The organism is Bacteroides sp. MSK.18.37, assembly GCF_019129155.2.
Lineage (GTDB): Bacteria > Bacteroidota > Bacteroidia > Bacteroidales > Bacteroidaceae > Bacteroides > Bacteroides ovatus.
The window spans coordinates 1,384,117-1,441,787 of the sequence record NZ_JAHOIB020000001.1 but is presented as its reverse complement, the minus strand read 5'-3'; the positions used below and the strand labels follow the sequence as shown (position 1 = coordinate 1,441,787).

The window sequence follows — 57,671 nt, the reverse complement described above, 5'->3', positions numbered from 1 at the left end:
AAGGCATCTATTTGTTTGACACCGAGGAACGACCCGTTCCTCACCGAGGAACACTTGTTTCCTCACCGGGGAACGATGGTTTTCTCACCGAGGAAAAATATCCCTCTCTACAGGCTTTTTTGGGTCTTTTTCCGATGCATCATCAGATAAACAATCGGAACGATAAAACCGTTCAAAAAAGTAGACGTTAATAATCCTCCTAGAATCACTTTTGCCATCGGACTCTGGATTTCGTTACCGGGCAAATCACCGGCAAGTGCCAATGGAATCAGTGCCAGTGCAGAAGACAATGCCGTCATTAAAATCGGATTCAGGCGGTCGAGAGAACCTTGAATCACACTATCATATACATTCAAACCTTCTTCCTTTTGCAAATGATTGTAGTGACTGATGAGCAACATACCGTTACGCGTTGCAATACCGAACAAGGAAATGAAACCGATGATAGCCGGAATACTGACTTCTCCTGTTGTAATCACCAAAGCAAATACACCACCGATCAGTGCCAGCGGAAGATTCAGCAAGATAACCCCGGATTCTTTCACACTGCGGAACTCATTGTACAGCAACAGGAAGATAACCACGATACTGATAAATGAAGTCAACGCTAATGTCCGGCTGGCAGCCTGCTCGCTTTCAAACTGTCCACCATACTCGATATGATAACCTTCGGGTAATTGTACCGATGTGTCGATACGTTTCTGAATATCATTCACAACACTGCGCAAGTCACGATCGGCCACATTGGCGGAAATGACAATTTTACGTTTCACATTCTCGCGGTTGATCGTATTCGGACCCATGGCCGATACCACTTCCGCTACATAGCTCAAAGGAACTTTGCGGCCGTCGTTCGTGTCTACCATCAGGTTACGGATTTTCTCTATTTCATCCCGGGCATCATCCTTCACTTTTACGATCAGGTCAAAACTCTTGCCCTGTTCATACACTTGTGAGATCACTTTTCCAGCCAAAGCTACATTCACATATTCCGAAAATTCCGGCAGGGTAATACCGAACTTAGCCAGCATTTCCCGTTTAGGCTGTATTTTCAGCTGCGGACGTTCAATCTGTTGTTCCACGTTCAGGTCGGCAACACCGGGAATGTCACTGATCGCTCCTTTGATTTGATTACCGAGTGAAAACATTTTATTCAGGTCATCACCGAATAATTTGATAGCAATATTCGCTTTCGTACCCGATAGCATTGCGTCGATACGGTGGCTGATCGGTTGTCCGATTTCTATGTTTGCTCCGGTGATCGTACCTAATTTTTCACGTACATCAGCTACCAGTTCACTGCGCGAGCGGTCTTTCAATTCGAACGGAGCTTCTATTTCAGAAACATTGACTCCTAACGCATGTTCATCCAATTCGGCACGTCCCGTTTTCCGGGCTACCGTTTGTATTTCGGGAATTGTCATCAATAACTCTTCGGCACGATGTCCCATTTTGTTGCTTTCTTCCAGCGAAATACCTGGCAGAGAACTGATATTGATAGTAAACGATCCTTCATTGAACGAAGGAAGGAAGCTGCGTCCAAGTGTGAAAAACACTCCGAGGGCAACTACAAAAAGTCCGATTGTACTTCCGAGAGTCACACGTTTATGTGCCAGTACCCAAGTCAGTGCTTTTTCATAAATCCCTTTCATCCAGCGGGCAACAGGAGCTTCTTTCAGTTCCTTGTTCGTCTTATTGCTTCCTAATAGATAAGAGCAGAGTACCGGAGTTAGTGTCAGGGCAACTATCGTAGACGCAAACAGGGCCACGATAAAAGCAACACCTAGTGGAACCAACATTCTGCCTTCCATGCCGCTCAAGAAAAATAACGGAACAAAACTGACTACGATAATCAACGTTGAATTAAGGATAGGCATGCGCACCTCTTTCGACGCATTGAATACCACTTCGAGCGTACTTAGTCTTTCTGCTTCCGCTTTCAGGCGGTTCTCCCGCAGTCGTTTATATACGTTTTCCACATCGACAATGGCGTCGTCTACCAATGAACCGATAGCTATCGCCATACCTCCAAGACTCATGGTGTTGATTGTCAGCTCCATGTAGTGTAAAGTCAGGATCGAAACGAGCAGGGAAAGAGGCAGTGTCACCAATGAGATCAGCGTAGTACGTACATTTGCCAGGAACAGGAAAAGCACGATGACAACGAAAATACCTCCTTCAAAGAGTGATTTTTTCACATTGCCGATGGAGCTTTCGATAAAGCGGCTTTGACGGAATATGTCCGTTGAAACTTTTACGTCCGGCGGCAGATTTTTCTGGAGGTCTTTCAGAGATGCTTCCAGTTTGTCCGTCAGTTCCAGTGTGCTGGTAGCCGGTTGCTTGGTAACAGTCATCAGGACGGCAGATTTGCCGCGTTCTGAAGCAGTACCCAGTTTCGGAGCCTTCGGGCCGATGGTTACGTTTGCAATATCTTCCAGCGTGACAGGGAAGTTATTCACTGTCTTTACTACCGCTTTGCCAAGTTGCTCTGTTTTCGAAGTGGAGAGTACACCACGTACAATATATTCATTTCCGAATTCATAGAGCACACCTCCATTGGCATTTAGGTTCATATCCTGTGTTACAGCCATCACTTCTCCCATCGAGATGCCGTAATGACGCATCCGTTCGGGATCTAGCTGAATCTGATATTCTTTGATATCTCCTCCGAGCACAGCCACTTGTGCCACTCCTCCGGTAGACAGCAGGCGTGGACGGATGGTCCAGTCCGCAATCGTGCGAAGATCGAGCATGGAAGTGGAGTCGGCAGTCAGACCGACGATGAGCATTTCGCCTAAGATAGAAGACTGTGGTCCAAGAGTCGGTTTGCCGACATTGACCGGCAGCGATTCGCTGACCACCGCTAATTTCTCACTAACAATCTGACGAGCGAGATAAATATCCGTTCCCCAATCAAATTCTACCCAAACAACGGAAAATCCGTTAGTAGAGGAAGAGCGGACACGGCGCACACCCGTAGCTCCGTTTACGGCAGTTTCAACAGGAAAAGTAACGAGCTGTTCAACTTCTTCCGCAGCCATACCGTTCGCCTCGGTCATGATTACTACCGTAGGTGCATTTAGGTCGGGGAATACGTCTACTTCCGTATGCATGGCGGTATACGTTCCCGCAATAAGCAGGAGGATGGCCGCACAAACTACCACCAGCCGGTTGTGTAGGGAGTAATGTATAATTTTATTAAGCATGATATTTCATTAATTGAGAGTTATAAAAAACTTGATGGATGCGCCGCACAAAAAAACGGCTGCGACGCCTAGTCTCTTTAGTGTTCGTGGCTGTGTGCCGGGATTGCATTGCTTGCGCTTGCCAGTCGAACCTGATAAGCACCCTCGGTCACTACACGGTCGCCAGCCTTTACACCAGTTAGGATTTGAACGCTTTTGCCGTTGTCGGCTCCTATCGTTACTTCCTGTTTTTTATAACCCTCTTCGTCCAGTTGCAGATATATGAAGAATATGCCTTGTTCCTCTGTCAGCGCGGTGCGCGGAAGAGAAATCACGTTTTCCATTACTGAAGAAAGCAGGAATACCTCCACAAATGAGCCGGGAATCACTTCCCCTTTGTTGTCGAACTCAAAAGTGACAGGCACATAAAAAGAATTGTCTCCGGCAGCTTTTCCGAAAGAGAGAAGTTTACCGTTCAATGCTTTCAACTCGTACACCTGATTATTATAAGGAGTCTGGAAATTGGCGGAACTGATGGTGCGGAGATACGGGTAATACTTTTCCGACACTTCGGCACGGAGGAAAAGACGACGGTTCTGCGTCACGCTTACCAGCGGTTGTCCGATTGTCACATAGTCACCTTCTTTCACGAGAATACTTTTCACATATCCGGCAATAGGAGCCGTAATGCTTTGGCCGATAGCCGAATGATTCTTGGAAAGAGCTTCGTAACTAAGACGGGCGTTTTCGTAACTTTGCTCCGCTTGTGCAAAATCCTTGTCGGATACGATTTTGTTTTTAACAAGCTCCTTCATACGTTCGTATTCCTTCTTGGATACCTCGTAGGCAATGCGGGCACGTTGCACCGGATCACCATCGGCGATATTCTTTGAAGAAATAGTGACTAGCGGAGTGCCGCTACCGACGCTCATACCTTCCGTTACTTTTCCACGGAAAGATACCACGCCGGCTACTGTAGCTACGGCAACCGATTCATCCCCTTGAGCAGCCAGCACCTGTCCGCTGGTTTTAATCACTTGCTGGAAAGGTGCAGGTTCAATAACGCTCACCTTTACACCGGCTGCTTCAGCTTTCGCTTTCGGAAGAATGATTTCATCACTGTGGGCTTCGGCAGCTTCGTTGTATTCATCGGCTGCTTCATGATTGTGTTCTCCGCTATATTCGCCTTCATGGGAATGATCGGGTCCTTCTGCCTCGTGATTATGTCCTTCCGCGGCATGATCGTGTTCATCGTGTGTGTGTGTGACGGTACTATTATTACAGGATCCCAGCACGAATAAGCCCAGGATTCCCACGAAAATAAGTTTTTTCATAATGATATTTTCCTACTAAATTTTACTGTTTTCTTTTTACGCTACAAAGATAAGGTAGCGCAGATGCAACTAATTTGCATTTACGCTTTTACGCAAAAACAGAGTAGGGAGGGGCACGAAGAGAAGTGGTACGATGAGTATCCGTACCATGCAGAGAGTCTCGGTAAACGTAATAGTTTTTAATCCGTTTCTCTTGCGGTCGTAATAAATGCTCGATGATTACATCCGTGAATAAGGTAGCGATGAATACGTAATCCGGTCCGCTATCCGTATGTATGGATGGAGTGGGAGAGTAGAAACGAGTCATACATTCACTGCTGCAACATGAGTCGTTTCCCGGGTGATGATGATGCGTGGGACATTGCTGTTCTACAGGCAAGTCCTGCTTCATGCAAATCATTCCGTTGGGGTGATGATGATGGGGAATAACCGCTGCCACCAACATAATAATGTTGATAAAAAACAGCAGAGTTACTATAATTCGTTTCTTCCCTTTCATCCTTTCTTTTAGAGGTTATCCGCTTTTCAGAGCTTCAAAGTGCAAATATACAAATACTTTTATTTCGCCTGTAGCCGATACCCTCTTTTTATTATTTATTATTTCTTTTCCAGTTCTTGCAACGAATCCATTTTCTTCTTTTCGAGGAACTCATAGATACCGCAAAGATGTTCCGTCACCTTTTGATTACCGAACTCATACACCTTGGTAACCAGCCCGTCAAGGAAGTCACGGTCGTGTGAAACGACGATCAGCGTACCATCAAAATCCAGCAATGCCTGTTTCAGAATATCTTTCGTTTTCATGTCCAGATGATTCGTCGGCTCATCTAAAATCAGGAGGTTGACAGGTTCCAGCAATAATTTAATCATAGCCAGACGGGTACGCTCTCCACCCGAAAGCACTTTGACCTTTTTCATCGATTCCTCGGGACCGCCAAACATAAACGCCCCCAGCAAATCACGAATCTTGTTCCGGATATCCCCTTTGGCTACATCGTCAATCGTTTGGAAAACCGTCAGGTTTTCATCCATCAGCGAAGCCTGATTTTGAGCGAAATATCCAATTTGCACATTATGTCCGAGAGTCAATGTACCGTCATGCTCAATCTCCTTCATGATACACTTCACGAGCGTAGACTTACCCTCACCGTTCTTACCAACGAAAGCTACCTTATCACCACGCTCAATCGTCAGATTAGCATTGCGGAATACCACTTTGTCTCCGTATGTCTTTCCAACACCCTCCATGATGACCGGGTAACTGCCCGAACGGGGTGAAGGCGGGAATTTCAGTCGCAATGCAGAAGTATCCTCCTCGTCCACTTCGAGTAATTCCAGCTTCTCCAGCATTTTGACACGGCTCTGCACCTGCAACGTCTTTGAATAAGTCCCCTTGAACCGTTCGATAAACTCCTTCGTTTCAGCAATAAACTTCTGCTGCTCGTCATAAGCCTTCTGTTGCTGTTCGCGGCGGTCCTTGCGCAGCTGCAAATATTGCGAGTAATTTACCTTGTAATCATAGATACGTCCCATCGTTACTTCGATGGTGCGTGTTGTAATATTATCCACGAATTTACGGTCGTGACTAATTACAATGACCGCTTTCCCATTATTAATAAGAAAATCCTCCAGCCATTGAATAGATTCGATATCCAGATGATTCGTCGGCTCATCGAGCAAGAGCACATCCGGTTTCTGCAACAGCAATTTGGCGAGTTCGATACGCATTCGCCATCCACCGCTGAAATCACTCGTCTGGCGTTGGAAATCTCCTCGGGTGAATCCTAATCCAAGCAATGCCTTTTCCACATCCTCTTCATAATTAGTAGCATCGATTGAATAAAACTTCTCGCTCAAGCTGGACACTTCCTCGATCAGCGCCATGTAACTGTCGCTCTCGTAGTCCGTCCGTGTTTCAAGCTCCTTGTTCAACTTTTCGATCTGCGCTTCCATCTCATGAAGATGTGAAAAAGCCTGTGCCGTTTCGTCAAACACTGTTCTTCCGTTTTCCGTCATCAGATGTTGAGGCAGGTATGCTACTACGCAATCTTTGGGTGCGGAAACTTTTCCACGTGTCGGTTGCCGTGCGCCTGCCAAAATCTTCAGCAGCGTACTTTTTCCAGCCCCGTTTTTGCCCATCAGAGCGATGCGGTCTTTTTCATTAATTACGAAAGAAATATCACTAAATAAAGCAGTGCCGCCAAACTCTACGGCTAGTCCGTCAACAGAAATCATACTATTCTTTTAAATTGAGGCGCAAAGATAGCGAAATATATGAATATTTTTTATACCTTGCGGGCTGAAAAGGAAGATAGCTCTAAAAAAACAGATAAAAAAAACAATATATAAGCGATATGGAAAGCGAACAAATGAATGAATTCAGACCTTTAATTTTGGTAGCTGAAGACGATGACAGCAACTTTAAATTAATCAAGGCTATCATAGGCAAAAAGTGTGATATCGAGTGGGCTAAAAATGGCCAGGAAATGGTGGAGTTGTTTCAGCAACACCAGCAAAGAGCCAAAGCAATGCTGATGGATATTAAGATGCCGGTGATGAACGGATTGGAAGCAACGAAGATAATTCGTGAATCTAACACAGAAATTCCTATTATCATGCAGACGGCTTATGCTTTCAGCTCGGATAAAGAAAATGCAATGAATGCAGGAGCAACTGAAGTATTGGTGAAACCTATCACCTTGGGTATTCTCCGCACTACGTTGAGTAAATATTTACCCGATTTGCAGTGGTAAGATTGATTCTTACGAGTTTTTTTTTTAATTTATCCAAAAAGTGCTTAAGCGTTAAAAACGTAAAAGCATGGAAAAGAAGTATGATTGGGTAGAAAAATGGTATTGCCCTAACTTCATCTAATGCATTTGGATAAAATAAAATAGGCGAACCTCACGGTTGGCCTATTTTTGTTCGTCTCTGTTAATTTGTTAGAGTACAGAAACGACTCTATGTAAAGTCTCTCCTTTGAGAGATTTTAAGTTCATTATTTGTTTCCGCCAGCCCACCATACGGCTTCGCTATATACGTACTGTCCATCACCGAAAGCAGCTTTCACTTCAGGATTTGCCAATACATCATCTGCTCCATAACCGAAGCGCAATGGGAATTTACTGCTGTTCTGCGGGTTCTTCAGTACAATGAAGTTTTCTCCTGCACCTTTCAAACGACGGTAGTCATTATAGGCTTCCAGTGATTCGCCGGATGCACCGAAGAAGGCGAGATACTTCTGTATCATTGTCTCTTGCAGAGGGTTGGCATCGAATAACGGTTCTACTTCATCCGTGAAATAGGTTTCTGCTACATCTGCCCCCAAATCGCTGTCACCATCATATACCCAAGTGTCAGCGGCATCTATAATTGAGTTTTCCAGATTCTCGAATCCGGCAGTGACTGCATCTTTCAAAGCAGTCTTAGCTTCGCCCAGTCTGCCTCCCAAACGGCACAATGCTTCTGCTTCAAGGAATTTCACTTCGTGATAGCTGATTAAAAGAGTAGGAGCCGACATAGCCCATGATATCATCGACATACCATAATTATTCTGCAACTCTTGCGGAGTTCCGTTAGGAGCCGCTTTGATGCCTGCGATGTCCGTAGCTTGCGTAGCTCCGTATCCATAAGTGATATATCCGGTAGGATCAGGTTCCAGGAACGCTTGCGGTGCTCTGGGGTCATTGCGCTCAACGAACTTTTCAATCAGACTTGCACTAGCTGCTAAACTGTTGCGGCTGTAGCTGAAGGACCAAAGCGGATTCAATTGCGAATCAGCATCGTAAACGGCCAACTTACATTCTTCACTTGCGTTGGCAAATGATTTGCTCACATAAGTAAGAATATTCTGAAGATCTGTAGTCTTGTTGGCACTTTTATTGAGCAGACGCATTGTATAACGTGCTTTTAACGCATAGGCCGTTTTAAGCCACATACTTGCCTGTGTACTGGTGTTTGAACCATAGATCAAGTCTTTAGAACCGACTGCACCGGATAAGCCCGTATCTTTGGCAGTACCGTTATTCAGTAGAGTGATGGCATCATCCAGGTTCTGCATTACTTCCTGATAGATACTTTCCTGTGTATCCATTTTAGGTTGCATATACATCGGTGTACCGTCCGGATTGAGGATACCTGTCTGGCTATACGGTGTGTTTCCAAACACATCGGCTGCCACAGCTCCATTGTAGGCGAGCAGGATTTTAGCAATCGCTTCCGTCACTACGTTTCCTTTTTCCGAAGGATCTTCTTCGCATTTCTTGATAACGATTTTAGCATTTTTGATATTTGAGTACACGTTGATCCATGCATTGTTGTAGGTAGTAGCCGTTGTGGGCTCTCCGCTGCGTACTTCCGCGCGGTAAAGCTGGTTGGATATACCCGTTTCATGTTCTATGTAAACAGAAGAATAGAGCGAGAAATCCCCTCCTACAGTGCTGAATGCAGTACTTACGCCTAAGTCCGTAATTAAGAACTTAGCGGGCGCATCCAACGGATTGTTAGGGTTTTCATTGATTTTATCCATTGCGTCTTCCGTACAAGCAGAAGCAATGGTAGCAGTCAAGAAAGAAACTGCCAGCAATTTTCCTATTGATTTATATTTTTTCATTGTCTTGCAGATTAAAATTTAATGTTGAAACCAAAGCCGAAACTAGCTGTTTGCGGCATTGAATAATCTTCAAATGCTCCTGCCATGTTGTTGTTACCCTGACTGGCTTCCGGATCGAGGTCAGGCAATTGTGCCCAGATCAGAATGTTTCTGGCAAATGCGTTTACAGAAAGTTCAATCGAACGTTTTTGAAGAATTTTGTAGTTGACAGCCACTTCACGCAGTTTGATGAAAGAGTTGTCATATACAGAAGATTCGTCGATGTCGTTCAAACGGCTGTAATATACCTGTTGTGCGTTTGCACCTGTGATGGCGATATCGTTTTTAGTTCCGTCAGTTTTGTATCCGTCGAAGATGATGGTACCTTCACGGTTTTCCGTTCTCTTGCTGACACCATAGTAGTCTGCCAGTCCGGTTGTCCTACTATACATCTGACCACCCTGTTTCCAATCGAGCACTGCGCTGATTGTACACTTCCATAAGCGTAATGTGGTGTTGAAGCCCATCAGGAAGTCCGGAGAAACCTTACCGATAACCTGTGCTTCACCAGCGATAGGTAAACCGTTTTCGTCTACCAGACGATTACCATTCGCATCTCTCTTGAAGCCTACACCGTAGATGACAGGGAATTTCTCACCTGCTGAAGCGCGTACCTGCGGAGTAACGTATCCTCCCAGAGAGATATTCTCCACACCCGGTGCCAGTTCATCTACGTAGTTGTCGATCTTCGTCCAGTTGAATGCAAAATCCCAGTTGATATTCTTCGTCCGGATTGGATTGAAGCCAAGAGTGAATTCATGCGTGTTGGTATGAATCTTACCACCGTTGGTGAGCAGTTTGCTAGCACCGGTAGAAGAAGCCAAAGGCACTTCAAAAATCTGGTCTTTAACGTTCTGGCGTGAGTACGTATAACTGAATGTGATTAAGTTATCGAGGAAGTTCACGTCAGCGCCCACTTCATACGAACGTGTATTCTGCGGTTTCAGTTTCGGGTCGAAAATCGTGTAGTACGGAGTATAGGCGGTAGTACCTTTCATCGGGTACATGATTGGAGTTAACGTATAGAATCCACCTCCATACGTAGGAGTAGAGTAGTAGTTTTCAAGGAAATCACCTGCTTGTCCTACTTCCGCATACGATACTCTCAATTTGGCGTGATTAACTATATTGTTTTTCAATGCATCTAATTCCGTCAGGATAAAACCAGCCGAAATAGAAGGATAGAAGAAAGAGCGGTTGTTACGTGGCATATTGGATACATAGTCCTGACGTCCGGTGAGGGTCAGATAAAGCATATTTCTGTAAGAAGCCGATACGTTACCGAAGAATCCCACCGTACGGTTTTTCCATGTCTCTTCCTCTGTCTGTTGAGTAGTGGCGTTGTTGATGTGGTTCCATCCCGGGAAGTTGTAGTTCGTACCATATTCATAATACTTCTTTCTGTTGCTTTGGATAATTTCGTTACCCACTACCGCGTTCAGTCCCCAGTCTTCATTGATATGCCAGTCGTAGTTGATGGTCAGCAATGAGTTGTATGTAGCATTTGTCCAGCCGTAGTTCTCGATCTGTCCGCGACCGCCACCGGTGTTGCTACCATATCCGTAGCTGTCTACATAGTGAGTGGTGTAAGCATCCACACCAACCATGTATTTCGCGTTCAACTTGTGGTTCGTTGTGCCGAAATCAGTCTGATAGCTTGCATACACATTTCCGAAGAAGCGGTTGGTATCTTCCGTAAATTTGTTGTTTTCCATCGCCCAGTAAGCGTTGTCAAAGCTACCACGGAAAGAATTCTGTGTGTACGGGTTACCGTCTACGTGACTTGGAATACCGGCCAGATCATAGCTGGGAGGAGCTGCGTAAACCGTTCTCAACAGACCGTTACCGGAAGTCACTGCCTTGTCGATAGAAGTAGTGATATAGTTAGCTGTAAATCCGGAACTCCAGTTGTTAGTCAGTTTCGTGTCAGCACTAACCTTTACATTATATCTGTCCATACCAGTGCTTGAGATAATACCGTCCTGATGTGTATTTCCCAATGAGATAGAGTAGGAGCTTTTGTCGAGCATCTGCGCTACATTCAATGAATTGCTCCAGGTGATTCCTGTGTCGAAGAAGTCTTTTGCATTGTCATATGCCTGTGGAGTAGCCCACGGGTCAAGACCGGCTGCTGCACGCTGGGGAACATAATATTTTCCCTGTTGCTTACCGAACTTCTGCGTGTATTCGTTATCCGTGTTACCTCCATACGTTGCATCGTTGGGAAGTTCCGAAATCTTAGGTCCCCAAGAAGTTCCCGAAGTGGCACTGAATACCCCACCCGAACCTTGTGCGTATGTTTTCTGGAACTCCGGCAGACGACCGACTACATCGAAGCTGACATTAGAAGAGAAGCTAACCTGCGGTTTGCCTTTTTCCAGTCCTTTACCACTCTTGGTTGTGATGATAATCACACCATTGGAAGCACGGATACCATAAAGTGCAGAAGCAGCCTGTCCTTTCAAAATGTTGATACTTTCAATATCATTAGGGTCGATATCTACCGCACGGTTGGCGAAGTCCGCTCCGCTCACACTACCATTGTTCTGAATGTCTGTGCTAACATCCGGCGTACTGGTCACCGGCATTCCGTCAATAACGTAAAGCGGAGTGTTGTCACCCGAGAAAGAACGTGCACCACGGATAGTGATCTGTGAAGAAGCTCCCGGCATACCACTTGAAGGCTTCACGTCCAAACCGGACACCTTACCTTGCAACGCTCCCGCCAGATTAGAGTTGGCAGCTTGCGTCAGTTGATCCGATTTTACGTCCTGAACGGCGTAACCCAGTGCTTTTTTCTCGCGTGAGATACCCATGGCTGTCACCACAACCTCATCCAGTGCTTTCGCGTCGCTTTTCAAAACAACTTTTATCACTCCCGGTTTGATGGAAACGTCCTGCGAAATCATTCCTACATAAGAAACGCGCAAAGTTTTAGCAGAACTTGGTATGTAGAAGTTTCTGCCTTTATCATTGTTAATAGTTCTTTAACCCTTTTGAAGGTGCAAAATGATAAAAAGATACCGTTTTGGAGGCAATAATGTTCACTTTTCCTTGAAAAGCCTGATTTTGGTGCTATCTTTATGATAGAAATTATCTTTTAAAATATGCTAAATTGGAAAGGTGTTATTTTAACCTATCAGTTTTTGAATACTTCTTGCTTTCAAAACGATACTTTTTAGTTAAATACGTAACACTTTTTTCGGTTTGTCATAATTAGTGTTATCTTTGCAACCTGTTAGAGACAAAAAATCTGTTTATAGGTTAAATTTAAGAGAGAATTTATGAAAAGAAAATTGATGTTCTTAATGACCTTCCTTTTTATAGGTATAGGTCTAGTGACAGCGCAAACATCCAGAGTTACCGGTTTGGTTACCTCTGAAGAAGATGGGCAACCTGTCGTAGGTGCTTCAATATTGGTGAATGGCACTACCCTTGGTACTATCACTGATATTGACGGTAAGTTTACAATCACGAATGTACCAAGTTCTGCTAAGACTTATTGATTTTTCTTTCCTCCTTTCCTTCTGCTTTTTTTCTCCTATCTTGTTGTTTTTCAATGTTTTTGTTTCGGATTTTAAAAATTAACCTATTCTTCCGGTTTCTTTTATTGAAACTTCCTTTATCAATTCTTATCAATTTAGTAGTCTTTGCTTCTCATTGATTTTTGAGAAGGGATTAATATTCTACCCAAATTTTTAATAAATTTCCCGGTGTTTTTCTTTATCTAGGCGTTTTTAATATTCGTGTTTTGGAGGTATGAGTTAAATGTTACAATCTAATAGTGATTGAAATTATGAGTGATAGTAAAGAAGAATGCAAAAGACTGCAAGTTGACACCCGGGTGTCGGTATGTATGAGACCCGGGTGTCAGATAACCTAGTTCTACTAACTAAAATAAAGGTAAAGCCATACTTTTTAATTTGCATTAGAACAAATCAAATTTACGTCTCTGCAAAATGGGATTTTCAGCTTGTGTTATTTTATTCCGCCACGATCACTTTGATGTCATAACCTATGAAAAGTCCGCTCTCTATAACACCGGTGATTGCCTTCAGTTGTTCTTCGAGCGAAGAGTCGATGTAGTTGAAACGGGTGTCGAGGATAAAGTTGCCGTTTTCTGTAAAGATAGGTCCGTCTTTGCCACGAGCGGGACGAAGAACAATCTCCGAGGCACCCAGCCGCTGCAACTCATGCTCTACATAAGTCAGTGAGTCCGGAAAGACCTCTACAGGGATGGGAAATTTGCTTCCCAGCTGATTCACACGCTTGCTGGGGTCGATGATGATGAACGTTTTGCGGCTGCTTCTAATCAGTAGTTTCTCTTTGAACATCGCTCCGCCACGTCCCTTAATCAAGTTCTGTTGCGGATCTACTTCGTCCGCTCCGTCGAATGTCCAGTTGGGGCGTTTGTTCCAGAGGGTAGTTTGGGGGATGCCTAGCTGTATGCAGGTCATCGAGATTTCTTGTGAGGCGGGAATCACTTCGATATGCAAGTGCTCTTCACGAATTCGTCGTGAGAGTTCGAACAGAGTCAGGTAGACTGTAGAGCCGGAGCCGGCTCCTATCACATCTCCGTCTTTTGCCGTGGCGGCAATTTCACGGGCTACGTGTTCTTTTGCCTCCCGGTTGATGATGGAGTCCGACCATTGCAGGTGTTTTATCAGGTGATTTTTCCAATCCATAAATTTGCGTTCTAAATCGTTTTCGTTTTAAGTTCCTCTTTTCTATATAACGAATTTGTGAATCTGTTTGTTTGTTCGTTTCAAATTCAGAAGGAAAAAACTCATTAGCGGCAATTCAATCATTTAAATCGTTAATAAACGATTCGTTAATTTTTAACTTTATTGCGTTAAACGTTAACGAACATCTGCTTTTTATTAAACCGTGTTATAAGTTAGGCTGCTTTGGCCTGAAAATTTGGAGATGACCGAAAAGTCCGTATCTTTGTACTGTGTTTTTCATAGTATTAGATTTAAGGTTAACAAAGATTGGCTGTCTGGGATAGATAGCCTTTTTTTTGTCCCTACCATTCCTTACAGAATCAGCCAGATCGCAATGATGTGTCCGATACTGCCTCCCAGACAAAACAAGTGGAAAGTGGCATGCATATACGGTTTGCGCAATGAATAAAAGACAGCTCCCACAATATACGAAACTCCTCCGCCGATCAGCCACCAGAAAGCAGTAGTGGCTCCCAACTCTGCCAGATGATCTAACAAAGGTTTCATGGCTACCAGTATACAGGCTCCCATACCTACGTAACAAGCCGTTTCGAGATTACTGTGTTCTTTCAGCTTTTTGAAGCTAAGAATGAAACCGGCAATAGCCGACAGCCAGACGAAAGCGAAGATTCCCCATCCCCATCCTCCGGCATGCCGCAGGACAAGTAGCGTGAAAGGAGTGTAGGTGCCCGCGATGTGCAGGTAGATAGCTCCATGATCGAATTTGCGGAGCAACTCTTTCAGTTTCCCCGGACGGCTGCCATGATACCACGTAGAACTGACATAAGAGGAAAGCATCCCCGCCAGATAGACGGATACACAAGCAACTGCCCACTGCGGTTCCATATTCTCGGAAGCCTTTTCCAATAGGAAATATCCGGCCACGATTCCAAGCAGGATGCCTATTCCGTGGCTAAGGGTATTTGCCCATTCTTCTATATGATTGTATCGTTTGTTCTTCAATGTTCCTTTTTTTGAATGGTTAAGTCACAAAAAATGTTGAGTCGCAAAGATACTTTATTTTCTGTAAAGCGTTTCCCTCCTTATTCTTTTTTTAAAATGATTTTTCCTCCATATTGTCCTGCCACTTGCTTGCGGAAATCAATGAATGCCGCATATTCATCCGGACTGTAAACCCCTTTGCGCATAAACAATCGGTGAGTGATGTAGATTTCCTTATCTTTCACCTGAATACCGGAATGGAAACTGCCGAACTTGCTTTTCACGTCAAGCGGTTTCGGAAGTCCTTCGATTACATATCCTTCCGGCAGTTGGATGCGGATGCTGTCGGTATCTGTGTATCCGTAGTTGATGTAAATGGGATAGGTGCGCTTCGTCACAGGAGGAACACTGAATTCTTTTCGGAACACATTGGTGGGGATAAACAGACGGTTGCCCGTTTTATGCCCGTATTGATTGCTGGTGGCAGTGTAGTCGAAGGTGATAGACGGATTGGGTTCCTTGCACTCGCTGATTTGCAGGTTCTGAATATCGGCTTGGGATAAGTTGATGCTTGAACGGATGCGGTCTTTTTGTTTGTTGGGCTCCAGATAGACGATGCCTGCTTCATTCTCATATTGAAAAATCCGGGAGATTTCGTTCACCTCTATCCGTGCCTCGGCTGTGGGGGAGAGGGTGATGTTGGCAACGATGTGCTGTGTGTTCAGCGAGTCGGGATAGGTGGGCAGGCGATACATCTGGCCGCCGGTCGGTTCGATGAGTAAGGCGTCGTGTCCCGCAATGTCTTGGTGGACATAGCCGAAGGGAAGCGATGGATTTGTACATTCCAGCCAGAGCGTATCTTGGGGAAGCGGAACTTGCAGGATGACGTGATTCATCTGGTTGGCACTGGAGAAGTCTGGTAGCAAGCGCTCGTTGGTGGTGCTGATGACTGTATAAGTGGAAGCAATTCCCAACTCTTTCAGCATGGCGCGGGTGTAATTGGACAATCCTTTACAGTCGCCGAATCCCGTGCGGCAAACATCGGCGGCGGCAATGGGCTGTAAACCTCCGATGCCTAGTTGGATGCTCACGTAACGGGTGGTTTTGGCCAGATAATCGTAGATTGCTTTCACCTTGTCCCGGTCGGTAGTGCAGCTGGCTGTCAGTTCGTGCAGCTTGGCGCGGAAAGGTTCGGTGAGCAGGTCGCGTCCGTTGAGCAGTTGGTATTGCCATTCTCCGTACTTTTGCCAGCTGCTCATATCGCCTTCCGACTTGTCGTACTTGAAAGCGGAGGGAGCAAAGTAGACACGTGGAAATAGCTCGGCGAAATCCGGACCGAAAGGTTCTTTGATGATGGGAGAGAGCTTGGAAGCGGTGGCTTCGATCACTTGCTTCCCGTCGGCTCCGGTGGACTCCTTCACTTCGATTTCTTTTCCCTGCGTGTTCAGTTCGCGGTATCTGCATCCTTGTCCTGCGGGCAGCTCGATCCGGTAAGTCGCTTTCTCCACTCCCTGGTTAAATTCTGCCTGCGGGACAAAAGGGAGATAACCGATTAGTCCGTTGTTGCATTTCATTTCCCATTCGTATTTCACTGTGAAAGGGAAAGAAGGATGATTACATTCGTAATAATAAAAATAATCGTCCGTGGTAAGCGAAGAGCTGTATTCACTTTTCTGTAGTTCGGATTTCTTTATCTTACGTACACTTTGTCCGGTGGCATTGAGGATTTCTCCGGAGAATTTCTGCAAAGAACGGAACATGTCACATCCGCAGAAGAAACGGGCTGCCTCCAATCCTTTACGGTTGAGGACGCTGATTGTCAGGCTTTCTTTTTCTATGGATTGGGTCATAGATTTGCAGAGAACCTCTGTGCGTGCTTCAACGATAACGGAATTGGCATCCTTGAGAATATCCTGTGCACATGCCGGCTGTATGTGCAGACTTAGGCAGATAAGGACACAGGACAGACCGAATGCCCGGCATATCCTTTGTTTCAGGATGGGGTGGCTGGAACGGATCATTGGTGTAAACAGGTAAAGTTTATATTTTTTTGAGCACGATGAGTGCGTTGTTTTTTTCGATTACTTTGGCCCATAGTTCCTGCAGTTGTTTGTATTGTTCGGAAAGGAATATGTAGCCTTTCAGGTGGAATACATAATTGAGCAGGATTGTATTTCCCTGTTGCTGAATCATATATTTACACTGTAATCCGTCTCCTTCCGACCGGATAGATTGTGATTGAGGAAGTTCTTCCACTTCATATCCTTCGGGGAGAGTCAGCGTAGACAGCATCGTGAATTTGTACGGGTAGGGAAATTCGATGGGAAGTACCCGTTCCGTCTGGATAAAAGGATTGCTTTTCAATTGCGGAAAGAGCATTGGATTGATATAAAGGTGATCGTCCGTTCGGTCGGCTTGCAGGACGAAGTCAAACTCTTCTTCTATCAGTGCCCAGTCATTTTCCTGCTTTTTCACTTTCAGGTTGGTGACAGTGAGTTTCTCTTTCTGGCTGACTTTGTTTTCAGGATTCGAAACGAGATTGTCCTGTTTATGATTTTCATTTGCCTGATATTCGATGGCTTCCTGCCCGTAGAGAACCGTGCTGCGATGTCCTTTCACTTGATTTCCCTCTATTCGAGCATCAATCTTCATAAAACTTTTGTTGTGGGAAAGAGCCATCACGTTCACCCATTTCTTTTCTTCTTTCTCTTTTAGGGAAAGCATGCGTGCTTTGTTTACAGACAATTCAAGCGGCAATATATTAAAGGCAGGTACGTCCATAGAACTGTCTAAAAATACATATTTTTGTTTGTTTATATCGTGGATAGCAACAAAGAATGTTTTTAGTTTTTGCAGAGAAGGAAAGTTGTACGGCAGCATACCTGATGAACGTCGGCTCATAACCACCGGATAGGCTTCCAGCCCGAAGTCTTTCAGGATGCTGATAAGGATGAAATTCAGGTCGGCATTACTGCCGCTTCCTTTCTTGATTACTTTTTCGAGCTCTTTGCTGTAGAGCTGATACCGTCCGTTCCAGGCCATTTTCTTTTTGAGCACCTGGAAGGCGCAGATGATTTTCTCCTCGAAATTCATTTCGCTGTTGTAGGCTTGTTTGGTTTCAGGGCGGAAAGGGTTGGTGAGTGAGAGGTGTTCGCCGAACTGTGTATTTTCCGGTTTGAGCAACTGCTTGTCTACATCTTCCCATTTCTGGCTGTATGGTTTGTATTCATTGGGGGTGAATTGAGTGCCTTGCAGATCGAAGCTCACTTGCACCTTATAGTCTTCCGGACACCAGCAGTAGGATTCGTCCTGACGGATAGCCGGAAGGTTGCGTGAGATAAAGGTGGTTTCTTGTGCCGAAACGGTGAAGTCTTTGCTGACTCCACCCGCACCGGAGCCTTCACGTTCTGTGGCATGAATGGAGGAGTCTCTTTGCTTCACTTGTATGTAGTCCTTTCCCCGGAGTTCGATGTTGTAGACAAATACATGAGGGATGGTGATTTTATACTGGTTGTAGAGCATCGGGAGTTCTTCCTGCATCATCCAGTTGTCGATGTGTGAGAAATAGTCGGAGTAGAGTTTGTAGTGATATTCGATGATAGTGCCCTCTTTGACAGCAGGCAAAGAGAATTTTAGTATTTTATACAGGTTATTGAACCGTTCGAAAGAGATGGATTCCCGCTTCATGGGCGTTTTTATGCATTTCCCGTTTTCCATATTGTAGGAGCAGCCTTCTATCTCACTGGCTCTTTCCTGTCCTTCATCTTTATCGGTAGGAGAGTAGTAGGGAACGGACACGTCGGCGTATGACACTCCTTGTGGTTTCAGGATTTTGATGCGTACCCAGTGCTCGGTAGTTAGTTGAAAACCGTCATGGTAGATGAAGTCACTTTGTCCCTGATGGAAGAGATAAATAGCCGTAGCGGTGGTGTCCGGGGCATAAGAGGTGAGAGACAGTTCTTCTTTGGAGGGTTTTCCGTATTTCAGATTGGGCTCTATGGTGGCTGTTGTGGCTTGCTGTGGGTAGACAGGCGACAGGAGCTGTAATAGAAATGCGCAGAGAATGAATAGTTTTCTCATAATTGTGTTTTTGTAGTATGCTCACAAAGATAAAAAAAATAGAGAAAGGTGTATCACCTTTCTCTATTTTAATTTTGTTTTATGTATAAAATATATTATACCAAATGTCCGATCCATTCTTCGCGGTCGCCGGGGAGAAGGTCGATAACGGGAACTTCTACCATCGTGTAGCATCCCGGTTGTTGCTTCATGGAAGCACGTGCCACGCATACCAGTACTTGTGCGGTCAGTGCGGGGTTATTGATACGCATATTAAATTCGAACAACTGGTTCTGTGTTTTGCCGGATACACCTTTGCGAGTCAGATTTACACCATGACCCATATCCAGCAGGGCGTCTACACTCGGAACGAGTTTCACGTGTGTTTCATCGTTCACGAAGTAAGGATCTGCTTTGATGGCAGCGGCTACTTCTTCGAATTTATATCCGTCTTTCAGTTCGATGTATACCATGCGGCGGTGGATTCCCGTGCCGGTCGGAATGGTCATGGAAAGGGCAGCTTTCACTCCGTCAATCGCTTTTACGGCTACTGTGTGTCCCATGCTCATACCGGGACCGAAGTTGGTGTAGGTGATGCCTTTCGGAGCAATTGCTTCCAGCATGGTGCGTACGATGGAATCGCTTCCCGGATCCCATCCGGCAGAGATGATCGATACGGCTTTATGTTCTTTGGCGGTAGCATTCAAGGTACGGCGCAGGTCTACGATACCGGTGTGGATATCGAAACTGTCTACCGTGTTAATACCCATCGCCAGATATTCTTTTGCATATTTTTCTACGCTGCGAGTCGGCGTGCAAAGAATAGCTACGTCTACTTCTCCCAGCTCTTTTATATCCTTCACTACTGCGTAGTTTGCTAACTCTTCCGGTTTGTTCTCTGCTCCTGCACGACGAACGACTCCGGCTATTTCGAAATCAGGTGCCGCCTGAAGCGCTTCAAGTACATAATGTCCAATGTTGCCATAACCAACGATGGCAGCTCTTACTTTTTTCATTCTTTTCTTGGTTTTAATGAACAAATTTCTTTCTTTTGCTTGCAAAAGTAAACAAATTACTACTAACTTTGGTTCATCTGCTTTAATATTTTTATTTTTTTCATATTCTTCATATCTAATGTACAAAAGAATAATCTGTGAAAATCAGTGTAATCTGTGGTGAGAAAGTTTTATCTTTGTCCCTGTTATGATAGAATATATTAGAGGCGAACTTGCCGAACTAAGTCCGGCAACCGCAGTGATCGACTGTAATGGGGTGGGATATGCCGCCAATATATCTTTGAATACCTATTCGGCTATTCAGGGAAAGAAAAGTTGTAAGCTATATATTTACGAGGCGATTCGTGAAGATGCGTATGTGCTCTACGGATTTGCCGAGAAACAGGAACGGGAGATTTTCCTATTATTGATTTCCGTTTCCGGAATCGGGGGGAACACGGCTCGTATGATTCTTTCGGCTCTCTCGCCTGCCGAACTGGTGAACGTAATCAGCACCGAAAATGCGAACATGTTGAAAACGGTGAAAGGCATCGGGCTGAAGACTGCGCAACGCGTGATTGTCGACCTGAAAGATAAGATAAAAACAATGGGTATGTCTGCTGCCGGAGGGGCTTCCGCAGGTTTGTTGTTGCAACCTGCCAATGCGGAAGTGCAGGAAGAGGCGGTGTCTGCATTGACGATGCTAGGCTTTGCTGCTGCACCTTCACAGAAGGTGGTGTTGGCTATCTTGAAGGAGGAGCCGGATGCTCCGGTAGAAAAGGTTATCAAACTGGCTTTGAAACGTTTGTAGTATGAAGCAACAGAAGATATATATGAAAGCATGGCTGGACGCTCATGGTCGTGCAAAAGCAGTGGATACGGATGAATGGTATCTGGATTTCGCTAACCAGCTATTGCCGTTGGTGGCAGATTCTTTTATATACGGTGGGAGAGAGTGGGAGGAAGACCAGAAGCGAGTGGCTTTGACGTGTGCCTTGTATTTGGAAGATTGCGTAGCAGACGGAGGAAATTGGCGTCAGTTTATTCATTGGCACCGGAAAAGCTACGGACGTTATTTGCCTTTTTACGCACTGACGGAGGAATATTTGCCGGACGAAATTAACCGTGAAGATATTGTTTTCCTTTTGTGGGCCATCAATTCTCCGGTTGGCGATGATTTTGATGGAGTAGAGAACCCGATGGATGCAGATTTGCTGGAGTTTGCGGATACGCTTTACAACCGTTTGGATGCTGCGTTCGAATTGGCTCCTATCAGCGATTATCTGGCAACGGACTGGCTGATGGAAACGGAGCTGATGCAAAAGAAGCGGATGCCTCTGCCGGTAGCTTTGCCGGGAGAAAAGATGCCTACGAACGTAGAACGTTTCCTTGAAGCGAGCAAAGGTGAACCGCTTTTATACTTTGACTCTTACGAAGCGCTAAAATTTTTCTTTGTGCAGTCGTTGAAGTGGGAAGATGAAGAGGATTCTTTGTTGCCTGACTTAAAGGAGTTCGGTAACTTTGTGGTTTTTGCCAATCCGAAAGGGTTGTTGATCGGTCCTGATGTAGCCGAATATTTTGCAGACAAACGTAATCCGCTCTACAATGCCGAACTGGCTGAAGAGGAAGCATACGAGCTGTTTTGTGAAGAAGGTTTGTGTCCGTTCGATCTGCTGAAATATGGAATGGAACACGATTTGTTGCCGGAAGCACAGTTCCCGTTTGAGAACGGAAAGGAGTTATTGCAGGAAAACTGGGATTTTGTGGCTCGCTGGTTTTTGGGTGAGTATTACGAAGGAGAATAAGAATTATAAGAAATAAGTACTGTTTATATAAGTGCTGTCTATGTTAATCAAAAAAAGTAACAATCCTTTTGCCGGAAAGACAAAGTCTGCAGTCGGTAAAAAGAAGACGACCGGAAAACGGGTCGGAAAATCAAAGCAGGAAAAGGCTAATAATCAGTTGAATAGAAGGATAAAATAACGGCGTGTAGACCACGCCGTTTTTGGTTATCAGGCTACGCCGTTTGATGATGGCAGACTACGCCTTTTCTCCCTACCAGGAAACGCCTTTTCTCTCACGCAGAGGATTAAGAGTCTCATTATGCATTTGACGGGAATAGTTGTCGTTTATGAAAAATAACAACTATTCCCGTCTATTTTATTATTAACCAATGGCTTTTTCTGGTGGATGGCTTTCCTTTTACTAATCGGTAATTTCTTCCTGTGCTTTCCGTTCTTTCTTCTTATTGATGAATCCGATTTTCAGGTTGGCTTCCTCTTGTTCTTTTTTAATCTGTTCCATGGCCGAGAGGATTTGTGCTAATTCGTAAACACCTGCTGCGGCCTGGCGGTCGGTTGGACTCATTGTCGTTTTATAGGTGCGGTCGCCTATATATTCCACACGGATATTTTTGTCTTTATTGAGATTCAGGAATTCGATCACATTTCCGTCTTCCCCTAGTTTGTAGTCAGCTTTTTCTATTTTCTCGTTCATATCCGTTGTCTCGTAGCTGTCTTTGGAGCTTGGAGTTTCTGCAAAACTGCCGTCAGGAGCAATCACTTTCACTTTTGTATGGTGAATATTGCCGGCACCACAGTAGATGGAAGTCATACTCATTATACCTTGCTCGTTCACTTGGAAGCGGAGGTACGAACGGTGCATATTCTTTTCAATGGTCTGTGTAGGCCAGAGATAGTTGCCGACTTGTTGATATTCGGCATCTTTTTCTAGTTTGAATTTGTCCTTGATGGCATTGAATTCTTCTGTCTTTGCCTGAAAGGCGCTATCCAGGTAAGCAAGCGTTTTTTGCTGTGCCTTTGTTTCAACATCGAGCATCAGTGCCTGTCCCGCCTTACGTGCTTCGAACGCTTTGGGATAGAGAATCTTGATACTGTCAATTTGTAACTTAGCTTCTTCATAGTCGCCACGTTCGTAGGCAGCCTTGGCAACCATCAGTTTTTCATTGGCTTTTTTCTCAAGGCCATTTCCGCAGGCAGCTAATGCCAGCGTACCACAAAAGAGGATAATCAGTTTTTTCATCACAAATTCTATTTACTGGTTTTATTAGCGGCAAAAATACAAATATATCCCTTATTTTTGTAATTTTGTCCCCTCAAAACTTATAACTAAAAAGAATGATAGAGTTGACTCAAGAGGAATTGAAGCAGCATTTTAGCGAACCCATCTTCGGACAGATAGCCGAAACGGCTGATACACTCGGTATGGAGTGTTATGTGGTAGGTGGTTATGTTCGTGATATTTTTCTGCAACGTCCCTCTAAAGATATAGATGTAGTAGTTGTAGGAAGTGGAATTGCAATGGCGGAAGCCCTTGGAAAACAGTTGGGACGTGGTGCTCATGTTTCTGTTTTCAAGAATTTCGGAACAGCACAAGTAAAATATAGAGGCACGGAAGTAGAGTTTGTTGGTGCACGTAAAGAATCTTATCAACGGGATTCGCGTAAACCTATTGTTGAAGACGGCACGCTGGAAGACGATCAGAATCGTCGCGATTTCACGATCAATGCTCTGGCCGTATGTCTCAATAAAGCACGTTTTGGTGAATTGGTAGATCCGTTTGGAGGTTTGGAGGATATGAAGGAAAAGACAATCCGCACTCCCCTCGACCCGGATATTACTTTCAGCGATGATCCCTTGCGCATGATGCGTTGCATCCGTTTTGCTACGCAATTGGGTTTTTACATTGACGATGATACTTTCGAATCGCTTTGCCGGAATAAGGAACGGATTGAAATTATATCCCGTGAACGTATTGCGGACGAATTGAATAAGATTATTCTTTCTCCAATCCCCTCAAAAGGATTTATTGATTTGGAGCGTAGCGGTTTGCTGTCGTTGATTTTTCCGGAATTTGCCGCCTTGCAGGGTGTGGAAACACGGAACGGACGTTCCCATAAGGATAATTTTTATCATACGTTGGAAGTGCTGGATAATATCAGCAAGAAGACTGATAACCTTTGGCTGCGTTGGGCTGCTTTGTTGCACGACATTGCCAAACCTGCCACGAAACGTTGGGAGCCTAAAGCGGGATGGACGTTCCATAATCATAACTTTATCGGTGAAAAGATGATTCCGCATATCTTCCGCAAGATGAAGTTGCCGATGAATGAGAAGATGAAGTATGTACAAAAGCTGGTCAGCCTGCACATGCGCCCGATCGTTATCGCAGATGATGTGGTGACAGACTCGGCTGTACGCCGTCTGCTCTTCGAAGCGGGTGATGACATTGACGACTTGATGATGCTTTGTGAAGCGGATATTACTTCCAAGAATATGGAACGTAAACAGCGTTTCCTGAATAACTTCCAGTTGGTTCGACAGAAACTGAAGGATTTGGAAGAGAAAGACCGTGTCCGTAATTTCCAGCCACCTGTGAGCGGAGAAGAAATTATGGAGATTTTCGGCTTGGAACCTTGTCGTGAGGTCGGAGTCTTGAAGAGTGCTATCAAAGATGCAATCTTGGATGGAGTGATTCCGAATGAATATGAGGCGGCTCATGCTTTCATGCTGGAACGGGCAAAGAAGATGGGAATGACGCCTATTCGCTGATAGAAGGACGGAACAGATATAAAATCAGGCATCGTAATCCTATAGTATTCAGACACTGATTTATGCGAATCAGTAGTTGAATTGGAGTAAAACAAGGCAGGAATGAACTAATCTTAGTTCTTCTAAGATTTAATTGGTAATATGCGATGATTTAATATTCATCATACATAGATTTATTCGTCTGACAGTTGTTGAACTTTCGTCTGACAATTGTTGTTCTTTCGTCTGACAATTGTCAGACGAAAGAACAACAATTGTCAGACGAATAAATTCATGTATCATTAGCCATAACCCCATTAGGTATCAAAAATAAATCTGCACAAGCTCGAAATTAGTTCATTTCAGTACCGGCATGAACAAGATTCACCTCTGTACCCTCCGTGTCCTCTGTGGTGAAAACCGTATAGGAATGAATGATAACTTGCTTTCCAACTGCTGATTACTCATTATTTCTTTATCTGTGTGTTTATCGTTTGGGCAACGTCACCGAAAAATGAGGATTCGGAGTATGTTGTTCAAAGATGATAGCCTTCATCTTTTCCACGATATCCGGATGTTGGAGTGTTATGTCATGATCCTCATGAATATCTGTTTTTAGATTATAGAGGAACGGTGTTCCTTTTTTCACTACCATTTTCCAATCATCCATGCGTACGGCAATCTGGTCTGTTTCATCAAACTCCCAATACAGAAAGTCATGTTTCTTTTGCTTATTTTTACCCAGCAGTGTAGGAGCGAAAGAAATCCCATCGAAATAATCGACTTCTTTTTCCTTATTGCGGTATTTCTTTTCGTAGTCTTTGATACCGATAACTTCGCAGAACGTCGGCATTAAATCATAAAATGCACAGATGTGATCGTTTACTTCGCCTGCAGGTATGTGTCCCGGCCAACGGGCGATAAATGGAATACGTATTCCTCCTTCGTGACATTGACGTTTCAGTCCGCGTAGTTTTCCGTCTCTGCCGAAGAAAGTAGGATCAGCTCCGCCTTCCTCGTGAGGGCCGTTGTCACTGGAGAAAATAACCAATGTGTTTTCGTCCAGTCCTTTTTCTTTCAGTTTTTTCAAAACTTCGCCCACGTAATAGTCCAGGCGGGTAATCATTCCGGCAAATTGGGCGTGTGTATGCGTGATGGCGTTGTATCGTGAGCCTTCGCTTCCCTTAAATTCTTTATCCGGGTTGAATTTAGCTTTGTATTCATTCAGGATAGAATCTTCCGGCTGAACGAGTTCCGCATGAGGTAAGGTGTAAGTCAATACGCCGAAAAACGGTTGTTTGCCGTCTTGCTGATCCAGCCACTCCAATGCTTTCTGGTGAATCATGTCGGCCGAATATTGCGGACGTTTCAGGTAGTCGGGACCATACATCGGATATTGGATGTTTTCATCCATCACTACACGTACCACTCCGGTGTCACCCAACGCTTTACTATAACGGTTCAGGAAATTGGGATAATAAAGATGAGCCTGAAACTGACAGATATAACCGTAGTATTCGTCTATCCCCCGTTTGTCGGGAGTGGAACAGGAACCTTCGTAACCTCCGGCCCATTTACCGAACATACCTGTGGTATAGCCGTTATCTTTCATTATCTCCGGCAGGATTACGTGGTCGGGATCATAAGGGTGTTGCCCCACTATTGAGTATTCTTTATTCTGTCCATATTCCACGATCGGTGCATTTTTCCAGTACTCCTTGTTACCTCGTACTTCACAATGGCCTGAATGTTGTCCTGTCATGAATGAAGCTCTGGAAGGGGCGCTGACGGGACTTCCTGCGTATGCTTGCGTAAAACGCATTCCTTCACCGGCCATGGCGTCTATATGAGGGGTACGGATAAATGGTTGACCGTAGCATCCTAAGTCTCCATATCCCATATCGTCACAAAGGATGAAGAGGATATTGGGCTGGGTATTTTTTTTCTGTCCGTTGGCAGATAGGGTAGATAGGAGCAGGGCACTGCCTATCAACGGGATTGATTGATAATTCATGATATTGTTGTCATTAAAATAAAAGCGTTTCAGTGTTTCATATCTGGAATTATTTCCCGATTAAGTCCTTTCCTTCGCGTACGCTTTGAAGGATACTTTGCAGTTCTGCCACTTTCTCCGGCATATTCTTTGCATAGTTGGTTACCTCTTTCACTTCTTTCATCTTATAAAGCTGGGGTTCTTTAGAGTTTCCGGTTTCTATCTTCGGTCCCCATTGAATCATTTTCGGTCCGTCATTCGGTTCGATGTATTTCCAGTCTTTGGTGCGGACAGAAAGCGTGTGATTGGAAGCCTGCTCTATTACCCACGGGCGGTCTGTCTTTTCTTTACCCAGCCAACTTCCCAGATAGTTGTAACTATCCGGTGCGGTATTCTTAGGCATCGTAGCTCCGGTCAGGGAAGCGAGAGAGGCGAGCCAGTCCACTTGTGAAACCAATAAGTCTGAAGTCATTCCTTTTTTTACTCCTGCAGGCCAGCTGACGATGGCAGGAATACGGGTTCCTCCTTCAAAGGCACTATATTTGTTGCCCCGTAGTGGTCCCGCAGGACTATGACCGTTGAGTAGTTCTTCTGCTTTGTCATCGTATCCGTCGTCTACTACCGGGCCGTTGTCACTTGAAAGAATAATGAGTGTATTTTCTCTTAATCCCAGTTTTTCGAGTGTATTCAGGATTTCACCGACACAATAATCGAACTGTACGATAGCATCGCCTCTTAATCCCATCGGATTTTTTCCTCTGAAACGGTCGTGAGGAAAGCGGGGCACATGTACGTCATTGGTGGCAAAGTAGAGAAAGAAAGGTTTGTTTTGGTTTTCCTCGATGAATTGAATGGCGTGTGTGGTAAGTGAATCAGCAATGTTTTCGTCTTTCCAGAGCGCCTTTCCACCGCCTTTCATAAAACCGATGCGTGAAATTCCATTAACGATCGACATGTCGTGACCGTGACTTGGCTTGAGGTTATAAAGTAATTCAGGATTACTTTTTCCGGTAGGTTCACCCTCGAAGTTCTTTTGATAACTGACTTCGATGGGAGCACTCGGATCATAGTTGGCTACTTTCCCGTTTTCGATGTATACACAGGGTACACGGTCGGCTGTGGCTGCCATAATGTAATGATAGTCGAAACCTAAATCGCCCAGTGCGCACGGTAACGGAGCATTCCAGTCTTGAGTGGCGGTTTGATCTCCGAGTCCCAGATGCCATTTGCCTACTGCGGCAGTGGTGTAACCGACACTTTTGAACATATCTGCCATGGTGTATTGTTCGGGACGGATAATCATTCCGGCATTTCCTGCCGCTACATCCGTTCCTTCTTTGCGCCATGCGTATTCTCCGGTTAGCATGGAGTAGCGGGAAGGGGTGCTGGTGGCGGCTGTTGCATGAGCATTGGTGAAAAGGATTCCCGATTTTGCCAGTCGGTTGACGTTGGGTGTCTGTACGTTTTTAGCTCCGTAACATTCCAGATCGCCGTAGCCGAGATCGTCGGCGTAGATAAATACAACGTTGGGTGTTTTTGACTTTGTCGGTGTGGTGTTTTCCGGTGCTTTATTGGCGGCTGTTGCAGCACAGGCAACAGAGGATACAAGGGTTAGAATGAAAGGTTGTTTCATTGGTTTTGGGGGTTAAGTGTGTTATTATTAGTAGAAAAAGATGTGCCTGTTCTTTGCCGGACACATCTTTTTCATCGTCTGTTTAACTTAATTCAATGATTTCTTCATTGCAGTTCGTCAGTTTTTCTATTCCTTCGTTGGTCACTACCCAAGAGTTCTCGATACCTACGGGACCTACACCCGGAATAACGATTTTCGGTTCGAGGGCAAAGACCATACCCAGTTCTAATTGTTGCTTTATGCGGGGAGCCAGTACCGGAGCTTCGTTAATTTCAAGCCCGATGCCGTGACCGATAAATTTGGCTTGTTGTCCTGTTCCCATAAATTTGTCGGCAAATCCGGCTGCTTTGACCACTTCGACTGCTGTGTCGTAAAGCACTTCACAGGCAATACCCGGTCTGGCAATGGAAGCAATTTTTTCTTGGATATCCAGACAAACCTGATGGGCGGTGTAAGCTTCTTCGGGCAGTTTGCCGATGGAGAATACACGGCTCATATCGTTCATGTAACCGTTGAAGTTGCCACCTAAGTCCACCATAACGCTTTGTCCCTCTTTTAACGAAGTTTTATTTGCTCCTCCCGGCAAGGCAGGATCAAGTCCCTGACCGCCTAAGGCAAAATCATAAGGAGAGGGGTAACCGGCATTATCTCCGGTCAGTACGCTACCCATGAATATTTCCATACTGCGTCCGAATACCCGGAAAATTCCGAGGCAACCTTGCAGGCGCATCAGGCGTTCTATTTCGATGGAAAATTCAATGTCCGTCATACCGGGACGATAAACACCAGGAATCTGCTCATAAGCCTTTGCATGAGCAATGCCGGAGCGGCGGAACATTTCAATTTCTACAGGTGTTTTCACGCTGCGTGCCTGGCGAATCAACGGGGTACCATTTACCACTTCCGCTTCCGGGAAGAGACCGGCCAGACGACAATATTCCGTATAAGGAAGTTCGTCACCTTCTAACATCAGTTTGGTTGGCATCGGTAATCCTTGTTCTTTCAGCAGATCAACAATTTGTTCCGGTTTGCGGATAGAGAATGAGTGCTCTCCTGTGATGTTATTAGGACGTTTAAAAAATAATAGTGCAGGCGAATGAAGGGGGAGGTAAAGATAGCCACTGACTACACAGCCATACGTGTAAATTAAATTTGCATTACACGTGATAAGTGCGGCGTCAATGCCCTGCGACACCATCAGACTGCGAATTTTGTCACGGCGAAATTTCAATTCGGGTTGTAGCATTTTTTATTTATTACTTGATTATTAATTACAAAACCAATAATGGTAAATTATTAGTTGTGAGTTGTTTATCGCATATAACAAATTCACAAACTATTATTTAACCTATCATGCTACAAAGATAATTAATTCCAGCGAAAATAATGTTAATCTCAAAAAAATAGCGCTACCCGCGTCCTGTCACAGGAGACGAGCAGCGCAAACCACAAATACAAATACAACTAAACAAAGTCCTTAAATAACGCCTTGTCCCATCATTGCGTGAGCTACTTTCATAAATCCGGCAATGTTGGCACCCTTCACATAATTAATGTATCCGTCGGGTTCCGTGCCGTATTTCACGCATTGTGCATGGATGCCGTGCATGATTGCATGGAGTTTTTCGTCCACTTCGGCGGCACTCCAGCTAAGGTGCATTGCGTTTTGAGACATTTCCAGACCGGAAGTGGCTACACCACCTGCGTTGACCGCTTTACCGGGAGCATACATCGTCTTATGTTCAATGAAAAGATCGATAGCTTCAGGGGTACATCCCATGTTGGAAATTTCTCCGACGCAAAGTACGTCATTTTTTATGAGATTTTGAGCATCTTCTCCATTTAATTCGTTCTGGGTGGCGCAAGGAAGTGCGATGTCTGCTTTCACTTCCCACGGGCGTTTTCCTTCTACGAAGGTTGCGTTCGGATACTGTTCGACATAAGGAGCCACAATATCGTTACCCGAAGAACGAAGTTCGAGCATATAGTCAATTTTTTCACCACTGATACCATCCGGATCGTAGATATATCCGTCCGGACCGGAAATCGTAATCACTTTTGCACCCAGTTCGGTAGCTTTAGTAGCTGCTCCCCAGGCAACGTTGCCGAAACCGGAGATTGCCACTGTCTTACCTTTTATATCGATCCCTTTTGCCTGAAGCATCTGGTTGACAAAATACAGTCCTCCGAAACCAGTAGCTTCCGGACGAATCAATGAACCGCCGAATTCCAATCCTTTGCCGGTGAATGTACCGGTAAATTCACGAGTCAGTTTTTTGTACATACCGAACATATAGCCCACTTCACGTCCTCCTACACCAATGTCACCGGCAGGCACATCCATGTCCGGTCCGAGATGACGCCACAACTCCAGCATAAATGCCTGGCAGAAACGCATGATTTCAGCATCACTCTTACCGCGTGGAGAGAAATCGGAACCGCCTTTACCGCCACCCATAGGCAGGGTAGTCAGTGCATTCTTGAATGTTTGTTCGAAACCGAGGAACTTCAAAATGGAAAGATTAACGGATGCATGGAAACGGATACCACCTTTATATGGGCCTATCGCATTATTGAATTGTACACGATAGCCGAGATTGGTCTGTACCTCGCCTCTATCGTCTACCCATGTCACACGGAAAGTGAAGATACGGTCAGGTTCTACCAATCTTTCTATGATTTTAGCTTTTTCAAATTCAGGATGTTGATTGTATATATCTTCGATAGAAAGAAGAACTTCCTTCACTGCCTGAAGATATTCAGATTCACCGGGATGCTTAGCCTCCAAAGAGGACATGATTTTCTGGATGTTCATGATACTATATTTTAAAAGGTTAATTCTGATAAAATGTCAACTAACTCACTGCAAATATAGGAAAATTTTTCAGATGTGATTGATTTTATGCCATTATTTTGATTAAATAATGATAAAATGATAGTAGAAAAAGCATTAGGTATCAAGTATTCAGTGCTAATACTTAATACTTGATACCTGAATTTAATACTTTGTACTTTTTACTTCTTAAAATCCGGCTTCATGTCCAAATTGTACATGATGAAACCGTAAATGTCTGCCTGTTCTTCAAGTACTTTTGCCATCGGTTTGCCTGCACCGTGACCTGCTTTGCTGTCGATGCGGATTAGTGTCGGGTTTGTACCGTCGTTGTCTGCTTGCAGCGTAGCGGCAAACTTGAATGAATGGGCGGGAACCACACGGTCGTCATGGTCGGCAGTGGTCACTAGTGTTGCCGGATATTTCGTGCCCGGTTTCAGGTTGTGCAATGGAGAATAGCCTTTGAGGTATTCAAACATTTCTTTGCTGTCTTCGCTTGTTCCGTAATCGCTTGCCCAGTTCCAACCGATAGTAAATTTATGATAGCGAAGCATATCCATCACGCCTACCTGCGGAATTGCTACACGGAACAGGTCCGGACGCTGTGTCATGCAGGCACCTACCAGCAGACCACCGTTGGAGCCACCTACAATGGCGATTTTGTCTTTATTCGTATATTTTTCGTTGATAAGATATTCGGCAGCAGAGATGAAGTCGTCGAATACATTCTGCTTCTGCATCTTAGTTCCGGCTACGTGCCAGTCTTCACCGTATTCGCTGCCACCACGCAGGTTGACTTGTGCGTAGATACCGCCATTTTCGAGGAATGGGATGCGCATTGCACTGAAACCCGGGTTGAGGCTGATGCCGAAACCACCGTATCCGTAGAGGAATACAGGATTTTTGCCGTCTTTCTTCAGATCTTTCTTATAGGTAAGGAACATCGGGACTTTTACACCGTCTTTGCTGGCAAAGAATACTTGTTCCGTCACAAAATCATCCGAGTTGAACTGTACTTTCGGTGCACGGTATAGTTCGTAGGTGTTCTGGTCCATATCATATTTGTAAGTGGCACCCGGAATGGTGAATGAAGTGAATCCAAAGAAACATTCTTTATCGTCTTTGTTGCCGCTAAAGCCTACGGAACCGAGTGACGGCAGTTGAATCTCCTGAATTTGTTTGCCGTCGAGGCCGTAAACGTATGCATGATTCGAAGCATCTTTGTCGTAAGTAAGGAACAGTTTGCCACCGATCACTTCTGCGTTTGAAAGAACGGCTTCCGATTCGGGAACGAGTTCTTTCCAGTCCTCCAGTTTCGGACGGTTGATGTCGGCTACCATGATCCGGTTTTTCGGTGCGCCATAGTTAGTATAAATATACATCTGATCGCCGATCACTTCAATCGGGTAGTATTGGTAGTCGAGGTCGGTAGTCAGTTGGATAAAAGGAGAATTCGGCTTTTTCAGGTCCCTTATAAATAAGTTGTTGCCTCTTCCGGCACCGGATTCTGTGAGGAAGAGAATACGTTCGTCTTCGCTGGTGCTGGCTGTATAGAAACGTTTCGGATAAGCCGGATTCTGATAAATCAGTTTATCTTTCGATTGCGGTTCACCTATTTTGTGATAATAGATTTTGTGCTTTTCGTTTACGTTGGAGAATTCTTTTCCTTTGGCGGGAGCATCGTAGGCGCTGTAGTAGAAGCCGTCTCCCTGCCAGGCGGCACCGGTAAATTTGGCCCATTCGATGTGCTCTTCCAATAACTTGCCACTTTCAGTGTCCATGACAAATATTTCAGACCAATCCGATCCGCTGCGTGAGATACTGTAAGCGGTATATTTGCCGTCGTTTGAGAAGTAAAGACCGGTCAGTGCCACTGTGCCATCGTCCGAGAGCTTGTTCGGGTCGAGGAAAACGCGAGGCTCGCCGTCCAGTGAATCCTGTACGTAGAATACACTCTGGTTTTGCAGGCCATCATTTTTACTGAAGTAATATTTGCCATGTTTCTTGATTGGCGCACTGATCTTCTCGTAATCGGCCAGTGTGGTCAATCGTTTCAACAAGTTTTCCCGGAATGGAATCTGACTTAGATACTCATTCGTTACTTTGTTTTGTGCTTCTACCCAGGCAGTAGTAGCTGCACTGGTGTCATTTTCCAGCCATCTGTAAGGGTCGGGAACTTGTGTACCGAAGTACACGTCTACGGTGTCTACCTTTGCCGTCTCGGGGTAGACTAGCTTTTTCTGTTGGGGAGCGCATGACATCACCATGATTCCACTCATTAATAAAGTTACTTTTTTCATGTGAATAAAAAGTCTTTTTGAATAAACTTAAAGTTACAAATCTACAAAATAATAAGAGATAAACAAGTAAACTTTATAAAGAAGATGGTGGAAAATGAGATTTAAAGAATTAACTTTGCAAAATGTGATTCTGCAGATAGACGATTTGAAATAAGAAAGGAGAATGACTTTATGCTTAGTAAATATAAATTAAACCAGCTTTACTTCAAAGATACGCAATTCGCTAACTTGATGACAAGGCGGATTTTTAACGTGTTATTAATCGCTAATCCTTACGATGCTTTCATGTTGGAGGATGACGGGCGCATTGATGAGAAGATTTTCAATGAATACACTTCTTTGTCTCTGCGCTATCCACCTCGTTTCTCGCAGGTATCTACGGAGGAGGAAGCATTGTCACAGTTGGAAAATATGTCGTTCGACCTGGTGATTTGTATGCCGAGCACGGGGGATAATGACAGTTTCGATATCGGCCGTCACATCAAAGAGAAATACGAGCATATTCCTATCGTCATACTGACTCCTTTTAGCCATGGTATTACCAAACGGATTATCAATGAAGATTTAAGTGCGTTCGAATATGTGTTCTGCTGGTTGGGTAATACCGACCTGTTGGTGTCTATCATTAAGTTGATAGAGGACAAGATGAATCTGGAACACGATGTACAGGAGGTCGGTGTGCAGCTGATTCTTTTGGTGGAAGATGGCATTCGTTTCTATTCTTCCATTTTGCCGAATCTGTATAAGTTCGTGTTGAAGCAGAGTCAGGAATTCTCTACCGAAGCCTTGAATGCACACCAGCGTACGCTCCGTATGCGCGGACGTCCTAAAATAGTGTTGGCACGTACGTATCAGGAGGCGATGGAGATCTATCATAAGTATCAGAATAATATATTGGGGGTAATCACTGACGTCCGTTTCCCGAAAGTGGAACGGGGAGAGAAAGACGGTCTGGCAGGTATCAAGCTGTGTGCGGAGATACGTAAGAATGATCCGTTTGTTCCTTTGATTATTCAGTCTTCCGAATCTGAAAATTCGTCTTATGCAGTCAAGTATGGTGCTAGCTTTATCGATAAGAACTCCAAGAAGATGGACGTTGATTTGCGCCGTATCGTCTCCGATAATTTTGGTTTTGGTGATTTTATTTTCCGCAATCCGGATACCGGGGAGGAGATTGCCCGCGTCCGGAATTTGAAGGAGCTGCAAAACATTCTTTTTGCCGTACCTGCGGAATCTTTCTTATATCATATCAGCAGGAATCACGTGTCGCGTTGGTTTTATTCACGTGCCATGTTCCCGGTGGCTGAATTTTTGAAACCGATAACCTGGAATAGTCTTCAGGATGTGGATGCTCACCGTAAAATCATCTTTGAGGCGATTGTGAAATATCGTAAGATGAAGAACCAGGGAGTTGTGGCGGTCTTTAAGCGCGATCGCTTCGACCGTTATTCTAACTTTGCCCGTATCGGGGATGGCTCTCTCGGAGGAAAAGGGCGTGGACTGGCATTTATTGATAATATGGTGAAGCGTCATCCGGAGTTTGACGAGTTTGAAAATGCGCGTATTGCTATTCCTAAAACAGTGGTGCTTTGTACGGATGTCTTTGATGAGTTCATGGACACCAACAACTTGTATCAGATTGCACTGTCGGATGCGGATGATGCTACGATTTTGAAATACTTCCTGAAGGCTAAATTACCGGACCGGTTGATAGAGGACTTTTTCACTTTCTTCGATGTCGTGAAGTCTCCGATTGCCATTCGGTCTTCTTCCTTGTTGGAGGATTCTCACTATCAACCGTTTGCCGGAATTTACAACACTTACATGATTCCTTATCTGGACGACCGCTATGAAATGTTGCGGATGCTTTCCGATGCCATCAAAGGGGTGTATGCTTCGGTTTATTTCCGTGACAGCAAAGCGTATATGCAAGCTACGTCGAATGTAATCGATCAGGAGAAAATGGCTGTTATCTTACAGGAAGTAGTTGGCAATCAGTATGGTGACCGTTATTATCCTTCCATGTCCGGTGTGGCACGCTCGCTCAATTATTATCCGTTGGGGAATGAAAAGGCAGAAGAGGGAACGGTGAATCTGGCTTTGGGATTAGGAAAATATATTGTTGACGGTGGCATGACCCTTCGTTTTTCTCCTTATCATCCTAATCAGGTGTTACAGACCAGCGAAATGGAAATTGCTCTCAAGGAGACTCAAACCCGTTTCTATGCATTGGATTTGAAAAATGCCGGACATGATTTTTCTATCGACGATGGTTTTAATTTGCTGAAACTTCATGTCAAAGAGGCAGAAAGTGACGGTGCTCTGCGTTATATTGCTTCTACCTACGATCCGTACGATCAGATCATTCGTGATGGTTTATATCCGGGAGGACGTAAGGTGATTACTTTTGCTAATATCCTGCAACATGATGTTTTTCCGTTAGCTCGTATTCTGCAGTTAGTATTGAAATATGGTGAACAGGAGATGCGCCGTCCGGTTGAAATTGAATTTGCTGCAACGTTAAGTCGCGAACATGATAAATCCGGAACTTTCTATCTATTGCAGATTCGTCCTATCGTAGACAGCAAAGAAATGCTGGACGAAGATTTGAACGAGATTCCTGATGAGAATGTGATTCTCCGTTCGTATAATTCATTGGGACACGGCATTATGAATGAGGTATATGATGTGGTTTATGTAAAAACGGACAATTATAGTGCCTCCAATAATCAGACGATTGCTTGGGAGATAGAAAAGATCAATCAACAGTTCCTGAACGAAGGAAAGAACTATATATTGGTTGGTCCGGGACGCTGGGGGAGCAGTGATGCATGGCTTGGTATTCCGGTGAAGTGGCCTCATATTTCAGCTGCCCGTGTGATTGTGGAAGCCGGTCTGACTAATTACCGGGTAGATCCCAGTCAGGGGACACACTTTTTCCAGAATCTGACTTCTTTCGGGGTAGGGTATTTCACGATCAACGCCTTTATGAATGATGGAGTATATAATCAGGATTTCCTCAATGCGCAACCGGCAGTGCAGGAAACGAACTATCTCCGTCACGTTCGCTTTGAAAAGCCTGTGGTAGTCAAGATGGACGGCAAAAAGAAGTTGGGAGTGGTCTTGATGCCAGGTGTCGATAAATAAGCTTTATTAACGTTTTAACTATTACATAATGAAGTTCTGTTTTTCATCTGAAAGGCAGAACTTTTATGTTATATCTCTTAAAAAATGTTTTATTTTTCATATTCTAGGCCTTAATTGTGGTCTTCTTTTCATATTCGGAAATAAAACTTTCTTTAGATACTTTATTATAAAGAAATAAAACTGTATTTTTGCGGTTAGTTTACAAGATAGCACCTGTATATTAGGTATTTAAGCTTATCTTTGATTTCAGAGAGAGGGACTCCGTATTATTTAAAGGCGTATTTAATTCGGTATGAAGGGTATTTTGAAGTTTATTTTATTTTTAGAGATTGTATTGTTGTGCAGTTGTGTAAACGATGAAAAGCGTTCGGGTGCCTTTGGCGGAATGAGCTTGCATCTATCCGCAAATTCTTCGGTGACAGATGTTACGACACGCTCGAGTGAGGAAGTACTGCCTTCCATACAAGATTTCTCTATTTCTGTGTTGCAAGGTGACAAAGTGCAGGCTTCCTGGGATAAGTTGAGTGACTATGATGAAGACACTACTTTTCCGGTAGGAAGTTATACCTTGAAAGCTTTCTATGGTGACATTGAGAAGGAAGGCTTTGATTCTCCTTATTATGAGGGTACTACCGATTTTAACATCCGTGGTGGCGAGACTACTCCTGTGGAAACTACTTGTAAGTTGGCCAATACTAAAATAAGTATTGAATACACGGATGATTTCAAACAGTATTTTAAGACTTATTCTTCTACCGTACAGGCAGAGTTGGGAAGTGAAGTTTCTTTTTCGTCCGGAGAAACACGTGCTGCTTATGTGAAGCCGGGTAGAATTTCAGTAAAACTGACTTTCACGAAAGTGAATGGCGGACTAAGTCCGACTACTATTGAAGTGGCTACCATTGAGGAGGCGTTAGCTCAACATCATTATCATTTGCAAATGAATGTGGACGCTGGTAAAGCCATGTTGAGCATTGTTTTTGACCGTGTAACGGAAGTCAGACCCATTACTTTGGATATTTCGGATAAAGCATTGAATATTAAACCTCCTTATTTCACATTGACCGGATTTGAGAAAACAAGTAATGATGGTAATCAGTGGGACGGTAATCCGATTGAATCGAATCAGTTATCGGCTTTGTTGACTTCTTTGGGCGGTTTTACGAAATGTATTCTTAGAACTACTTCTCCTAATTTACCCGATTGGCCGGAGGAAGGATTTAATCTGGCGGCACTTACTCCTGAAGATCAAGCATTGCTGGACAAATCAGGTGTGAAGTTGATTGGCTTTGGTATTAATCAGGATCAGATGGGTATTATTAATTTTACTGGTTTGATTCCTAATCTGAATATCACGGATAATAATGATACTCATTTATTCTATTTGAGTGCCACTAGTACTTATGGTAAGCAAAGTGAAGATTATGTGTTGAATATAACAACGCCTAAGAACTTTATGTTGCTGCCTACGGAGCCTGTGAAGATGAAGAGTAAAGAAGTGACGATTCCGGTGAAACTGAAAGAAGGCAATCCGCAGAATATTAAGCTCTATTATCGTTATTATGGTGTGATGACTTTGATTAACAATACGGTTATCACTCCGATAGAAGGAAAAGAAGGATATTACAATATAAAAGCAAGTGGTATTGATATGGGAGTTGTAGCCAAAGACTTCCAGGCTGAATATAATGGTTTGAAATCAGCCATCGTTTCCGTAGCTGTTATTATACCTTCTTATAGTGTTATCCTCGAACCGTTTGATGTGTGGTCATACACGGCTGAAATGACGATTATACCTGAATATGCCGAAGATATGTCTAATGTGATGAGTGCTATTGAAGCATATATTTCTTTGAATGGAAGTACGTGGACGAAAGTGGATGCCAAAGATTTGAAACTGGATGTAACCACTGGAAAGGCTGTCATTTCAGGACTTACTCCGGGAACTACTTATTATTTCAGAACGACTTGTGATGATGGTACGACTTATTCAATTCCTGTTATGCAGGCAACAGAGAGTGTAATACAGCTTCCGGATTTCACGCAGGGATGGGGTAAGACAATCTTTAGTGGAACTATTAATAAAGGAGGAAAGTATACTCATGGTGCTTTTGGAACTTATAAATTTGATACAACAGATTTGACTGTTTTTGATTTAGATGGAAATGGGGCTTGGGTTACTGTTAATCAGAAAACTGTACCAACTAGTGGCAATCTAAATTCTTGGTATATGGTTCCTTCTAGCATCAAACAAAATAATGGTGTTTTAATGCGCAATGTTGCATGGACCATGACTTCAGCAGATCCTCCAGGGAAAAGTGCTTTGTTTGGAAATAGCTTAACTGATCTTACGCCTCCTACGCATGGTCATCGTTCTGCCGGTAAGCTTTTCTTGGGAAGTTATAGTTATAACCATTCTACTAATGTCGAAATCTATAATGAAGGTATATCCTTCACTTCCCGTCCGATAAAGCTAAAGGGTACTTATACTTATGTAGCTAATAACGATCAGGGCGGTATTGTAACTGTAATAGTAGAAAACCGCGAAGGAGGACAAACATTAAAGCTGGCCGAAGGTAGTGAAGTCTTAACAGCGACGAGTTCTCAAAAGGACTTCACGGTGGACTTAACTTATAATACGATGTTTGAGAAAAAAGCGACTCATTTAAGAGTGATGTTTGCCTCTTCTTCCAATGCTTCAAACACTCAAAGTGTTGAAGACAGTAAGATTAAAACAACGGATAATAAGGGTGAAGCTGTTTCTACTGGTAGTGAATTGTATATAGATAAAAATATAATATTAGAATATAAGTAATGAGTAATATGAAAGCAATAAAAAAACTCGTTTTTATATGTTTGGCAAGCATCTTAGGTTTATGCAGTGCTTGTATGAATGATAACCCTGATTTTGGAAGGGACGACGAAGGAACCGGGAATACAAATCAAGGCGAAGGACAGGTAAGACTTGCGGGAACAAGTGTTTCTGTTTCTGTGGATGTGCTGTCACGTGCGGACGGTAAAGCAATCAATACAGATGATTATATCATTCGGATTTATTCAACTGATAATAATTTATTGGTAAAGGAATATACAAGATATAGAGATATGCCGGAGATCTTGACCTTGAATGTGGGTAACTATAAGATTGAAGCATTATCACATGACGTAAAACCTGCTGAATGGGAAAAACCTTTCTATAAAGGAACCCAGACTTTTACAATAAAGAAAGATGAGGTTACATCGGTTGATGTAATTAAATGCTTCTTGCAGAATATAATGGTGACAGTCGATCTCAATGATGATTTGAAGCAGAAAGTCGGTGGTGACCAATCCATTACAATAAAAGTCGGTACAGGTGAACTGACTTTTAATAATAACGATATTGGAAGTGGACGTGCCGGATTCTTTGAAGCTGCCGAAGTAAGCAATATCATTATTGTTCATTTCCAGGGAACGGTAGATGGGGAATGGACAGAAGAGCAAACCAGTTTCAGCAATGTGAAAGGTGGAGAGCACCGGAACATTATGTTTAATCTGGAGATACCTTCAGTGGGTGACATGGGATTAAGCGTAAAGCTGGATGCGGTATGTAAGAAAGTGGATTTGCTTGCTTGGGCTAATCCGGGAGCAGAAGATATATTGCCGGAAGATCCATCTGTAAATCCTGGTACAAGTGCACCGACAATCGTAGGACAAGGTTTCAATATAATGGATGAGATAGAAGTCGAGAAAGACGAAACCAAAACTATTATTGTTAATATCACGGCAGATAATGGCATTCAAAATTTGAAAGTGAAGATTGATTCGGAGACTTTGACGCCTGAAATTCTGAAGTCGGTAGGCTTGTCTTCCGAATTTGATTTGGCACATCCTGCAAATGCTGATTTGGAGAAAGCGTTGAAGAGCTTAGGTTTCCCGGTGGGCAGTGAAGTGATCGGAGTGAAATATTTGGTGTTTGATATTACACAGTTTACCCCGCTACTCGGATTGTATGGACTTGCTTCTCATAATTTTATTATTACCGTTGTCGATCAGGCAAATAATACGAGAACAGCTACTTTAGCATTGAAATCAATAGCAAAGAAAACAGAATGAAAAAACTGATACATATATTAGTCATAGCTTTCATTGTTGGACTTGTTTGTGTCTCCTGCCGTGAAAGTGATCTGACAAATAATGGAGAGGGTGCATTATCTTTAAAGATAGGTGTTCAACGTGAATTACCCACTGTTTCTGCCGGAAAAACGAGAGCTACGCTTACCGATGAAGAATTGCTTCAGAAGTGTAAAGTGTATATCCGTAACGCGGAGGGCTTGGTGCGTAAATTCGCCACTTTGGATGAAATGCCGGAACAAATACTGTTAGTTCCCGACAATTATAAAGCGGAAGTTACTGCGGGTGATTCTGTAGCTGCATCTTTTACCGATTCTTATTTCAAGGGGACGAAAGAGTTTACAATTTCAAAAGGGACGGCTATTTCGGAATCAGTAGTGTGTGGCATTCGCAATACAGTAGTCAGTCTGGTTCTGTCTGACGAATTACAGGAGGCATTTCCTACTTATAAAATTACGGTGAGTAACCGATTGGGAACCTTGGAATATACACAGGATAATATATCCCAGCTTGGATATTTTATGCTGTTGGATGATGAAAACCAATTAAGATGGAATTTTGTTGGGCAACTTAACGGCAGTGAAACAGAAATAACCAAAAGTGGAGTTATTAATTTGGTGCGGAAAGCAACCAGATATGATTTGACTTTTAGTAATTCTTCCTCTGAAGTGGGTGGTGGCATGATTTCTGTAAATGTGGTTGAGACAGCTTTGACGACGGATGAGAAAGTAGATATACTAGCACGTCCTGTTATTAAGATAATCGAGAATGATCAGATTTATGAGTTGGATAATGCAGTTTATCGTGCGCAATTCGACAAGGAAACACCTATTGTTGTGCGGATGGCTGCCAGTGTGCCTTTTACTGAACTGAAAGTGACGAGTGCGGATTTTGCACGGTTGGGAATTACCCATTTTTCTTCTTTCGACTTGATGGAATTGACTGAAGTTCAGATAAGAGAACTGGATAATCTTGGATTTAGTATCCAATTTAATGCGGATATGACAAAGGTTCAGTTTGCATTTAAGGAAAACTTGAGAGAGATAATGACTAATTCGATTGACGACGGTAATAACACCTATCGATTTGACATTGAAGTAAGGGACCGGAATGGAAAAGATAGAGCGAAAACGTTGACGGTTATCGCTACAGATGCTTTGGTTGCTACCGAGGATATTGCTACACAGAACGATATTTGGTCAACAAAAGCCACTCTGTATGGTAGTCTGGTTGCTTCAGTTACAGAAATGAATTTCCGTTACCGGGCGCTTGGTTCCAATGACTGGATGTATTCGAATCAGGCTGTGTTGAATAATAAAATATTTACGAGTCAAATAACCGGACTTGAACCTGGTATAACCTATGAATATCAGGCAATGGCTGGTACTGTTGCAGCGAAAGAAACAAAACAATTCACTACAGAAGCTCCTGCGCAATTACCGAATGCCGGGTTTGAAGACTGGCATGGAAGTTCTCCTCTTTATATTTATAAGAGTGGTGGAGAAATGTTCTGGGATAGTGGTAATACGGGTTCTGCTACATTGAATAAGAATGTGACAACGTATGACGCAACCATTAAGCACAGCGGGAATTATTCTGCAAAATTACAGTCTCAATATGTGGCTCTTTTTGGAATTGGTGCTTTTGCTGCCGGAAATGTATTTGTTGGGAAGTTCCTGAAAATAGATGGAACAGACGGTATCTTACGGTTTGGACGTCCTTTCACTTCACGTCCATCGAAATTGGTGCTTTATTATAGATATGTAGCTGGTACGGTGGACTATTCAACATTGAGTGAGTTGCCGAAAAACAGTAAAGACATGGGCTCTATTTATATAGCATTGGGTGACTGGCCACATCAGACTTTTGAAGGAGAAACGGATATACCGGTACTTGTTAAGACAAAGCCTGCTGACAGGCAGCTTTTTGATTCAAATTCTTCGAATGTGATAGGCTATGGAGAGTGTATTCTTAAAGAGTCGACGGAGGGTGAAGGATTGATTAAACTGGAGATCCCGATTAACTATCGCTCTAACCGTAAACCGACTGATATTATTTTAGTGGGTAGTGCAAGTAGATATGGAGATTATTTTACCGGAAGTACGGGCAGTACTTTGTGGCTTGATGATTTGGAATTAATTTATGAATAAGCAAAGTATGAATTACTTTATCAAAACTTCATTCCTGATAATCTTGGGAATAATTGTTGGAACGACGCAAACATGCGCGCAACAGGAGTTCAAACGGAATATAGAAATGAGAACTTTCATTCCTAAGGGACAATGGATTGTGGGTAGTTCAGTTTCTTATTCTCAATACTCAAATGATAACTATCAGTTTCTGGTGATAGAGAATTTGAGTGGAGAAGGGTATGCTTTTAAAGTGAGTCCGGTATTGTGTTATGCTTTTAAGGATAATGTAGCTGCAGGTGGACGTTTTATGTATAGCCGGACGTATACCAAGCTAAATAATATCAGTGTAAATATTGATGAAGATACCAACTTTGATATTAGTAACCTGTATGAATTGAAGAACTCTTATTCGGGAATTGCTGTCTTGAGAAATTATATCAATTTAGGTACTAGCAAGCGTTTTGCATTATTCAATGAAGTGCAGTTAGAGTTGGGAGGTTCTGTTTCAAAAGTGGTGAACGGTAAAGGGGATGACCTGACAGGAGTATATCAGACTTCTTTGGATGCAAGTGTTGGTTTGAGTCCAGGTTTGGTTGCCTTTATCAATAATTATACGGCAGTGGAAGTAAGCATTGGTGTGTTGGGACTGAATGTCAGTCGAACCCATCAAGTGACGGACCGGATTTACGAAAGCAACCGTTCGTCGATGAGTGCCAATTTTAAAATTAATCTTTTCAGTATAGGACTGGGAATAGCTTTTTACCTTTAAAAAACAAGACGAATGTATAAACGGTTATTGGTAACAGTACTGGTGTCTGTATTCGTTTTCTCTTTGTGGGGAAAGACGGAAACGGTTTGTCAATCGTTGGAGGTAGAAGATTCTGTCCCCGTTTTTCAGAAGGATACGCTACCGGTAAAAGGGAGTTTGGACTTCCTGCGAATCAAACGTATCGGACGCTATGATCGTGGAATCATGAATTATCGTTTCATTCCTAAAGGGAAGTGGATCTCTGGTTTCACAATGTCATACTGGGACTACAATAGTGCGGATAATAAACTGCTGTTTGCCTACTTTGATAATTTTGATTGTGACGGGCGTAACCTTAATTTTTCTGTGTATGGCGGCTATGCCGTGCGTGATAATATGGTGTTGGGATTGAAGTTCGGATACCGGAATATGCGGGGAGCCTTGAATAATATCACGCTGAAAATTGATGATGATGTCGATTTCTCTTTGAAAGATTTAAAGTTGGAACAAAATTTGTATAACGTGTCGTTCTTTCATCGCTCTTATGTAGGTTTGGATGCCGGTAAACGATTTGGATTGTTCAATGAGACTGCTTTGACGTTCAATTTTGGAAAGTCTAAATTCGACCGTGGTGTAGAAGAAAATCTGGTTAATACTCAAACAGATATATTTGAGGTGCAATTGGGAATAAATCCGGGATTGGCTGTTTTTATCATGCAAAATGTAAGTATTGAATGTTCGCTCGGAATAGCCGGCATTCGTTACAGGCAGGAAAAACAGAAAAATAATCTGGGAGAGACGGGAAAACGGATGACGGGTGGATCTAACTTTAGGGTGAATCCTTTCAATATTAGTTTAGGATTGACGATTTGCTTATGATTTTATGAGACATAGAAAAAAATACATATTACTGTTCCTGCTTCTGGTTGTATGTGCCGGCTTGGTATTCTTTTATGGAATAAAAAGTGAGGGACAGGAAGACAAACAGGAGGTATTGTCATCAGTAGAGGATACTCATCAGGTACCTGAAGCTGCTGTGGACTCTGCCTGCCAGATAATTGGAGAAGTGGAGGAAAACGTGTCTCCAGCAGAGAATTCTGTGGAAAAGGTTGTGAAGAAGCCTGAAGAAAGAACAGTGGAGAAATCTGAAGAAAGATCAGTGGGGAAGTTTGTAGATAAAAAGCAGGCAGATAAAAGGCAGAAGGTTGCGTCTAAGAGAGAAGCAGTAGCTGTTCCGCCGGTTTCTTCAACGGATATAAAATTGGCTTCTGATGTTGTCAATACTCCTTTGAAGTTAGAAGGAACTATTTGTGACCTTGTATTGTCGGAGCGTCAACAGGATAGTAAAATAACAGCTGCACTTCCGGTTCACGCGGTTGAAACGGTTAAAAGAGAGTTCGATTGGAAAAGTGATACGTTAGAGACCAAGCGAGGCATTGATTTATTGAGAATCAAAAGGGTAGGGCGGTTTGATCGTGGCATTGTGAATTATCGCTTTATGCCTAAAGGAAAATGGATGTTTGGTACGGATTTTTCATTTTGGGATTATAACAGTGAGGACTCTAAATTATTGTTTACTTACCTCGATAATTTTGATTTTGAAGCACGTACCATTAATGTGGCTCCTTTTATCGGTTATTTTTTCAAAGATAATCAGGTAGTGGGTGTAAAGCTCGGTTATAAGCATACGGACGGTCATTTAGGCAATGTTAGTTTTAAGATTGATGATGACGTGAATTTCACTCTCAAGGAATTGAAGTTGAAAGAAGAGTTGTATAATTGCACCTTTTTCCATAGCTCCTATATCGGGTTGGATCCGGGAAAACGTTTCGGATTGTTCAATGAAACCAATCTGCGTTTGGGATTCGGACATTCGGAGTTTACAAGAGGTTCGGGCGAGAGTTTGAAGAATACCAAAACGAATATATTTGAGGCACAGTTGGGGATTAATCCCGGAGTGGCTGTCTTTATTATGCAAAATGTGAGTGTGGAATGTAGTGTGGGAGTGATAGGCTTGAAATACCGTAAGGAAAGTCAGGTGAATAATCTTGGTGAGAAAGGTTCCCGTACGAACGGTGGAGCCAACTTTAAAATAAATTTGTTTGATATTAATTTAGGATTAACTATAAGTATGTAATCATGAAAAGTAAAGGCAGAAATAGACTTTTATCCTTAATTATATGCATTTGCATTGCATTTGCTTTTTCATCATGCGTCAAGAACGATTTGCCGTATCCTGTTGTCAGATTGTCTATTACCGGCTTTGAGGTGAATGGACAGATTGGTAGTGCAGTCATTAATAATGAAGAACGTACAGTAACAGTAGACTTGCTCGATTCTGTGGATTTGAAGAAAGTGATTGTCACTCGTTTCGATTATTCGGAAGAGGCTAATACGGATTTGAAGGTGAATACAACGATTGATTTGTCTTCTCCTAAAGAAGTGGTATTGTCTTTGTATCAAGATTATCGATGGAAGATTATAGCCAACCAGACCGTCGAACGCGTATTTAGCGTCAAGAATCAGGTCGGAGGAGCTGTGATTGACGAAAAAGCTCGACAAGCTATCGTTTATGTCAATAAAAATACGATGCTCAACAAAATAACTGTGAAAGATTTGAAGCTGGGGCCGATCAGTTCTACCGTTTCGCCTGACTTTATCACTTTGAAGGACTTTACACAAGAGCAGAAAGTAAATGTGACATTTAAAGGAAAAACCGAAGAGTGGAGTTTGTACGCATTCATCACGGATAAGGTTGTCTTTACTAATTCGGCGGATGGCTGGACTAATGTAGCATGGCTTTATGGAGAAGGACAGGAGGATGTAGTGAACGGCTTTGAAATACGTGAAGCTTCATCAGAAGAATGGACAAGGGTAGATCAGGATATCGTTGTACAGAATGGAGTAAATTTCTATGTTTGTGTTCCGCATTTGAAAGCGGACACGGAATATGTGTGCCGTGCTTTGGTGGATGGTACAGAGGATCGTGGTGAAGAGATTACTTTTAGAACGACTGCTGCGATTCCTTTAACAGGTGGTACATTTGATAATTGGAATCAGAGTGGTAAAGTCTGGAACCCGTGGGGAAGTAATGAAACTCCTTTCTGGGATACCGGAAATCAAGGAGCTACAACCTTAGGTGACAGTAACTCTGTTCCTACCGAAGATATATGGTCGGGTAAAACAACCGGTATGGCTGCGAAGCTTGAGTCTAAGTTTGTGGGAGTAGGTTCTGCCGGAAAATTAGCTGCCGGTAACCTCTTTGTCGGTAAATATGTGGCAACCGACGGAACAAATGGTATCTTGAACTTTGGGCAATCGTTCTCTGCTTATCCTACTCATCTGAAAGGATATTATAAGTACCAGCCCGGAGTCATTGATAACTCTTCCATTGAATATAATTATTTAAAAGGAAGGACAGATACCTGCTCGATCTATATTGCCATTGGTGATTGGGATAGTCCGATTGAAATACGCACCAAACCTTCTAACCGGAAATTGTTTGATAAAAATGATAAGCATGTGATTGCTTATGCTGAATTTACATCGGGAACTCCTGTTGCCGTGTATAAGGAATTTGACTTGAAACTGGAATATAGGGCTACGAACAGAAAACCAACCTATATCGTCCTGGTATGTTCTGCAAGCAAATATGGTGATTTCTTTACTGGAGCGTCCGGTAGTGTGCTTTATGTGGATGAGTTTAGTCTGGAATACGATTATGATAACTGATTGGCTTTATAGCATATAACGAAGATAATCTGTTAGTGTCCGGTCATTTACCCATTATTCCTATAGGCCAATGGACTCATGCCAACATATCGTTTAAAGTATTTGCCGAAGAACGATGTGTTGGCAAAATTGAGTGAATCGGAAATTTCTTGAATAGAGAGTCTTGTCGATTTCAATTGTGATTTGGCATCCATGATGACCATGTGAGAAATAATTTCTATGCATGTGTTCCCAGTAACCTGTTTTACTATAGTACAGAGGTGGTTGTGTGTAATTTTTAGTTTCTCAGCATACCATGCTACATTGCGTGTCTGATTATAATTTTGCATCACTAGTTGAGTGAAATTCTTGTAAATCAGCTCATTTTTTGATAGATTCTCTGTTGTATTTTGCAGCCGGTTTTTATACATGGCGGCTATTCCTGCGTGTATGTTATTATATAGATGTGGAGTAATACTTTTGCGTGTTGTTTCGTCGAAAAAGGAATAAAGTTTTATTAAAAAATGAAGATATTCTTCCAATAGCTTGGCGCCCTCCGGTTTCAATGAGATGATCGGTCTTCCCAGTGTCACAAATAAGGTATCAATTGCTGCATGGTTTAAACTAGCCTGTTCTATATATTTGGATGAGAAGCCGCCGAAGTAAAGGACAGGCTCTCCATTTAGACTGTGTATCTGAATAATACTTCCCGGCATAATTGTTACGAAATCATTAGCGTGTACTGTGAAGTGGTTCAGATTGACTGAAGCTTCTATTTCTCCATCCATGCATAATACGAAAATCTCCGATTTTAATCGGCATGGAAAATTCGTGTACAAGTTGAGTAAATCCTTATTAATACCTGTACCAATGAGCCATTCTTCTGGCAAGTCTATTTTAGGTAATTCTTTATTCATCATGCATTCTCTTTATGCAAAGGTAACCGATTTTGGGAAATAGAAGTCTTTTTTATTTCCCCAAAAATATATTGGCTGGTGAAAAAATGGTGTTTTATAAAAGAAATATGGTGTTTTTCTTCAAAATGGAACAGAAACAAGAAAAATAGACCTTGTGTTATATTAAATTAGATTGTTATTTTGCAACGTGAAATTTGGGCATTGGTGCGATGGTATATCGCGCGTTTGCTAGTATTAATTAAAAAGAGAATTTAGAAATGAAAAAGAAATTATTTTATTATCTGTTTGCAGTATTGTGTACTGCGACATTGTTTACGTCTTGTAGTGATGATGACGATGAAGTGAAATATCCGATAGATACAGAATTGGCTGGAGGCTATGTTGGTAATCTGTCTGTGAATGTGGATGGTAATCAAATGGGAACTACCGAAAATCAAAAAATCACAATTTCACAGTCTAATAAGGAAACTAACCAAATTGCATTATCATTGAAGAATTTTACTTTTTTGGTAAATGTTGGTGATATTGAAGTTGATCCTTGTACTGTGAAAGCTATAGATGGTGGTTATGCTTTTGAAGGTCAACAGAATCTAGATTTGGTACAGCCACTTGGTAATTGCCCTGTTAGTATTTCTGGTACTGTGAAAGGTAGCAATATTAATATTGAAATAGGTGTAAAGGTTGGTGCTCCTTTAAATCAAAATGTAAAGGCTACTTTTGTTGGTCGTAAATTGACAGGTAGTGAAAGTTCGGAGGCTAAAATAATAAGTTTTATTTTGGACGATGATATTGTAACAGAACAACCTATTATTAATGAAGAGGAAGGAATAGTAACTTTTAAGGTTAGCGATGCTGCTGTTGATGACGATTTGTCTGGAATGATTCCTACTATTGTGGTATCATCGAAAGCTAAAATAACTCCAGCTTCAGGTGTTGCGCAGGATTTCTCGAATGGCAAAAAGGTGGAATATACTGTCACTGCTGAAGATGGTACAACTAAAAAATATTCAGTTTTTATAGCTGGATCTTCTGACTACTATTCTTTTGAGACCTGGAAGTCTTTAAATGATGGAGCTTTTGAAGAACCGGATGGGGGATGGGCTACTTCTAACACAGGTGTGTGGTTTATAAAGACTGTTTATCCTGATGTATATAATGGTGACTATCCCGTTGTTAAAAGTGAGGATGCTAAAGATGGTGCTGTTGGAGTGAAATTGATAACATTGGATACTAAAGGACAAGCAGGGGCTGATTGGGGTTTTATTAAAATACCAGCTATTCCTAAAGTGACTTCTGGTTCTTTATTTTTAGGGACATTTGAAACTGATATTCAGAATACATTGAATAGTACTAAGTTTGGTAATCCATATTATTCTAAACCTATTTCTGTACAATTCTCTTATAAATATACTCCGGGGGCAGTGTATTATACATGCCCTGATCCGGTAAAAGCTGAAGCAGTTACTGAAGATCCTAATACAACTGATGAATGTAGTGTAACTGCTGTTATTTATGAAGTGCCATATTGGGAGACGGTGGACCCTGATGATGCTAATAATAAAGCTTATGATAAACGATTGACTGGGGCAAATTTATATACTAATACAGATCAAGTTATAGCAATGGCAACATTCTCTAGTGGTGTCCAAGAAGATTATAAAGATATTACCCTTACTTTGAACTATGAGAAAGATTATGATCCTACTAAAAAGTATCGATTTGCTATTGTATTTTCTTCTAGTAAAAATGGTGATAAATTTAGTGGAGCACCTGGGAGTACTTTGATAGTGGACAATGTGAAAGTTGTAGCTGAAAAATAGTAGATATAGAATAAATATAATTTAGTTTTATTTCCCTTCACTCTTGTTCTTTATTATCATCTGAAGAATAAATGAGTGGAGGGATTTTTGTAGTTGTTGATAGTTATTCTAGGGTATGAAGTTTAAGGTGTAGATGAAGAATGTACCGTAATTAAATTATATGTTATGAGTGTTGGTCTATTGAGACGTCCATTTTTCTTAGACACTACTCCTGTATTTATTGATTTAGCCCATACATAAATGAAAAAACTACGAGAAGAATTCTCGTAGTTTTTTATTGACACAATATTTGGATCGTTTAATATAACAATATACTAAAATGCATATCCAAATCCTATATTCAAATAAATAGGATACATGGCAAATGAGATTGTATCAAAATCTTTTTTGAAAATATCATTCAACCCCCACGTTAAGTCGGCGTATACATTTAGATGTTTAAATGCTCTCCATTCACCGCCTAGTTGTAGTCCCCATTGGAATTTTCGGAGATTTTCGGAGAAATCATAGGTAGCTATGCTTTCCCCAGAGAAAACTACTCGTGAGCCAGTTTGGTCTGGGGTACGTAAATGACCGTCGTATACATGTCCGGAGAATCCCCTTTCGATGAGGTATGATATGTATGGGCCTGCAGACAATTTCCAACGGTTGCTTATCTTATAGTTAGCAACTACCGGAATTGTCAGATATGAATTTTTAACTTTGGTCTTTACTCCTCCTGTCCATAATCCTTGTAATTCTCCACCATTAGTATTAATAATTTTCATACCGTAATTTTTTACGGTAGCTTCGGTGGTCATATTCTTATTTTCAAGTCGTACTCCTACAGTCATCCCCCATTTGGGATCGAACCACTTAGTCGCATTACCTTCAATTGAAATTGCGATTCCTGGCGCATAACTATCAATTTTACGGATTTCTTTTGGTAGAGGTAATGGTGAAGTCCCACCAATACTGAAACCGGCCTTTATTCCATATTCCCATCCATGTAGATAAGACCAGATGATACCTTGATTTCTTTCTTCCTGTGCTTGAGCTGTGAATATGCTTACAAATAGCAGCACAACTATAATATTGATTGATTGATATTTTTTCATTGTATTAGTTTTTTTATTCTTTACAAATAAGTTCTAGCTCATCAACGTATAGAGTGCTACCGACAGCTCCTCTAAAATAGGCGCCATCTACGCTGGATGATAGTACAATACCTAATTTATATTTACCGTTTTGTAGTTTCGTATCGTCAATTTCTCGTCCTTTTACTGGTTCGAAATGTATAGTAAACTCATTCCATTCATCTGATTCAACAATATCTTCAGGTTCTATTCGTGCTAATAATACCAATTTATCAGAGTTAAATACGTTATCACCATTAAGCATGATAGAATTATTTTCTGCCTCATACATAACAGCATAAATATCACATTTGTCCCTTTTTCCGGTTTGTGGCTGTCCTTCTACAGAATAAACTTCCCCAGCTTTAAATTTATAATATCCTTTAAGTGCTATGGGATGTTTATAAAATTGAAAACCAAAGTTCGTTGCTTTTCTAGGATTTGTCAGTGCATTTTCTACTTCAAATGTCCCGATAAATAAATTTCCAGCAGCAATATACATTTTTACCATTGCACCAAAATCTCCAGTATTACGAGTTTCTAGCTTTACAGCCTTACCTTTAAAACCATTTGCAACTTGTACTGTTGGGTAATCTATTCTAGAATTAGCCATACCCGTTAATTTAAAACCGGGATTACCGCTTGACCATTGTAATACTTTAGATATTTCTTGTGAGGTTGCAGGTGTAAATTCGTAAAATGTATCGTATTCACTGGAGGTTGTCAGTAATTCTTCAAATTTGAAAAGGGTAGGTAATTCCGCTAAAATCACATTAACGGTATAAACAGGCTGCCATTGACCGTCTTCTGATGTAACAGTGAATTTACGGGAGTGCGGTTCTTCGCTGAAATCATAGGTAGATTCAGTATCTCCAGTTATTGGAGTATTTACTTTAATTGTAGCTCCTTGTGGAAGTGTAAATTCTAATTTTTGTTTGGAAAGGTCGGCTCCTTTATTTACATATACATTGATTACTTTAGAATCTGCATCGATATTTGCCAATTGCACATCATCGCCTGAACAAACATCAATGGCTGCTTCTGAATTTAATGCTTCATCCTGTATGCAGGAAGATATTGCACATGTAAAGATGAAATAGGCTATTAAAGTCTTAATTTTCATTTGATTTTCCTTTTTAGTTTACTAATTCAGTCTCTTTTATAAAACTTGGTTGCAAAGTTAAGTTTCTTTTTTGAAATGCAGTACTTCATCACTTAAGTAATTCAATAAAATTAGCGCCTTTTTAAAATTAATGTTATAAATGAATTATTCTTTTTTAAATCCCAGCACTGTTTTTATAATAAATCTAACTTCCTTGTTATAATCAGCTTGTACTGTTGCTTCATTTCTTTAGGCAAGAAAGAAATATCTATGAACTCTAACCATTTCTCGGCAACTTTGGTAAATTTAGAAAATAGGTTGTCTATGATCTTTTTCTCTAAACTGCAACTATTCATGGCAACTTCAAAATCAGAACGCTTGATTTTGCGTCTTTTTCCATTAAGTGTCAAAGCCAATTCTTCAGTGTCCTCCGGCATGAGGAGTGCCGTAGAGATCATGTCATATCCCGGGGTCAGTGAATAATAGCCTTTACGCTGACTATAAAGTGAAAAGTTTTTCAGATGCATATCCGCATTTCCGGTCAGCCATGAGAAAACGACTTGTTCCCAGAAATTTATTACGTCAAGTTTTGGCACAGAGGAATATTGCATAATTATCTTTGCTATCTTTTCATAAGAGCCTTTATATTTATACTCTGTGAGGCGTTCCGAGAGCTGGCACATATCCTCCATTGGCAACTTTTCACCCTTTGCGGTTCTATCTATGCGTTTAGTGATATAGGCCAATTCGCCATCGGCAAAACGAATCAATGAATGAGGGACAACGTTCACTTTAGCCAATTCGGCAAGATGCATCGTTAAATCCTCAACTTCAGGCATGTATTTAAATTGTTCCGTTTGCGGTTTGAGAATATAACGTCCCCATAAACCAACGATAGTAAAGCGTTGCGGTTGGTTGGGGGACGATGATATATCGAGAGACAATTTTGCTTGCACTCCTGTAAGTGTGGTTTGTGAGCGTATGACTTGTTCGGCAAGTTGCTTAATATCCGCTTTTGTATAAGGTAGGAGAGGAACTGTTTTGCTCCCAAATATTTTCTTTCCGCATTGAGGGTGAAAATCAGTTTCTCCCTCGCCAAGTTCCTGATAACAATATAGGCATCTGCTCATCATTATTCTTTATTTAAGATGGGAATCACACTAACTGCACCGATGCAATCTTTGCAACAGGCAAGCAGTAGTGACATACGGTCACGTCGATTTATCTTCCAACTTTTTTCAGCAATATCTAAAAGCCAGCCTTCAGGAATAAGACCGTCAAAGAATGGGAATAATATTAGACTTGTATATGGCTTTTCCGAGATTGGCAGTGTGAGGCTGATAGATTCCGCATCGCTGGATTTAATGTAGGCTGTATCATATTGAAAGGTATAGCCATTTTCATCTTCTGTAAGCAATCCTGCCAACTGGTCTTGGTTGTATATGAGTGCTTGTCTCATAGCTTGTTGAATTTACTTATTGGTACAACACCCACTTCCGTTCCAAAGAGACTAAGCACTTGATTTACTTTATCAAGACGCAAAGTCTGTTTCCCCTGTTCGAGTTCGCGTACAAAACGTAACCCGACTCCTGATTTTTCGGACAGCTCTACTTGGGTCAAGTTATGTTCTTTACGCATTTGCTTGACGTATTCTGATAATGATTTATCGTTCATATTATACCCTTTTGGGTACAAAGATAATGTAAATTTTCTATTTTACACCCTTTAGGGTATAAATTTAGTTGTAGATTTATGAATTATACCTTATGGGGTATAAGAAAACAGGTACTCTTTCTTTGGGAAGAAGGAGTACCTGTAGAGGAAAGTGATAGCAGATTATTCTTTCAAAGCCTCTTGTAAGTCAATACCCAGCGCTTTGGCAACTCCTGTTCCATATGCAGGATCGGCTTTGTAGCAGTTGCGCACATGACGTTGTTTGATAAACAATTCGGAGTCTCCCATGGCACGGGCTGTATTTTCGAACAATAATTGTTGTTCTTCAGCCGGCATCAATCGGAATAAGTCGCCCGGTTGGCTATAATAATCGTCGTCATATTCCCGTTCATTGTAGTTGTAAACTTCACCGGTAACTTTAAGAGGCGGTTCTTTCATGTCAGGAGAATCCTGCCATTCGCCGTAACTGTTCGGTTCATACCCTTTGGTAGCACCGTAGTTACCGTCTACGCGCATAGCACCGTCACGATGATAGGCGTGGAAAGGACAACGAGGCTTGTTGACCGGGATTTGTTCAGCATTCACCCCTAGACGATAACGTTGTGCGTCGCCATAAGAGAATAAACGACCTTGTAACATTTTGTCGGGAGACAGACCGATACCGTCTACAATATTCATCGGGTTGAAAGCAGCTTGTTCCACTTCAGCAAAATAATTTTCCGGGTTGCGGTTCAGTTCAAGGACACCAACATCTTGTAGAGGGAAATCTTTGTGCGGCCATACTTTAGTCAGGTCAAACGGGTTGATACGATAGTTGTCCGCTTCTTCCTCCGTCATTAACTGAATCTGGAATAACCATTTCGGATAATCGCCCTTTTCGATGCTCTCGAAGAGATCACGTTGATGAGATTCGCGATCTTTAGCAACTATTGCTTCTGCTTCCTGGTCTGTCAGATTCTTGATACCCTGCAAGGTACGCAGATGGAATTTAACCCAAATACGTTGATTTTCTGCATTGATAAAACTATAAGTATGACTGCCGAATCCGTGCATGTGGCGATATGAATAAGGAATACCACGCGGACTCATAGTGATAGTAACTTGATGTAATGCTTCCGGTAAAAGCGTCCAGAAGTCCCAGTTACTGTTCGGGCTACGCATATTGGTTTTCGGATCTCGTTTGATGGCATGATTCAGATCCGGAAATTTAAGCGGATCACGTAAGAAGAATACAGGAGTGTTGTTACCCACCAAATCCCAGTTACCTTCTTCCGTATAGAATTTCATAGCAAAACCACGGATGTCACGTTCTGCATCAGCAGCTCCACGTTCTCCGGCTACGGTGGAGAAACGGACAAAACATTCTGTTTGTTTTCCGACTTTACTGAAAATAGCAGCACGGGTGTACTTTGTAATGTCATGGGTGACAGTAAACGTACCGTAAGCTCCCGAACCTTTAGCGTGCATACGTCTTTCAGGAATTACTTCACGATCAAAATGGGCAAGCTTCTCTATAAGCCAGGGATCTTGTAACATTACAGGTCCGCGTTGACCTGCGGTTTGCGAGTTTTGATTGTCAGCGATAGGACGACCGTTCGCTGCAGTAAGTTTTTTCTTTTCCATAAATAGATTTTTTAGTCGGATACAAGTATAAGCAGACTGTTTCCTTTTATTCTTTCATCCGGGGTTTATAATATATAACAAAGATAGGCTTCTTTTGCTCGCTTGTCAAACAGATAATTTCTATCTAAAGATAGAGAATAACTATGAATTGTGTGTGTATTGTCTGCTATTTATTTTTCTACAAAGATTATTGTGCTGACACCCGGGTGTCGTACATCTTTTTATTGCATAAAAAAACTCCCGCACTTCCTTCACGGAAGACGGGAGCTTTTAAATAAACTATAGCTTATATATCTTTTGCTGATTATACGATACCTTGTGCCATCATTGCTTTAGCAACCTTCATGAATCCGGCTACGTTAGCACCCTTCACATAGTTTACGTATCCGTCAGCTTCTGTACCGTACTGAACGCAAGCTTCGTGGATATTCTTCATGATACTCTTCAGCTTTTCGTCTACTTCTTCAGCGCTCCAGCTTAATTTGATAGAGTTTTGAGTCATTTCAAGACCTGATACTGATACACCACCGGCGTTAGCAGCTTTACCCGGAGCATAAAGGATTTTTGCATCCTGGAATACTTTGATAGCTTCTGGAGTAGAAGGCATGTTAGCTCCTTCAGATACAGCGATACAACCGTTTGCTACCAACTGACGAGCGTGGTCACCGTTCAATTCATTTTGAGTAGCAGAAGGAAGAGCGATATCACATTTTTCACCCCAAGGTTTAGCTCCTTCTACATATTTGCAACCATATTTTTCTGCGTATTCACGGATACGGCCACGGTACAGATTCTTCAGTTCCATGATATAATCCAGTTTTTCGCGGTCGATACCGTCCGGATCGTAGATATAACCGTCAGAGTCAGAGCAAGTAACTACTTTACCACCCAGTTCGATTACTTTTTCGATTGTATATTGAGCAACGTTACCAGAACCAGAAACCAGACAAACTTTACCTTTCAAGTCAGTTCCTTTTCTCTTCAACATTTCCATCAGGAAGTAGATGTTACCGTAACCTGTAGCTTCCGGACGAATCAGTGAACCACCGAATTCGCGGCCTTTACCTGTAAATGTTCCGGTAAATTCATGAGCCAGTTTTTTATACATACCGAACATGAAACCTACTTCGCGGCCACCAACACCGATGTCACCAGCAGGAACGTCAGTTTCAGGACCGATGTGACGCCACAGTTCCAGCATGAATGCCTGTACGAAGCGCATTACTTCAGCATTTGACTTTCCACGAGGAGAGAAGTCGGAACCACCTTTACCACCACCCATTGGCAGAGTAGTCAGTGAGTTTTTGAATGTTTGTTCAAAGGCAAGGAACTTCAAGATAGAAAGGTTTACAGATGCGTGGAAACGGATACCGCCTTTGTAAGGGCCGATCGCGTTGTTGTGCTGAACACGGTAACCCATATTGGTCTGAATATTACCTTTATCATCCATCCAAGTCACGCGGAACTGATATACTCTATCAGGAATACACAAACGTTCGATCAAGTTTACTTTATCAAACTCCGGATGTTTGTTGTATTCTTCTTCAATAGTAGAAAGTACTTCTTCTACTGCTTGATGATACTCCGGTTCATTGGGAAATCTTCTTTTCAGATCGTCTAATACCTTTGCTGCATTCATAATCTTTTTTTTCTTTAATTGGTTGATATAAATAAAGTGCTAATTTGACAATTTGCTAATATACCGTTTGACTATGTGCTTTTGTGCTATATAGCAGATTTGCACATCTGCGTATGGGTACATCGGATATTTATTTTCGGTTGCAAAAGTAAAGATAAAAATTGAACTAGCAAACATTTTATAAAGAAAAATGCGATAAAACATCAAATTTGATATTTTATCGCATTAAAAATAGGAAAAAAGATATTTATTTGTTCTTTTTGATCGACTTATAGACAGGAATAAATACTAATGCTGCCGAAATGCCAAGCATTACCACCGTCATCCCGTCAATTCGTTCGGCTTTTGTCAGAACTAGATAGCAAAGCGCCAACCAAAGCAGGCTGATGCAAACTATTTGTGATTTGGATAACGGACGTTTCATTTACCTCCTCTTTTCTTTTTGTCAACGATGGCGTCGATCACGGCTACAGCTGTGATATTGACAATGTCGCGGACAGAGCTTTCGAAATCGGTGAAATGAATAGGTTTGTTCAATCCCATCTGGATAGGGCCGATGAATTCCGTATCCGGGTCCATTGCCTGCAACAGTTTGTAACCGGCGTTTGCTGAACTCAAGTTCGGGAAAATCAATGTATTTACATCTTTTCCTTTCAGGCGGGTAAACGGATATTTGATATCACGCAATTCGCGGTTCATGGCAAAGTTTACCTGCATTTCACCGTCAATAG

Annotated in this window: 41 protein-coding genes (1 of these 41 running past the window's edge); 14 read left to right on the top strand and 27 right to left on the bottom strand. The window is 42.4% G+C overall.

Annotation, left to right across the window (positions count from 1 at the left end; genetic code table 11):
* Positions 1 to 107: 107 nt before the first annotated feature.
* The 4 genes from KSX81_RS06055 to KSX81_RS06040 all read right to left on the bottom strand — a co-directional run bounded on the left by KSX81_RS06055 (position 108) and on the right by KSX81_RS06040 (position 6,754).
* A complete protein-coding gene (locus KSX81_RS06055) occupies positions 108 to 3,206 on the bottom strand; it encodes an efflux RND transporter permease subunit (RefSeq protein ID WP_217725925.1) in 3,099 nt (1,032 codons plus the stop codon).
* 77 nt (positions 3,207 to 3,283) lie between these two features.
* Complete coding sequence (locus tag KSX81_RS06050; protein WP_217725926.1) at positions 3,284 to 4,519, bottom strand: efflux RND transporter periplasmic adaptor subunit; 1,236 nt, start codon at positions 4,517 to 4,519, stop codon at positions 3,284 to 3,286.
* 88 nt (positions 4,520 to 4,607) lie between these two features.
* The gene (locus KSX81_RS06045) at positions 4,608 to 5,018 is read right to left on the bottom strand and encodes a DUF6769 family protein (RefSeq protein ID WP_004306814.1); all 411 of its coding nucleotides are present in this window, start codon (positions 5,016 to 5,018) and stop codon (positions 4,608 to 4,610) included.
* A 98-nt stretch (positions 5,019 to 5,116) separates the two neighbouring features.
* Entirely contained in the window at positions 5,117 to 6,754 is a 1,638-nt protein-coding gene (locus KSX81_RS06040; protein WP_217725927.1) for an ABC-F family ATP-binding cassette domain-containing protein, read from the bottom strand.
* Between the two features lie 119 nt (positions 6,755 to 6,873).
* Between KSX81_RS06040 and KSX81_RS06035 the strand changes: the two genes are divergently transcribed.
* The gene (locus tag KSX81_RS06035) at positions 6,874 to 7,272 is read left to right on the top strand and encodes a response regulator (protein WP_004297972.1); all 399 of its coding nucleotides are present in this window, start codon (positions 6,874 to 6,876) and stop codon (positions 7,270 to 7,272) included.
* A 245-nt stretch (positions 7,273 to 7,517) separates the two neighbouring features.
* Here KSX81_RS06035 and KSX81_RS06030 read toward each other — a convergent pair whose 3' ends face one another.
* Positions 7,518 to 9,131 carry a SusD/RagB family nutrient-binding outer membrane lipoprotein gene (locus KSX81_RS06030; RefSeq protein WP_217725928.1) on the bottom strand — a complete coding sequence of 538 codons (1,614 nt, stop codon included), beginning with the start codon at positions 9,129 to 9,131 and terminating at the stop codon, positions 7,518 to 7,520.
* A gap of 11 nt (positions 9,132 to 9,142) precedes the next feature.
* On the bottom strand, positions 9,143 to 12,121 hold the full coding sequence (locus tag KSX81_RS06025; RefSeq protein WP_258868355.1) for a SusC/RagA family TonB-linked outer membrane protein: 2,979 nt from the start codon (positions 12,119 to 12,121) through the stop codon (positions 9,143 to 9,145).
* A gap of 333 nt (positions 12,122 to 12,454) precedes the next feature.
* Here KSX81_RS06025 and KSX81_RS06020 point away from each other — a divergent pair, with 333 nt between their 5' ends.
* Positions 12,455 to 12,676, top strand: a complete 222-nt coding sequence (locus KSX81_RS06020) for a carboxypeptidase-like regulatory domain-containing protein (protein WP_004297975.1) — start codon at positions 12,455 to 12,457, stop codon at positions 12,674 to 12,676.
* 477 nt (positions 12,677 to 13,153) lie between these two features.
* Here KSX81_RS06020 and rpiA read toward each other — a convergent pair whose 3' ends face one another.
* The 5 genes from rpiA to KSX81_RS05995 form a co-directional block, all read right to left on the bottom strand.
* The gene (rpiA, locus tag KSX81_RS06015; RefSeq protein ID WP_004306818.1) at positions 13,154 to 13,855 is read right to left on the bottom strand and encodes a ribose 5-phosphate isomerase A; all 702 of its coding nucleotides are present in this window, start codon (positions 13,853 to 13,855) and stop codon (positions 13,154 to 13,156) included.
* Positions 13,856 to 14,206: 351 nt separating this feature from the next.
* Entirely contained in the window at positions 14,207 to 14,857 is a 651-nt protein-coding gene (trhA, locus tag KSX81_RS06010; RefSeq protein ID WP_004321798.1) for a PAQR family membrane homeostasis protein TrhA, read from the bottom strand.
* Between the two features lie 80 nt (positions 14,858 to 14,937).
* Positions 14,938 to 16,857, bottom strand: a complete 1,920-nt coding sequence (locus KSX81_RS06005) for a transglutaminase domain-containing protein (RefSeq protein WP_217725929.1) — start codon at positions 16,855 to 16,857, stop codon at positions 14,938 to 14,940.
* A gap of 19 nt (positions 16,858 to 16,876) precedes the next feature.
* The gene (locus tag KSX81_RS06000) at positions 16,877 to 18,916 is read right to left on the bottom strand and encodes a DUF3857 domain-containing protein (protein WP_217725930.1); all 2,040 of its coding nucleotides are present in this window, start codon (positions 18,914 to 18,916) and stop codon (positions 16,877 to 16,879) included.
* A 95-nt stretch (positions 18,917 to 19,011) separates the two neighbouring features.
* On the bottom strand, positions 19,012 to 19,911 hold the full coding sequence (locus tag KSX81_RS05995) for a diaminopimelate dehydrogenase (protein WP_008776313.1): 900 nt from the start codon (positions 19,909 to 19,911) through the stop codon (positions 19,012 to 19,014).
* Between the two features lie 187 nt (positions 19,912 to 20,098).
* Here KSX81_RS05995 and ruvA point away from each other — a divergent pair, with 187 nt between their 5' ends.
* Together ruvA and KSX81_RS05985 are read left to right on the top strand one after the other, a co-directional pair.
* Complete coding sequence (ruvA, locus tag KSX81_RS05990) at positions 20,099 to 20,701, top strand: Holliday junction branch migration protein RuvA (RefSeq protein ID WP_004306823.1); 603 nt, start codon at positions 20,099 to 20,101, stop codon at positions 20,699 to 20,701.
* 1 nt (position 20,702) lies between these two features.
* Positions 20,703 to 21,695, top strand: a complete 993-nt coding sequence (locus KSX81_RS05985) for a DUF3843 family protein (protein ID WP_004321790.1) — start codon at positions 20,703 to 20,705, stop codon at positions 21,693 to 21,695.
* Positions 21,696 to 22,095: 400 nt separating this feature from the next.
* Here the strand turns inward: KSX81_RS05985 and KSX81_RS05980 are convergent, their stop codons facing one another.
* Positions 22,096 to 22,932 carry a hypothetical protein gene (locus KSX81_RS05980; protein WP_004297988.1) on the bottom strand — a complete coding sequence of 279 codons (837 nt, stop codon included), beginning with the start codon at positions 22,930 to 22,932 and terminating at the stop codon, positions 22,096 to 22,098.
* 95 nt (positions 22,933 to 23,027) lie between these two features.
* Here KSX81_RS05980 and KSX81_RS05975 point away from each other — a divergent pair, with 95 nt between their 5' ends.
* Positions 23,028 to 24,461 carry a CCA tRNA nucleotidyltransferase gene (locus KSX81_RS05975; RefSeq protein ID WP_004321787.1) on the top strand — a complete coding sequence of 478 codons (1,434 nt, stop codon included), beginning with the start codon at positions 23,028 to 23,030 and terminating at the stop codon, positions 24,459 to 24,461.
* A gap of 466 nt (positions 24,462 to 24,927) precedes the next feature.
* Here the strand turns inward: KSX81_RS05975 and KSX81_RS05970 are convergent, their stop codons facing one another.
* The 5 genes from KSX81_RS05970 to KSX81_RS05950 form a co-directional block, all read right to left on the bottom strand.
* On the bottom strand, positions 24,928 to 26,454 hold the full coding sequence (locus tag KSX81_RS05970) for an arylsulfatase (RefSeq protein ID WP_004297991.1): 1,527 nt from the start codon (positions 26,452 to 26,454) through the stop codon (positions 24,928 to 24,930).
* A gap of 49 nt (positions 26,455 to 26,503) precedes the next feature.
* On the bottom strand, positions 26,504 to 28,066 hold the full coding sequence (locus KSX81_RS05965) for a sulfatase family protein (protein ID WP_004297992.1): 1,563 nt from the start codon (positions 28,064 to 28,066) through the stop codon (positions 26,504 to 26,506).
* A gap of 82 nt (positions 28,067 to 28,148) precedes the next feature.
* Positions 28,149 to 29,312 carry a M24 family metallopeptidase gene (locus tag KSX81_RS05960; RefSeq protein ID WP_004297994.1) on the bottom strand — a complete coding sequence of 388 codons (1,164 nt, stop codon included), beginning with the start codon at positions 29,310 to 29,312 and terminating at the stop codon, positions 28,149 to 28,151.
* 231 nt (positions 29,313 to 29,543) lie between these two features.
* The gene (gene gdhA / locus KSX81_RS05955) at positions 29,544 to 30,881 is read right to left on the bottom strand and encodes an NADP-specific glutamate dehydrogenase (RefSeq protein WP_004297996.1); all 1,338 of its coding nucleotides are present in this window, start codon (positions 30,879 to 30,881) and stop codon (positions 29,544 to 29,546) included.
* 200 nt (positions 30,882 to 31,081) lie between these two features.
* On the bottom strand, positions 31,082 to 33,199 hold the full coding sequence (locus tag KSX81_RS05950) for a prolyl oligopeptidase family serine peptidase (RefSeq protein WP_004297998.1): 2,118 nt from the start codon (positions 33,197 to 33,199) through the stop codon (positions 31,082 to 31,084).
* Between the two features lie 171 nt (positions 33,200 to 33,370).
* Between KSX81_RS05950 and KSX81_RS05945 the strand changes: the two genes are divergently transcribed.
* The 8 genes from KSX81_RS05945 (at position 33,371) to KSX81_RS05910 (ending at position 47,071) form a co-directional block, all read left to right on the top strand.
* Positions 33,371 to 36,346, top strand: coding sequence for a PEP/pyruvate-binding domain-containing protein (locus tag KSX81_RS05945; protein ID WP_004298000.1), 2,976 nt, complete (start codon positions 33,371 to 33,373; stop codon positions 36,344 to 36,346).
* A 292-nt stretch (positions 36,347 to 36,638) separates the two neighbouring features.
* The gene (locus KSX81_RS05940) at positions 36,639 to 39,161 is read left to right on the top strand and encodes a DUF4493 domain-containing protein (protein WP_004298002.1); all 2,523 of its coding nucleotides are present in this window, start codon (positions 36,639 to 36,641) and stop codon (positions 39,159 to 39,161) included.
* 8 nt (positions 39,162 to 39,169) lie between these two features.
* Positions 39,170 to 40,441, top strand: coding sequence for a DUF4493 domain-containing protein (locus KSX81_RS05935; protein WP_004321783.1), 1,272 nt, complete (start codon positions 39,170 to 39,172; stop codon positions 40,439 to 40,441).
* A complete protein-coding gene (locus KSX81_RS05930) occupies positions 40,438 to 42,609 on the top strand; it encodes a DUF4493 domain-containing protein (protein WP_004298005.1) in 2,172 nt (723 codons plus the stop codon). Before KSX81_RS05935 ends, KSX81_RS05930 begins: the two co-directional genes overlap by 4 nt.
* 7 nt (positions 42,610 to 42,616) lie before the next feature.
* Positions 42,617 to 43,360, top strand: a complete 744-nt coding sequence (locus tag KSX81_RS05925) for a hypothetical protein (RefSeq protein WP_004306842.1) — start codon at positions 42,617 to 42,619, stop codon at positions 43,358 to 43,360.
* A gap of 12 nt (positions 43,361 to 43,372) precedes the next feature.
* The gene (locus KSX81_RS05920; protein ID WP_004298008.1) at positions 43,373 to 44,218 is read left to right on the top strand and encodes a hypothetical protein; all 846 of its coding nucleotides are present in this window, start codon (positions 43,373 to 43,375) and stop codon (positions 44,216 to 44,218) included.
* A gap of 4 nt (positions 44,219 to 44,222) precedes the next feature.
* Positions 44,223 to 45,476, top strand: a complete 1,254-nt coding sequence (locus tag KSX81_RS05915) for a hypothetical protein (RefSeq protein WP_004298010.1) — start codon at positions 44,223 to 44,225, stop codon at positions 45,474 to 45,476.
* Positions 45,477 to 45,478: 2 nt separating this feature from the next.
* A complete protein-coding gene (locus KSX81_RS05910) occupies positions 45,479 to 47,071 on the top strand; it encodes a PCMD domain-containing protein (protein ID WP_004298011.1) in 1,593 nt (530 codons plus the stop codon).
* Positions 47,072 to 47,118: 47 nt separating this feature from the next.
* On the opposite strand, the gene KSX81_RS05905 is transcribed toward KSX81_RS05910, so the two are convergent.
* Positions 47,119 to 47,967 carry a helix-turn-helix domain-containing protein gene (locus KSX81_RS05905; protein ID WP_004306845.1) on the bottom strand — a complete coding sequence of 283 codons (849 nt, stop codon included), beginning with the start codon at positions 47,965 to 47,967 and terminating at the stop codon, positions 47,119 to 47,121.
* Positions 47,968 to 48,224: 257 nt separating this feature from the next.
* Between KSX81_RS05905 and KSX81_RS05900 the strand changes: the two genes are divergently transcribed.
* The gene (locus KSX81_RS05900) at positions 48,225 to 49,787 is read left to right on the top strand and encodes a PCMD domain-containing protein (RefSeq protein ID WP_004298014.1); all 1,563 of its coding nucleotides are present in this window, start codon (positions 48,225 to 48,227) and stop codon (positions 49,785 to 49,787) included.
* 314 nt (positions 49,788 to 50,101) lie between these two features.
* Here the strand turns inward: KSX81_RS05900 and KSX81_RS05895 are convergent, their stop codons facing one another.
* The 9 genes from KSX81_RS05895 to KSX81_RS05855 all read right to left on the bottom strand — a co-directional run.
* Complete coding sequence (locus KSX81_RS05895) at positions 50,102 to 50,884, bottom strand: porin family protein (protein WP_004297659.1); 783 nt, start codon at positions 50,882 to 50,884, stop codon at positions 50,102 to 50,104.
* Between the two features lie 13 nt (positions 50,885 to 50,897).
* Positions 50,898 to 52,025: a PCMD domain-containing protein gene (locus KSX81_RS05890; protein WP_217725601.1), complete on the bottom strand. Its 1,128-nt coding sequence runs from the start codon at positions 52,023 to 52,025 to the stop codon at positions 50,898 to 50,900.
* A gap of 173 nt (positions 52,026 to 52,198) precedes the next feature.
* The gene (locus tag KSX81_RS05885; RefSeq protein ID WP_004306852.1) at positions 52,199 to 53,134 is read right to left on the bottom strand and encodes a HipA domain-containing protein; all 936 of its coding nucleotides are present in this window, start codon (positions 53,132 to 53,134) and stop codon (positions 52,199 to 52,201) included.
* A gap of 2 nt (positions 53,135 to 53,136) precedes the next feature.
* The gene (locus tag KSX81_RS05880; protein ID WP_004297663.1) at positions 53,137 to 53,463 is read right to left on the bottom strand and encodes a HipA N-terminal domain-containing protein; all 327 of its coding nucleotides are present in this window, start codon (positions 53,461 to 53,463) and stop codon (positions 53,137 to 53,139) included.
* Positions 53,460 to 53,678 (bottom strand): helix-turn-helix transcriptional regulator, encoded by a 219-nt coding sequence (locus KSX81_RS05875; protein WP_004297664.1) that lies wholly within the window; start codon positions 53,676 to 53,678, stop codon positions 53,460 to 53,462. The genes KSX81_RS05880 and KSX81_RS05875 overlap by 4 nt, the downstream gene beginning before the upstream one ends.
* Positions 53,679 to 53,840: 162 nt before the next feature.
* Positions 53,841 to 55,301: a catalase gene (locus KSX81_RS05870; protein ID WP_004297668.1), complete on the bottom strand. Its 1,461-nt coding sequence runs from the start codon at positions 55,299 to 55,301 to the stop codon at positions 53,841 to 53,843.
* 304 nt (positions 55,302 to 55,605) lie between these two features.
* On the bottom strand, positions 55,606 to 56,940 hold the full coding sequence (locus tag KSX81_RS05865; protein WP_004297671.1) for an NADP-specific glutamate dehydrogenase: 1,335 nt from the start codon (positions 56,938 to 56,940) through the stop codon (positions 55,606 to 55,608).
* Between the two features lie 247 nt (positions 56,941 to 57,187).
* Positions 57,188 to 57,364: a hypothetical protein gene (locus KSX81_RS05860; RefSeq protein WP_004297674.1), complete on the bottom strand. Its 177-nt coding sequence runs from the start codon at positions 57,362 to 57,364 to the stop codon at positions 57,188 to 57,190.
* Positions 57,361 to 57,671, bottom strand: partial view of an NADP-dependent malic enzyme gene (locus tag KSX81_RS05855; RefSeq protein ID WP_004297675.1) — the 3' portion only. The gene runs 1,981 nt beyond the window's last position; the window shows 311 of its 2,292 coding nt (coding positions 1,982-2,292); its start codon lies off the right edge, out of view; the stop codon is at positions 57,361 to 57,363. Before KSX81_RS05855 ends, KSX81_RS05860 begins: the two co-directional genes overlap by 4 nt.

Excerpts from the sequence above, each read along its gene's own strand:
- KSX81_RS06035 (WP_004297972.1), top strand. The coding sequence starts at position 6,874 with ATGGAAAGCGAACAAATGAATGAATTCAGACCTTTAATTTTGGTAGCT.
- KSX81_RS05940 (WP_004298002.1), top strand. The coding sequence starts at position 36,639 with ATGAAGGGTATTTTGAAGTTTATTTTATTTTTAGAGATTGTATTGTTG.
- KSX81_RS05960 (WP_004297994.1), bottom strand. The coding sequence starts at position 29,312 with ATGCTACAACCCGAATTGAAATTTCGCCGTGACAAAATTCGCAGTCTG.
- KSX81_RS05975 (WP_004321787.1), top strand. The coding sequence starts at position 23,028 with ATGATAGAGTTGACTCAAGAGGAATTGAAGCAGCATTTTAGCGAACCC.
- KSX81_RS05925 (WP_004306842.1), top strand. The coding sequence starts at position 42,617 with ATGAATTACTTTATCAAAACTTCATTCCTGATAATCTTGGGAATAATT.
- KSX81_RS05885 (WP_004306852.1), bottom strand. The coding sequence starts at position 53,134 with ATGAGCAGATGCCTATATTGTTATCAGGAACTTGGCGAGGGAGAAACT.
- gdhA (WP_004297996.1), bottom strand. The coding sequence starts at position 30,881 with ATGAACATCCAGAAAATCATGTCCTCTTTGGAGGCTAAGCATCCCGGT.
- KSX81_RS05945 (WP_004298000.1), top strand. The coding sequence starts at position 33,371 with ATGCTTAGTAAATATAAATTAAACCAGCTTTACTTCAAAGATACGCAA.
- KSX81_RS05965 (WP_004297992.1), bottom strand. The coding sequence starts at position 28,066 with ATGAAACAACCTTTCATTCTAACCCTTGTATCCTCTGTTGCCTGTGCT.
- rpiA (WP_004306818.1), bottom strand. The coding sequence starts at position 13,855 with ATGGATTGGAAAAATCACCTGATAAAACACCTGCAATGGTCGGACTCC.
- KSX81_RS05900 (WP_004298014.1), top strand. The coding sequence starts at position 48,225 with ATGAAAAAGAAATTATTTTATTATCTGTTTGCAGTATTGTGTACTGCG.
- KSX81_RS05875 (WP_004297664.1), bottom strand. The coding sequence starts at position 53,678 with ATGAACGATAAATCATTATCAGAATACGTCAAGCAAATGCGTAAAGAA.
- KSX81_RS05895 (WP_004297659.1), bottom strand. The coding sequence starts at position 50,884 with ATGAAAAAATATCAATCAATCAATATTATAGTTGTGCTGCTATTTGTA.
- KSX81_RS06030 (WP_217725928.1), bottom strand. The coding sequence starts at position 9,131 with ATGAAAAAATATAAATCAATAGGAAAATTGCTGGCAGTTTCTTTCTTG.
- KSX81_RS06040 (WP_217725927.1), bottom strand. The coding sequence starts at position 6,754 with ATGATTTCTGTTGACGGACTAGCCGTAGAGTTTGGCGGCACTGCTTTA.
- KSX81_RS06005 (WP_217725929.1), bottom strand. The coding sequence starts at position 16,857 with ATGATCCGTTCCAGCCACCCCATCCTGAAACAAAGGATATGCCGGGCA.
- KSX81_RS05865 (WP_004297671.1), bottom strand. The coding sequence starts at position 56,940 with ATGAATGCAGCAAAGGTATTAGACGATCTGAAAAGAAGATTTCCCAAT.
- KSX81_RS05870 (WP_004297668.1), bottom strand. The coding sequence starts at position 55,301 with ATGGAAAAGAAAAAACTTACTGCAGCGAACGGTCGTCCTATCGCTGAC.
- KSX81_RS05930 (WP_004298005.1), top strand. The coding sequence starts at position 40,438 with ATGAAAAAACTGATACATATATTAGTCATAGCTTTCATTGTTGGACTT.
- KSX81_RS05980 (WP_004297988.1), bottom strand. The coding sequence starts at position 22,932 with ATGAAAAAACTGATTATCCTCTTTTGTGGTACGCTGGCATTAGCTGCC.
- KSX81_RS06000 (WP_217725930.1), bottom strand. The coding sequence starts at position 18,916 with ATGAGAAAACTATTCATTCTCTGCGCATTTCTATTACAGCTCCTGTCG.
- KSX81_RS05920 (WP_004298008.1), top strand. The coding sequence starts at position 43,373 with ATGTATAAACGGTTATTGGTAACAGTACTGGTGTCTGTATTCGTTTTC.
- KSX81_RS05985 (WP_004321790.1), top strand. The coding sequence starts at position 20,703 with ATGAAGCAACAGAAGATATATATGAAAGCATGGCTGGACGCTCATGGT.
- KSX81_RS05995 (WP_008776313.1), bottom strand. The coding sequence starts at position 19,911 with ATGAAAAAAGTAAGAGCTGCCATCGTTGGTTATGGCAACATTGGACAT.
- KSX81_RS06020 (WP_004297975.1), top strand. The coding sequence starts at position 12,455 with ATGAAAAGAAAATTGATGTTCTTAATGACCTTCCTTTTTATAGGTATA.
- KSX81_RS05970 (WP_004297991.1), bottom strand. The coding sequence starts at position 26,454 with ATGAATTATCAATCAATCCCGTTGATAGGCAGTGCCCTGCTCCTATCT.
- KSX81_RS05935 (WP_004321783.1), top strand. The coding sequence starts at position 39,170 with ATGAAAGCAATAAAAAAACTCGTTTTTATATGTTTGGCAAGCATCTTA.
- ruvA (WP_004306823.1), top strand. The coding sequence starts at position 20,099 with ATGATAGAATATATTAGAGGCGAACTTGCCGAACTAAGTCCGGCAACC.
- KSX81_RS06055 (WP_217725925.1), bottom strand. The coding sequence starts at position 3,206 with ATGCTTAATAAAATTATACATTACTCCCTACACAACCGGCTGGTGGTA.
- KSX81_RS06045 (WP_004306814.1), bottom strand. The coding sequence starts at position 5,018 with ATGAAAGGGAAGAAACGAATTATAGTAACTCTGCTGTTTTTTATCAAC.
- KSX81_RS05915 (WP_004298010.1), top strand. The coding sequence starts at position 44,223 with ATGAGACATAGAAAAAAATACATATTACTGTTCCTGCTTCTGGTTGTA.
- KSX81_RS05910 (WP_004298011.1), top strand. The coding sequence starts at position 45,479 with ATGAAAAGTAAAGGCAGAAATAGACTTTTATCCTTAATTATATGCATT.
- KSX81_RS05950 (WP_004297998.1), bottom strand. The coding sequence starts at position 33,199 with ATGAAAAAAGTAACTTTATTAATGAGTGGAATCATGGTGATGTCATGC.
- KSX81_RS05890 (WP_217725601.1), bottom strand. The coding sequence starts at position 52,025 with ATGAAAATTAAGACTTTAATAGCCTATTTCATCTTTACATGTGCAATA.
- KSX81_RS05860 (WP_004297674.1), bottom strand. The coding sequence starts at position 57,364 with ATGAAACGTCCGTTATCCAAATCACAAATAGTTTGCATCAGCCTGCTT.
- KSX81_RS05905 (WP_004306845.1), bottom strand. The coding sequence starts at position 47,967 with ATGAATAAAGAATTACCTAAAATAGACTTGCCAGAAGAATGGCTCATT.
- KSX81_RS06050 (WP_217725926.1), bottom strand. The coding sequence starts at position 4,519 with ATGAAAAAACTTATTTTCGTGGGAATCCTGGGCTTATTCGTGCTGGGA.
- KSX81_RS05880 (WP_004297663.1), bottom strand. The coding sequence starts at position 53,463 with ATGAGACAAGCACTCATATACAACCAAGACCAGTTGGCAGGATTGCTT.